The sequence below is a fragment of the Microcoleus sp. Pol14D4 genome (genome assembly GCF_036701245.1).
Taxonomy (GTDB): Bacteria; Cyanobacteriota; Cyanobacteriia; order Cyanobacteriales; family Microcoleaceae; genus Microcoleus.
The window spans coordinates 20,498-63,013 of sequence record NZ_JAUBQM010000033.1; the positions used below are offsets into that span (position 1 = coordinate 20,498).

The window sequence follows — 42,516 nt, forward strand, 5'->3', positions numbered from 1 at the left end:
GTTGTCCTACAGTGCCACCACCGCCTGGTTGTCCTACAGTGCCACCACCGCCTGGTTGTCCTACAGTGCCACCACCGCCTGGTTGTCCTACAGTGCCACCACCGTCGGGTTCTGGTGCTAAATCGTTATCCGCGATCGCCACTGTCACCCCTGGAACCACAATCCCACTATTATACTTAGCATCCGTGCTAGTCACAGTGTGAGTGATATTAGCGCTCTGCGCCCCTTCCACAACCGTATCGTCAACAGCTTTTACCGTAACGGTTTGAGCCTTATCCCAATTGTCTGGCGTGAAAGTCAGAGGCGCGATCGTCTGAATCTGATTACCTGTTGTGAGAGTGAGGGTGACAGGGCCGCTCGGCCGGGATTTCAGCACCGCACTGTAAGTACCATTTGCACCGCCTTCTGTAGCACTTGTTGCCGTGGGAGTAATGGAAATACCAGCGGTATCATCGTCTTTATTGGTAAGGCTAACATCCGCTACATCTCGGTTGCTGTAATTGGCATCTGTGCTAACAGTAGCCCCCGTGACAACTTTGTAGCCCATATCGCCGTCAGCAAGGCTATCGTCAACCCCAGTTACTGTCACCTGTTGCGGTGAACTCCAGTTAGCCGGAGTGAAAGTTATGGTATTAGGAGAAACTTTTCCTTCGGCAACATTATCCGTGTTCAAACCGATAGTAACATTAGCCGTCGGCTGAGTATTCAGAACCACAGTAAAGTTAGCACTGCCGCCAGCTTCACCCGTAGTTAATCCCGCAGTTGGATTCACCGTAACTCCCGGAGTTTCATTGTCACTGTTGGTGACTGTGACATCATCAGGATTGAGGTTATTGAAATTAGGATCGGTGCTCACAGCAACAGCCGTGACAATTTTGTAAGCTTGCTCGCCATCAGCTAGCAAATCGTCAACACCTGTCACCGTTACTTTTTGCGGTTCATTGTAGTTAGCGGAAGTGAAAGTTATGGTATTAGGAGAAACGGTTCCTTCGGCAACATTGTCACTGCTCAAACCGATCGCAACATCAGCAGTTGGTTGAGCATTGAGTTTGACAGTAAAATCTGCCTGACCACCAACTTCACTTGTACTTAATGCTGTTGGGTTAATAGTAAAGCCAGCCGTATCATCATTACTGATAGTTGTGGTAGCAGTAGCAGTGGTAAGTGTCGGTGTAGAATCTAATACCGAGGGATTGGACAGCGTAACCTCAAGGGTTTCATTAGCTTCGATCGCCGCATCGCCTAAAACATCCAGAGTAATTGTTTTCGATGTCTCGCCCGCTGCAAAACTAATCGTACCAGTCGCAGCAGTTGCACCAGATGTGCCGCCGATGTTTTTGTAGTCGCTAACGTTGCTGGCAGAACCGCCGATCGCATAATCTACTGTGCTCGCCAAGTCAGTGCAACCGCTGCGGGTAACAGTAAAAGTGGCAGCAGTTGTACCGGAGTTGCCTTCAGTAACGGTGGCAACACCAGCAGTAATCGCATAGTCGATCGGATTAAGCAGAATTGTCACCTTGCTAGCACCCGATCCGATGCGATCGCCTGGCCCTGAAATCACTCTGTTAAATCCGGCGTAAATCTCGGAATTGACTGGCCCAGTAGCATCAGGTTGACCGTTGAGGGCGTAAAGATATGGCGAATTCAAGCTATTTTTTAGCCCGTTTTTGTTATCCCACGCCAGTTGTTCGTTACTGACTTCTAACTCGACGCGGGAACCGTTGGTCACAAAGTTAGGCACATTTCCTGGGGTAAGTTCTCCGCCAGGGGGTGTATTGTAGTCATTGCCGAAAACGCTCATATTGCCGTTAACAATGTTCATCTCGGCATCGCGGCTTTGAGTGGTTGCATCCCCTCCATAGCCGTCGTTTGACGCTGAGTCGCCGAGATTTACCGTCCATCCTGACGGGGCTTTGTCGTATTCAACGATAAATTTCGCTTTTTTGATCTTGCCGTCAAAATTGATTTTGGCGACGGCTTCTAACCAACTGTCTGCGTTGGAGTCGGTCGGGGTATTTACTAGAGAAATAAACGGGTTTGGCGCACCGGTAATTGTGCCTGTTTTGAGGTCTATTTGGTACGGACTCAGGGTTGATGTACCAACCGGTGGTTTTGGGGGTGGCGGTGGCGCTACATCGTTATCACTAATAGCCACTGTCACCCCTGGAACCACAATCCCGTTATAATTCGTATCAGCGCTACTCACAATGTGAGTAAGATTAGCGCTGTGCGCGCCTTCCACACTCGTATCATTAACCGCTTGCACCGTAACGGTTTGAGCGACATTCCAATTATCCGGAGTGAAAGTCAGAGGCGCGATCGCCTGAATCTGATCGCCTGTTGTGAGAGTGATAGTTACAGGGTCGCTGGGCTGCGATTTCAGCACCACACTGTAGGTACCATTTGTACCGGCTTCTGTAGCAGTTGTTTCCGTAGGAGTAATAGAAACACCAGCCGTATCATCATTACTGATAGTTGTGGTAGCAGTAGCAGTGGTAAGTGTCGGTGTAGAATCTAATACCGAGGGATTGGACAGCGTAACCTCAAGGGTTTCATTAGCTTCGATCGCCGCATCGCCTAAAACATCCAGAGTAATTGTTTTCGATGTCTCGCCCGCTGCAAAACTAATCGTACCAGTCGCAGCAGTTGCACCAGATGTGCCGCCGATGTTTTTGTAGTCGCTAACGTTGCTGGCAGAACCGCCGATCGCATAATCTACTGTGCTCGCCAAGTCAGTGCAACCGCTGCGGGTAACAGTAAAAGTGGCAGCAGTTGTACCGGAGTTGCCTTCAGTAACGGTGGCAACACCAGCAGTAATCGCATAGTCGATCGGATTAAGCAGAATTGTCACCTTGCTAGCACCCGATCCGATGCGATCGCCTGGCCCTGAAATCACTCTGTTAAATCCGGCGTAAATCTCGGAATTGACTGGCCCAGTAGCATCAGGTTGACCGTTGAGGGCGTAAAGATATGGCGAATTCAAGCTATTTTTTAGCCCGTTTTTGTTATCCCACGCCAGTTGTTCGTTACTGACTTCTAACTCGACGCGGGAACCGTTGGTCACAAAGTTAGGCACATTTCCTGGGGTAAGTTCTCCGCCAGGGGGTGTATTGTAGTCATTGCCGAAAACGCTCATATTGCCGTTAACAATGTTCATCTCGGCATCGCGGCTTTGAGTGGTTGCATCCCCTCCATAGCCGTCGTTTGACCCAGAGTCGCCGAGATTTACCGTCCATCCTGACGGGGCTTTGTCGTATTCAACGATAAATTTCGCTTTTTTGATTTTGCCGTCAAAATTGATTTTAGCTACGGCTTCTAACCAACTGTCTGCGTTGGAGTCGGTCGGGGTATTTACTAGAGAAATAAACTGGTTTGGTTTGCCGGTAATTGCGCCTGTTTTGAGGTCTATTTGGTACGGACTCAGGGTTGAAGGTTGATCGTTAGCTGCAATAGTTAATGTTGTTTGTTTTGTTGTACCGGCAACGCCACCGGTGATTGCGCCCAAGTTTAGGATTGCGGTTTCGGCGTTTTCAGGGAGATTGTCAGGCTTGATAGTAACTGCAACATTCTGGGTGAGTGCGGCACCTGTTGCACCTGCGGGGAATGTAATCGAGGTAGGCGAAAAGGCGTAGTCGGAATTTTCGGTGGCTGTGCTGCTGGGGTCGATGACAATTGGCACTGTTACAGCAGCGTCAGGAGTGGCGCTGATAGTAACAGGAATATTGACTACTGTATCCGCAGTTCCTTCAGTGCCACTGTAAGTTGCAGCACCGAAATTTACCGCCGGAGATGTATGCAGCAGAATCGAGGTGTTTTGACCGCCAAAGTTCGCCGTAGCTAAATCGGATAAGCCATCTTTGTTAAAATCGCCTACAACAATACCTTGGGGATTGGTTCCCACAATAAAATTAGTGGCAGTCCCAAAGCTGCCATTGCCACTTCCAAACAAGACGGAGACATCGCCAGATCCATTGTTGGCTGTAGCTAAATCGACTTTTCCATCTGCATTGAAGTCACCACTAGCAATAGCAAGGGGTTGTGTTCCAACGCCAAAGTTGGTAGCTGCACTAAAGCTTCCTGTGCCAGTTCCTAACAGTATTGATACGTTGTTTGAGCCGCCTTCGTTACTCGTTGCTAAGTCAGGATTGTTGTCCCCATTAAAGTCTCCTAAAGCAATGTAATTAGGGCTATTTCCAACAGTAAAGTTAGTGGCGGGGGCGAAAGTACGATCGGCATTCTGCAACACGATGGATACGCTGCTAGAACCAAAGTTCGCTGTCGCAAAGTCAGACTTGCCATCCTTGTTAAAGTCGTTGACAAGCACAAAATAAGGATTTGACCCCACGCTCAAATTAGTAGCTGCGCCAAAAGTACCATTACCATTTCCCGGCAAGATGGAGACGTTGTTAGAGCTTTGATTGGCTGTAGCTAAGTCAGAATTGCCATCCCCGTTGAAGTCTCCCACAGCCACGGTATAAGGACTTGACCCCACCCCAAAGTAGGTGGCAGTACCAAAAGTACCATCGCCATTCCCTAGCAGGAGAGAAACGTTGTTAGTCAAATTATTGGCCGTAACTAAGTCAGAATTGCCGTCTTTGTTAAAGTCGGCTACAGCGACAGACCAGGTATAGAGATCGCTTGGCGGGCTGGTGTTAAGATTAGTGGCAGCGCCAAATTTGCCAGTGCCATCTCCCAGTGCGATCGAGACGTTGCGATTGGGTCCAGTGCTGGCAAAGGCTAGGTCAAGATTGCCGTCTTTGTTAAAGTCCCCAGTCGCAACTTTACGGAGACTGTAGGTTATGGGAAAATTCGTTGCCGGATCAAAAGTAGGCAGAACATACTCGTAACCTGCTAATACTTCGGCTTCAAATACCAGCGGCGTTTCAATTTTCCCGGTTCTCACTTCCAGTTCCCAGTCGCCGCCCTTTGCTACACTTCCCGTGAGGTTTTGGGAAGCCGCAACACTAGCGCCCGTTAACTCGCTCAAGCGTTTGACAAATGCTTTACCTGTCTCGCCTGCTGCTACACAGCACCCGTAGAGGAGGATATTCGGTCGATTTTTGCTCCTTGAGTCGGTTTGTGGCGAAAACCATTGCTGTAGAGAATCCCGATCGCACTCTATATCATCTAAACTCAAGCTACCGTCGCCGAGTTGCAACCTGCCGGGAGCACCGTGAGAAACAATGTGAATGCTGTCAATATTGGTACGAAGAGCTAAAATTTGAGTAATTTGGTCGATCGCATCCCGGTTCCCATCCAAAACGACTACTTCCGTACCCGGTTTTACCCCAGCAATCAGACTTTGATAATTTTCTACTTGAGTGTCGATAAAGGCGATCGACCTTACAGAAACTTGAATATTTAAATTTGGCATACTGCACCTATTAATAGCTAAAAAAACACAATGATTCCCCTGTTTCGCGACTTGCATCCGAAACACTTTCTCAAGGTTGTAGTAACCATAACTGTTTTTTAAGAGAATATCTATAAATTTTTCTTTATAAACACCTTTTAATTTAAAGTTTTGATAAAGATGGGGAATTTTATTAAGTAATATTGCGGACGAGCCAAGGCGAGGTGGATGACATAACACAAAAAGCATTCAATCGCAAGTGTAATGAGACTTAAATATTAAGAGCGGGATTTTTGATACATATGTGCGATGGGATTCCGCCGTTGGTTTCAACCCCTGGCGGATTTTCCGGCAAGGGTGGGGCGGGTTTACGAGATAATTGGTTTTAGGCAATTATTTCTCGTAAAACCCGCCCTACAAGTTATTCGTTAGAATCTTTAAGGGCGATTCCCTACGGGATAGCTTCGCACGCGCGGACTTACTTCAAGCCCCCATCTATCAATGCTAAAATCTCCTCAGCTTGGCCGCACAAAGCAGCGTGACAGCAACCGTTACTCGCCAACAACCCCCCCCACTGACTCACATCTCCCCGGTTATATTGCAAAGTAGAACCGTCAAAACGAGTAAATTGACCGCCCGCTTCAGTCAAAATTAATTCCGGTGCAGCCAAATCCCAATCTTTCGGGGCCGACTTGCCCGAAAGCGCAATATAAACATCAGCCTTTTGTTCGACAATTGTCGCAATTTTACAGCCGATACTACCGACAGCTATTTGATTTTGACAAGGAAGTTTTTGTAACAATTGATTAAAGCGATCGCCCCGGTGACTGCGGCTAGTTACTATAGATAAATCTGCCACTATATTTCGCGCAGAAACCTGCAACTTTACCGCAGAACCGTCCCGATTTTCCATAAAAGCACCCGCATCGCGGATTGCGTAATAAATCTTTTGCTGTTGCGGCCAAGCCACAACTGCCAATACCGGTCTTCCCTCGAACGCTAAAGCAATGTGAACGGCAAATTCCCCTGTCCTGTCAATAAAATCTCGCGTTCCATCCAAAGGATCAATAATCCAAACCCAACTTTGAGGTAAGGGAACTTTACCATAAGTTTCTAAATAAGATTTGTAAGTTTCTTCGCTGAGATAGCCAAATTCTGCATTCCCTAAAGCCGACTGCAATTCGTCGAGAATGTAAGAATTGACAGCGACATCGGCGGCGGTGACGGGACCATCTTTTTTCTCTTGGATGTCGAGGTTAGGAGTGTTGGAATCCTGCCGATAATAGGATTGTAGGATATCTGATGCACTCCAGGCGATCGATCGGGCAATTTCGCTGATTTCTTCGAGAGTTTTCATGAATTTCTTTTTTTTGAACCGCAGATAAACGCCGATTAACGCAGATTTCTCTAGGGGCGGTGCCCCCGTGCCCGCCCCTGGGAACCATACATTAGCAATTACCAATTAATATGAGGATATTTCCATTCATAATAATTGGGAAACACGAAATTAGTAAACGAAACCGAAATACTAACCTCCAAGGATTTTACATGATGCCACCAACCGACAGGAATAAAGATAGCCTCTCCCGGTTCCAAAATCACTTCAATAATTTTCGCATCTCTGTAAAGTGGGTATTTGTCATAATCGGGATTCTCGCCGTCAACCTTGCTGAAAACTCCAACGTGATTGTAAAGCAGAGGTGTTTGTTGTGGAGAAATCAATTTAATTAGTTTGCGACCCGACACTTGAGCTAAAATTAAATTAACTGGGTCATGGTGCAGCGGTGTAATCGTGCCTTTCGGACCGAACCAAAAGAAAACTCTGCCTTTTGTATCCGTGGGATTTAGATATTCTGGGAAAATTTCAATGTCGTCGAATAGGGGTTTAAATTCCTCTCTTTCCAGAGTTTTGTTGTTAGCAACCATGTAGTAGTCGTTGCTAGGTCCGCCCTTGACTACCATCTCTACATATTTGCGGAACAAAACAATTTTCTTGTGATTTTCTATCTTAATTTCGTAATTCGGGTCTGAGTTGCGGTTAGCTTGAATTTGTACCTCTGCATCGCCGTATTTTTGCTGCAAATATTCCGGCGTCCACAACTGCAACGCTTTCCAGTTGTGCATAATATTGGTAATAATTACTGGGGTATTTTTGGCGTAGTAATTTTCGAGAAAATACTCTCTAGAAAGGCTGCTTTTGCGTTCGATTGTGCCAAACTTGGAAGACAATGCAGCTAATTGATTGTTAATCCTGAGATGCGATTCTAATTTCTGCAATAACTGCACGTAATGGCTGCCTGCTTGGAAGTAGGGATGAGATGATATTTCCTTAACTTCTGCGCTGGCTGTTTCCGCATCTATGCCTGTATTTATTAGCGCTTGAATGATTTCGGCGTCGGGTTGATTTAATAATTTGTTGGCCGCCACCCACTGTTTCATATTGTCGGGAACTTCTTGTTTGCTTGGGGTGAGTAGATTGGGCAAGTTTTGTGTCAGCCATTCTAGGTTAACTTGCTGTTGTTCAGTGAGGGTAATCCGCAAAGGGGGAAGGGTGATAGTTAGGGGTTGGGTGTCAGACATGATTCGGGTATGTTGTTTTGGGAGTGTTTTGTGTGACTTTAACTTGTCTTACTAATATAGCAATTTTGTTAACGAACCGCGAAGGCGCTAATGCCGCGAAGGAAGAGAAGAGGTAAGTTCACCAATTTTGTCGAACTTGCTGTCAGGATTTTAACTCAACAAGTGCTGCCAGTTCAATTTTTCTAGCTTTGAGCGGTTTTAACCGGATAGTTTGGTTAATTTTTATTTAAAATTAAGCCTTATTCATCCAAGCACGAGTTCCGAAACTTTTGCAGGAATGGGAAGCTATTTTAGCTGCTGCAGTGAGAGTATCGGTAAAGTTATTTTGCAATATGTAGTGACAGAAAGCCCCGTGAAAGATGTCGCCAGCGCCTAAAGTGTCTGCGGCTTGAAGTTGAGGTACTTCTATACTGCCATAACTGTCATTGCTGAGGTATAAAATTGATTTGTCGCCGCGAGTGATGGCAATATGGGAAATTCCGGCTGCTGAGAGGTAAGCAAAGACTTGTTCGGAATTGTCGCAGTCGGGCGGATGAAAGTTATCGGAACATACCGCCCATTCAACGAAAGGCAATATTTCCTCTAATCCGGGTTTCCAACTGCCACCGTCGAGGACAATGGGAATGTTTTTTGACTTGGCAAGTTGAGCAATTTGTTTGCTGGCTGCGATTTGATGCCCGTCAACCAGTACAATATTAACGGATGTTAAAATATCCTGGTTAATTGTTTGACTGTCAACTTGCGATTTCATAGCATTGATGGAAATTACCGATCGATCGCCCGTTGCTTCAGTTACAATAATCGAGGACACTGGCGGCGAGTGCGATCGCCCGGGCTCCAAATCAATTATCCTGACATTATACTCCGCTAAGTCTGCACGAATTAGTTGGGCGATCGCGTGAGTGCCCAAAACACCAGCCCATACCGCCGCATTCCCCAAATAGCTAAAAGTGACCGCAGCATTGGCCGCGGGCCCGCCCGCAGCAATGGTACAATCAGAAGCAACAACTTTCTGATTTTCACCCGGAGGCTTCTCGGTCAAATAAACTAAATCTAAAGTTGCCAATCCCAAAAATAATCCCGTTTTCATATCGGCGTTAATCCGCGTTCATCTGCGGTTAAAAAATCCCACTCTTAAAATGCAAGCAAATCCCAATACAGGAACACTTTACATCGTAGGAACCCCGATAGGCAACCTCGAAGACATGACATTTCGCGCCATCCGAATTTTACAAACAGTAGACTTCATCGCCGCCGAAGATACCCGCCATACAGGCAAACTTTTGCACCATTTCCAAATCAAAACGCCCCAAATTAGCTATCACGAACACAACCAACACCAACGAGTCCCCGAACTCATCGACAAACTGCTTTTAGGCAAAGATATGGCCCTCGTCACCGATGCCGGAATGCCGGGAATTTCTGACCCCGGTTCCGAGTTGGTCAAAGCTTGCGCCGATGCTAATATTAACATTATTCCGATTCCCGGCCCGACCGCTTGCATTGTTGGTATAACTGCATCAGGATTACCCACACAAAGATTTGTATTTGAAGGTTTCTTACCCGTGAAAGGTCAAGAACGCCAACAGAGTTTAGAAGCTTTGCAAATAGAATCCCGCACTATAATATTATACGAATCTCCGCACCGATTGCGGCAAACTTTACAAGATTTAGCAACTACTTTGGGAAGCGACAGACAGATTGTGCTGGCGAGAGAGTTAACTAAAATGCACGAAGAGTTTTGGCGTGGTAGTATAGAAAGTGCGATCGCACTTTACACCAATCGCGAACCCCAGGGAGAATTTACCCTCGTAATTGCCGGCCTCCAAACAGCAGCCCCAATATTTTCCGAAGACGCCATCAAAGCAGAATTGCAAACATTAATTGCAGAAGGCATAAGTCGTTCCCAAGCCAGCCGCCAACTAGCGCAACAAACATCCCTCCCCCGCCGCCAAATCTACCAACTCGCCCTCACAATTGGCGACAATGAATCACTAGAACAACCCTTAGATGACTTGTGAATATCTCTCTTCTTCTCTGCGCCCTCTGCGCCCTCTGCGGTTAAATAAAAAAAGCTAGATACTCACACTCAGAATTATATGGTACGCGGAAACTACGATCGACAAAAACCATATTTACGCAACCCCCACATCAACAAACCAATCGCCGAAATTTATGCAGACTTAGACGCCTTTAGCTGGGAGATATTTGAAGACCAACCCCACCGCTTCGATACCGTCAGTTTCTACGTCTTGCTTCCCCCGCTGTTTTACGAAGGGCGTTTCATCAAAGGAATTTACTTCAGCGAAGCAGTCGAACTCATCAACAAACTATTTCCTGAACTTTCCTCAGTATTTTTATCCTTCGCCTATTCCCCCGGAATCTCCTACTCCTGGGCCCCCATAGCTGACGCCTACTCCAGTTTATACAAAAACCCGCAGCGGGATAAATGGTTTCGCAAAACTTATCCCGATCGCGCCCACAAACCAATCATACCACTGCAAGACACCGACTTCATCAACGAATACTTAATTTCCCCGCGCAACGTCCCCGCCAAAGACATAGACTTGCTAGCCGTCTCCCGAATTTCCGAAGAAAAAAATTTGCCAATTATAGCCAAAGCCTTAAAAGTTTACCGCCAAAAATATCCGCAAAAACCGATTAAATTAACAGTAGTCACCGGCCACGAATTTGATGCTAGCAACCTGAATACTCTCGACCAGTACGCCTTAGAAGAATGGCAACAAGTCGAGGAAATTTTAACCAATCCCTCCGACTACATTAACTTAGTGCCGAGAGTTGACTACTACAGCGAAATCCCCACATATTATTCGCGAGCCCAAGCATTCGTCCTCGGTTCCCTCCTCGAAGGAAAAAACCGGGGAATTACCGAAGCCATGAGTTGCAACGTACCAGTAATTTGTTTTGAAGAATTCAACCAATACGCCAGAGGCAACTCGCCAGTTTTCCCCGAAGGTGCGGGTCTTTACGCCAAATTTGACCCAGAATCTCTCGCAGATACTATATATACAGTATTGGAAAATCAAACTGAATTCAAGCCGCGATATCAGTATTTAAAGCATTGCGGGCGCAAGAACTTTTTCAATACTTGTATAGACAGTTTTCCTTACTATCAGCACAACATTCCCGACTACAAGCTCGGAGATGCGATTAACAATTTGTGGCTGGATTTAGCAGTTCAACAAAATTATCAAGTTAGTTTGAATAGCTTTTTGTACGGAGGTTCTCCCTTGTCTCACATCCGCGGGACAAATGCGATTCAGCATAATCTCGGTCAGTTAACCAAGTTTCAATGACAGATAATTCGGAATTATTAAACCGCAGAGGCCACAGAGGACACAGAGGAGGAGAAGAGAGAGATGAATAATTCTGATGTCAACGGATTTGAGATTAGTCTTCATAGCGAGGACTTTCGCTAAAAGCCCCGTGGAATTCATTCCCTAGGGACTGGTAGATGGTCGGCTTAAGTTGACAATATCCTCAAAAATCTTACTTGCCAAAACTCTCGCCAACTTCACAGGAACAGCATTGCCGACCATTTTGTATCCATCAGCAATATACTTGTACTTAAAAATAAACTCATCCGGGAAAGTCTGAACTCTCGCGCACTCTCGCACAGAAAGCCGACGGTAAGGCTGAGGCGAATTGGGGTCAAAAATGCGCTTGTCTTTGCCAACCAGAATCATTTTACTAGCTTGAGGATGGAGAGGTGCGTGTCTGCCGCTTGCCTGAATTGTAAACGAAGGTTCTGACCAACTTCTAACTCGATTGCGCGACATATAAAGGCTGGAAAACCCCAAATCCGCACATTCGTGATTTGGGACAGAATCGTGATAATTATCTAATTTACCCTTAACTGACATTGGCGCGATCGCCTGCAAATCAAAAATCGCATCTTTCAGCGTCAAAACCTCGGTTCCAGGTTCGGGAAACTCAAAACCAAAACCCAGAGTTTCCCGATAGCCAACAACAATCACCCTTTGCCTATCTTGCGGAACACCAAAATTTATAGCATTCACCAACTTGTACGAAACCCGATAGCCAATGTCCTCAAACTGCGATAATATATAAGTGAAAGCCTCCTTGTTTCTGGGGGCCAAGATACCGCTAACATTTTCAGCTAAAAAAAACAAAGGCTGCTTGTCCCGCACAATTCTGATATACTCCCAAAAAAGTTGACCCCTACTGTCATCAATTCCCCGTTTAGCGCCGGCCGCACTCCAACTTTGACAAGGAGGCCCGCCAATTATCCCAATACAATTAGGAATTTCATCAGATTTGATTTTTCTGATATCTCTGCGATCTAAAATAGTTTCAGGATGATTGAAATTATACGTATCCCAAATAGACTTATCATATTCATTCGCCCAAACCGGATTAAACCCAGCTAAGCGAAAACCCAAATCCAACCCCCCACAACCCGAAAACAGAGAAATAATATCCAAAGCCACCTTTTTTCACCCGCAATAAATACAATGAATCAATTATAAACCTCTCTTTTCTTAGATATCTATCTCTTTCTTCTCTCACTCTGCGCCCTCTGCGCCCTCTGCGGTTAATAAAAAAATATAATTCACACACAAACAGAATTTATCATCCTCAATGAATGCAGAATCCATCCTCCAATCTTACCAACACTTCGGCGTCCACCTCGGCCTAGAAAGAATCAAACAACTTCTAGAAAAACTAGATAACCCCCACCAAAAAGTACCCATTATCCACATTGCCGGCACCAATGGCAAAGGTTCCGTTTGCGCTTATCTCTCTTCCGTACTAACAGAAGCAGGCTATCGAGTCGGGCGCTACACATCCCCGCACCTAATCGATTGGACAGAAAGAATTTGCATCAACCAAAAACCGATTTCCCCAACAGAATTGCAACAGTGTCTAGAACGAGTTGTCGCCGCCACCGAAAATAACACCGAAACTCCCACTCAATTTGAAATAATCACCGCCGCAGCTTGGCTGTATTTCGCCGAACAAAAAGCAGATATTGCAGTCATAGAAACTGGATTGGGCGGAAGATTAGACGCGACTAACGTTTGCGAAACACCTCTCGCTAGCGTCATTACTTCTATCAGTCTCGACCACTGGCAAATACTCGGTCCCACCGTCGCCGATATTGCTGGGGAAAAAGCGGGAATTCTCAAACCAAAGTGTCCGGCAGTGATCGGAGAATTGCCAGAATCAGCTAGAATAGTAGTAGAAAAACGCATTCAAGAACTAGACTGTCCGGCAACTTGGGTAAAACCAGCAATAGATTTAGGACAAGGGTTCGCAGAATATCAGTTAAATCAAAATGCGGTTAAAATAAAATATCAATTGCCGCTGCTGGGAAAATTTCAACTAATGAATTCAGCAATTGCGATCGCAACTTTGCAAATTCTCCAAAACCAAGGATGGCAAATATCCCCAACCGCCATCGAAAACGGTATCGCCAAAACCCAATGGCCCGGAAGACTCCAGCAGACAACTTGGAAAAACCGCAACATATTAATTGACGGCGCGCACAACCCCGCCGCGGCGATCGCACTGCGCGAATATGTCGATAATATTAACAGTTCCCAACCGATTAACTGGGTAATTGGGATTCTGGCTACCAAAGACTGCGACGATATTTTGAAAGCATTACTCAAAAAGGGCGATCGACTTTACCTAGTACCCGTACCCGATCACAACTCATCATCCCCCGCAGAATTAGCCACCCTAGCTCAAATTATCTGCCCCGAATTAACTCTCTGTCAAGCCTTCTCCGACTTAACAACAGCTTTAGATGCTGCTGTTACAGGCGACAACCTAACAATCCTTTGTGGTTCGCTTTATCTCGTCGGCTATTTTCTGCAACAACAACAATCCCAAGCTTAAACGCATCAGAATTGTGTTTCTTCCTCCGTAAAGATAGGAGGCCACAATTCCGAAACGGGCAATTCCCAACCGGGAAAAAGTTCTGCTACTGTTAAGATATCGCCATTTCCTAAAACAGTCGGTTCGCCTGTAGAGCGATAAATAGTCACTGTTTCTTCATCAGGATCGATCAGAATTCCGACGGTCGCACCCAGTTCTATAAACTTCAAAACCTTAGTTTCTATAAGCTTAATGCGATCGCTCTGAGATTTAATCTCAACCACCAAATCGGGGACAAGTTCTCCAAAATAACGCGGACTTTGGCGCAAGCGGGCGGCCCGCACAAAAGAAACATCCGGCGCTTTGACATTCGTATCCGGCATGATAAAACCGCCTGCGGAATCAAAGACTCTCCCCAAGCGACGGGGATAAACCCAGTTACCCAGCAAGCGAATCAAAATACTGCTGATTTCACTGGATACGATGTCTGATGGCCCCACAATTGAAAGTTTCCCGTCTTCTAGTTCTATTTTGTAATCTAAACCAGCTTCGGAAAAAAGGGTTTGAACTTGGTTTAAATCTTTGAGTGTCATCGCTGGCATAAGAATTTTATCCTATTCCGATCTGAGCTTTGATTTTAACACAAGTCAAATTTCTGAATATTTGAGAAATTCAGGCTATCTTCCTACCAATTATCAATCAAGCTGAATTGAGAAAGGCGATCGCACGGGATAAAGAAACCCAGAAACTGGGATGAGCGATCGTTCTTATCAACAAACATTTACCTCGAAAATAGTCTAGATTGACTTATCCAGAGTTTTCCTCCGACTCCGCGTTGTGAAGAGGCGATAATTTCATCATTCGATAATAAATTAAAAGGTGATATCTGCTTATATACGGCGACACAGATTCCCATTCTTAAATAATACGTCAAGTGACCGAAAAAAGCAAGGGGCGATCTCAAAAAAGATTAATACCTAATGCCCAATCCCCAATGCCAAATTTTTGTTACAATACAAGTGAGTTTAGAAAAATTTAGATGTCGAAGTTTATGAGCAGCCTTATATCGGTGCAAACGCTAATTGAATATATAGAAGCTTTGCCAGCCCAAGAGCAAACTTTACTATTTGACGAGCTTTTCAGGCGAAACATAATCAAGCAGCGTCAGGAAAACATCGATTATTCTACAGTCAAGGTAGCTGGTGACTCGGGGAGGTGGCAAGAAGCACTAGAAAAGTTCCTCCAAGAAAACACCAAGGATAGAGTAAACATGGTCAAATTTCTGGAGGCGGTTCTCAAAGCAGACCAGCTTATCATTGGAGAAAGAGAAAAGCCGCGCCAGGAAAACACCAAGCAGACAGTCAAGACAAAAACACTCTTAACAGGTAACGCTACCTGCGACATTCGCGCAGCCGATCGCACTGACTTTGGGGGCGACCTCGACAGCTCAACTGCTCACATAATCATTAAAAACGAATCAGACAAAACATTCAGTGCAGCGTTGCTGGGATGGCCCGAATGTAAAGCTTTTGGCGAGACGCGATCGCAAGCACTGCAAAACCTTCACGATTTAGTAAATGCCCAGCTAGCCGAAGCTGAAATCGTCTCTGTCAAACTCACTTCTAGTCGATCGAACAATCCTTGGGTGAGGTTAGCTGGTAAGTATGAAAACGATCCCCAATACGATGAGGTATTGGCACACATAGAAGAATATCGCCGCGAACTCGATGCAGAAACCGAAGCTTATTATAGTCAAATTGACGCTGCGGTTGAGACCAAATGAGCCGATACATACTTGATACGGATTGTTTCTCCCTTTGGCAAAAAAATCATCCAATGATGGTGCAGCAGGTCAAGGTTAACGCAGAAAATTTTGCTGTAACTATCGTAACAGTAGAGGAAGTAATTCGCGGCAGGTTCAATGTTATCAGACAGGCTTCTGAACCTTCGCAAGCGGACAAATTAGTATTGGCTTACACCAACTTATGGGATACATTAGATGATTTCAAAACTCTCAAAATTCTGAAATTTGACCAGAATGCTTTCACTATTTACACTGGGTTCCGCAGTCAAAAAATACGCATCGGCACGCAAGATTTGCGGATTGCTGCTATTGTACTTGCTAATAATGCTATCCTCGTTACGCGCAACTACCGAGATTTTTCGCAAGTGCCTGGTTTAGTGCAGAAAGACTGGACAATTCTACCTTAAAAGCAAGGGGCGAGATCAAAAAAAATCCCGCCCCAGCTTCAATTAAAAACTACCTTTGATCCCAAGCCTTAGCCGCATCAGCCACAGCCTGTTCTACCGATTTCTCATCCAACATTGCCGCCTGCAAATTGTCATAAATCGCCTTTTGCAACTTTTTAACATCCTTGAGAGGCGGAATCAATAGCTCGGCGGAAGTCAACCCAGAAGCACTAACAACCCGAGCTCGATCGGCAGCAGCAGCATCAGCAGGAACGCTCTTAAAATAATCGTCCTTTAAAGCCTCAACCGTAGAAGGCAAAACATTAGCAGCCTTAGCAAAAGCCAACTGATTTTGAGAATTAGTCACGTACAAAGCAAACTTGACAGCATCATCAGGGCGCTTGCTGTCGCGGGGTACAACCAAATTCATCACCGCCACAGTCTTCTTCCCTGTTTCCCCCGTAATTTGAGGGGCAGCAGCCGAAACAGCACCAATACTCGGAGCATTCTCAGAAATCGCCTTCAAAAACTGAGGCCCAGAAGCCAACAAAGAAGTTTCTCCAGCTTGATAAAGCTCGATCGCCCTGCGATGTCCCTGCACCAAAACATCCTGCGGTAAAAGTCCGTTTTTGTACAAATCTACCCAATACTGAAAAACAGCTTTGCCCTTATCAGAATTAAAAGCCGCCTTGCCTTTAGCGTCAATCAAAGGCACACCCATCTGCACGAAAGATTGCAAAACCTCGGCCGAATCTTCCGGCACAAAAGTCACAAAAAAAGCAAACTTACCAGTCTTTTCCTTCACCTGCTTCGCCACCTGTGCCAACTCGGCATAGGTAGCGGGAGGCTTAGCAATTCCCGCCTTCTTCAACAACTCCGTATTGTAAATTGTCACCCCAGTCGTGAGATACCAAGGAATGCCAAAACTCTTGCCGTCGAGTACGCCAGCTTTCCAGATATTTGGCAGATAGGTCGATCGAACTTGCTGCGGAATCCGAGAATCCAAATCCAGCCAAGCATTGCGTCCCGCCAAAAGCGAAGCAAAATCGGGATTTAGGTTCACCACATCCGGCGCTGTTTTCGCCGAAACAGCCCCCAAAATCTTGCTTTCCATCGCCGACCAAGGAACGTCCACCCAACGCACCTTCACCCCCGGATTTTCCGCTTCAAAACCGGCAATCGTCTTGTTGAAATACTCAGTAAACTGAGGTTGAAGCTGCATAGTCCAGAACTCGATTTCCTGCGTATTATTTGCCTGGGAATTAACAGCCGGCTTGCTGCAACTCACCACCGCAGCCAGCAGCAGCCCCACCAGCCCAAAAACAGCAAACAGTTGCCAAGATTTACGTTTCATAGAATAAAATTTGAGAGTTATGGGAACCGTTAGAGAAAAAAGCGATCGCCCGAATCAAGCGCGATCGAGTCAGTAACAGAGTTTTGTACCTGGGCCCAGGAGCGAGATAATCTGTTTTTGTGCAGAATCAGCAGGTTTTCGGCCGATCGAGCTGGAATTTATTGACATTCGCAGCAGAATAGCTATTGTCAAGTAAATTGGATAGCATAAAATCGGAACTAGCGATCGCGCAACACAGACGGAGCTGCGTAGCTACGGCGGGATACCGAGATTACAGCACTCTTTCGGCAGTTGGAAACCAACCCTCCAACACCGGACTCGCTGAATCAGGCTGGCCAACAACAAAAGAAAAAAATAGCAATTACCGGCGACCCAATCACATGGTTAACTTTTTCAAAGGTCTACTTTCCCAACGCCAGCCAGGAATCGGGATCGAAATAGCCCCAGACCGCATCAACATCATTCAGCTCGAAAAGAAAGCTCAGGCATTAAAATTAGGCATCCTAGCCTCAATAGAAGTTCCAGAAGACATAGTACAAGAAGGACAAATAGTCGATCCGCCGGGAATGGCAGAACTAATACGTACCGTCCTCGCCGACAACAAAATCAAAGCCAAGCGAGTAGCCACAGCCATTCCCGGCCGCGAAGCCGTCATCCGCCTCATCCCAGTTCCTGCAGAGCTCAACGAAGAAGAACTGCGGGATTACATGAACGCAGAAGCAGGACTTTACTTGCCGTTTCCCAGAGAAGACGCGGACGTAGACTATCAAAAAATAGGCCTTTTTGTAGATGACGATGGAGTAGAAAAAGTGCAAGTCGTGTTAGTAGCAACCCGCAGAGAAGTTACCGACACATACATCGAAACCTTCAAAGAAGCCGGACTGATTATAGACGTACTAGAAGTAACCAGTTTTGCTCTAATCCGCACCCTCAAAGAACAACTGCAACAATTTTCCTCCCAAGAAGCAGCAGTTCTCACCGCCATAGAATTTGACAGTACCGAGTTAGCTATAGTAGTGGACGGTATACCTCAGTTCAACCGTACCATCCCGATCGGCACCTACCAAATCCAGACCGCCCTCAACCAAGCCATGAACCTGCCGCCAACCAGAGACACCAGCGAACTGCAAGGCATGACCCTACCCGTCACAGATACAATGGGCGCATCGGGAGACGCCAATCCGGGAACAAATGCGATGATAAAAGTATTGGGAGAACTAGCAGACGAACTGCGCCGCTCAGTAGACTTTTACCTCAACCAGAGCGAAGAACTCGAAGTAGCGCAACTGCTGCTAGCAGGCCCTGGAGCTGCGATCGGCAAACTAGACGAATTTTTTATGCAAAGATTAAGCTTGCCCGCATCTCAAGTCGATCCCATCGAAACCCTAGGACTCGAAATCAGCCAAGAAATTACCCCTGAACAGCGAGCAGGTTTAGGAGTCGCGCTAGGTTTAGGACTAAGGGAGGTTATGTGACCTAACAGTTTTAGATGAGAGAAAAACCCATTTGAGAATTTTAGGTAAAAATCCCTGCCAAAAGAAGAAGGCAGAAAGCAGAAGGTAGAATATTGGAGGTAGAAGGTAGAAGGTAAAAGGTAGAATATATCTGAGCTAGAAACAGCCCCTTCCTTCAGTAGAAGGCAGAAAGTTGTTTCTTTCTTCCCTAAATAAATCCTTCACTTGTACCAGCAATCTTGGGTTCTGTCTAAAATCTCAAATTTCTAATTTAAATCTATAGCAACAGCCAAGACTGTTAGGACATTCTTAATTGCTGAAACATCAGCGGTAGATAACTTTTTCCTTCTACCTTCTACCTTCTACATTGTGCCTTATACCTTCTACCTTGTGCCTTCTCCCTTCTTCCTTCTGCTATAAAATCGAGTGAAGCCATGTACAGCCTAGATATTAATTTTCTCAACGACCGTCCGGACTACAAACCAGTTGCAACCAAAAGCCCAGCTAAAAAAAGTTCCGGTGGAGCCAAAGACCAACTGCCCATATATGGGGCGGTGCTGTTTGCCTTCGGGGTCAACGCCGCCGTCCTGGGCGCCTGGTGGTGGGCGACTAACGAAAATAACAAGTTGGCCCAACAACAAGCAACCATCGACCAAGAACTGGTAACGTTAAACACTCAAGCCAGCACCATCAAAGCCATCAACGCCGAAACCGACCAAGTTACCGCCGAATACAAAGCATTAGCCGGAGTATTCGACCAAATTAAACCTTGGTCAGCGATGCTGCAAGACCTCAGCGCCCGTACTCCGGCGGGAGTGCAAATTGGCAAAATCGAGCAAATCGACCCCAGTCCCTCCCCCGTTGCAGCAGCACCCCCACCCCCTGCAGCCACCCCCGCAGCCAGCCCGTCCCCAGGAGCGAGTCCGTCTCCAGCCAGCCCTACCCCGGCTGCCGCTCCCCCTCCCGTCGTCCCGCAGCAGGCATCAAAAGTACAAATTTCAGGGATAGCCAGTACCTTTGCTCAAGTTAACGACTTTATGCTGCTAGTCCAGCGCTCTCCTTTCTTCCTTAACACCGATACCAAACTGATAGCGGCCACCTTAAAAAACAACCCCGTACAATTACAAGTACGCAACCAAAACGCAGCACCACCAGAACTTCCCAAACTGCGACCAGTAGTGGAATATAAAATTGAAACGACGCTCAGCCCGACCGGAGCCTCCGAGTTGCTCCCCGAGCTCCGCAGCAAGCAAGCAGACGGGCTAGCAATACGGATAGAAACACTTCAAGAAAAAGGAGTGCTAGAACCACAAAAACCAGAGGTGAAAAAACAATGACAGCAAATCAGTTTATTCCCAGCGGCGCACAAGCAGAAGAGACAGGGGCTCAGGAAATATTCGGCATTAAGCTGACACCCCAAGTCCAAGCAATCGGCATCGCGGTTCTCGGCCTCCTACTCGCTGGCGGCCTCGGCTACCAGTTCGTACTTCCGGAATTCCAAAAAAGCGGCGAATTCCAGCAAAAACTTAGCGAAAGCAAGCAAACGCAACTGCAATTGAAAACTCAAATTCAAAAAAAGGCAGAAGCAGAAGCCAAGCAAGAAGAAGCAAAACAGCGTCGGGCAAACGTGACGGCAATGTTTGCCAGCGACGCCAGCGCCAACACGCTTTTGCTTGACATGACGCAACTGGTTAATAGAATCAATGCAGGCGTGCAAGGAGATGACCTCAAGGCTAAAATTACCAAGTTTGAGCCGGATATGCCCCCAGCGGCAGCAACCGCCGCGCCGGGAGCTCCAGACCCTGATATTCTCGCCGATACCTCCTTCGGGCCGTCCCTGGCTGGCAAGCTCAGACGCAAAAAATTCAAGGTAGAGTTTGAAGGCACTTTCGCTCAAACCCGCAATTTTATGCGTAACTTGGAGTTGATGCAGTCGCTGTTGGTAGTTAGGAATTTGAAATCTGAATTGCTAGCATCAAATCAGCCCATTGAAGTTGACTTTTTGAAAGGAAAAATAGTCCCTGTGGAGCAGCCGCCAACTAAAATTAAAACTGCTTTTGACTTGCACGCACTGCTGCCGTTAAAGCAAGAAGAAAAAGCGCCAACTCCGGCTCCAAGTCCTGCTGCTAAGTAGCTGTAGTTTGGCGGATATTAGTTAGCTATTGTTACCAAATGGCTATTTCACAAGAAGGCAGAAGGCAGAAGGTTGAAATTGGATGATTGAAGGTAGAAGTCAAAAAATATGAATGCCATTAAATAGTTCTTTTTATATGGCAATCAACAATTTGCTCTAAAACCTAATTTCTTCTAATACCAGTTTCAAAAAGTAATGGAACTGTATAGCAATTTTTGCAGGAGTCGTATTTTTTTTACCCCACCCCAACCCTCCCCTTACAAAGGGGAGGGAGTAAGAAATACACAAATGATGCGAGGATTGCTGTAGGATAGCTTCTAACCCCTATGTCATCTGTTATTCCCAATCGAAAATCTAAAATCGAAAAGGGCATAACTTCTTCGTTTAAAAAGGCTCGAAGCGAGAATATTTTAGTGAGTTTAGCAGCTAGCGACAAAAGACTGCGAACAAAAAATAACAAAGTGTAGTGGAGGAGAGAACGTGAAACAGCATCTACGGTTAAGTGGAGGACTCTTATGCAGCGTTGCAGGAGTTGCGATCGCCCAAGCCCCCGTCTGGGCAGCGCCCACTCAAGTCACAGGAGTGCAAGTAAGTCAAGGCAATAATGGCGTAAATATTGTGCTGGCGACAGAAAAGGGCGATCGCCCGCAAGTTTTCGCCATCAATAACGGCAATACTTACCAAGCCACAATTGTTAACACCCAGCTTCGTTTGCCACAAGGCAACAGCTTCCGTCAAGATAACCCCGCTCCAGGGATTTCTTCCGTAGAAATCAGCCAGGTAGAGGCTAACAGCATCCGCGTTGTGGTGGCGGGTACCAACGGAGTTCCCAACGGACAAATTGTGCCGGGACAAGGCCAAAGCATCGTTCTCAGCGTTGCCGGAGAGGGCGGTACAGCACAGTCTGCCCAAACTGTACCCCCGCCGCCTCCAGGTCTGCCGCTGAGCCAAACAGCTCCCCCGCCGGCTCCCCAAGTCCGCACGTCGCAAAACCCAGGCGTGCTGCTGCCAAATCCCGAAGTTACTGTTACCAGAAACGATCGCCCGCCCCTCCCCAGCGAAATTCAGTCCCAGACAAATCAGGCTGCGCCTTTCCAGCCACGGGCAGTTGCGCCGCCCTTGGGAGATATCGCGGTGTCTAACATCGCCCCCGGCGCGGGAAATATTGAACTGAGTTCGGGAGAACGCATCCCCCGCTTGGTGCTGCGGGATGCCCCAGTCCGGGACGTTTTGGCTCTGCTGGCCCGCGCTGCTGGATTGAACATTGCTTTTACAGGTGGCGGTGCCCCTACTCAACCGGGCCAGCCCGCAGTGCCTGGTCAGCCGGGAGCCTCCGGCTCAGATGAAGGGCCGAAGATTTCTTTGGACATCGAAAACGAGTCGGTGCAAGATGTCTTTAATTACGTGCTGCGGCTCAGCGGGCTGCAAGCTAACCGTCAGGGGCGGACGATTTTTGTAGGGACTAGCTTGCCGATCGACTCGCGCAATATTATCATTCGGACTCTGCGGCTCAATCAAGTCAGATCTACGGATGCAGCTAACTTTTTGAGCGCTCAAGGTGCGGAAACTCAACTGCCGATTACTCGGGTGACGATTCAAAGCGTGGGCCAGGGAAATGCGGCGCGGGATGTGGAAATTAGGGAACCCGACATTAAGGCGATCGGCGCTAGGGAAGGCACCGGGCCGCTCTTACTGAGGGGACTGTCGGTGCTGGCGGATTCTCGGCTTAATTCCATCACTTTAGTGGGAGACCCGCGCAAAGTTGACATGGCTGTGGCTTTCTTGACACAGCTAGATTTGCGTCGCCGTCAAGTCGCTGTCAACGTCAAGGTGATCGATATCAACTTGTTGGGAAACAACACCACCAACAGCAGTTTCTCTTTCGGGATTAATAACAATTTTTTCGTCAATGACAATGGGGCTGCAAGTCTCAATTTTGGTGGTATCAATCCGCCCACTGGCCAGGATGTAAGTAGTGGCATAGCTAATCGGCCGATTATTGAGAACCGAGACATTCCCACACAATTCAGGGATACTCCTTTCTACGATGCCAACGGTCGGCGTACCGTGCCGTTTACAGGTCAAGGTCTCGAAGGCCCCGCCAAAGGTGTGTTCCTCCAGCCGACAGCCCCAGTGACTAATGACCCCACGCGACTTGGAATTACGGATTACGAACCAGGCTCGACGACTGGCTCAGGAAGTGCAACTTTCGGCCTGTTCCCGCTGTTCCAATATCCCAGGAGGTTCCTGTCGGCGTTGCAGGCAACTATTCAGAGCCAGAATGCCAAAATCCTGACAGATCCGACTTTGGTGGTTCAAGAAGGAGAAACGGCAAATGTGAATATTACTGATGAGGTGATCAGTAACATCACGTCCGACACCCAGACTACCGGAAATACAAGTACCACAACGGTGACGGCCGTCAAAGACAGGGCTGGTTTGCAGTTGGGGGTAGCAATTGACCGGATTGACGACAACGGCTTTGTTTCTCTGCGGGTGAACCCGATTATCAGGACACCGGGCACCCCCCAAAACCTAAGCACGGGCCCGAACACCAATACTATCAGGCTGCTGGGCGAGCGCTCCTTGCAATCAGGCTTAATTCGCCTGCGGGACGGTCAGACTTTGATTGTTTCGGGGATTATCCGCGACGAAGAACGGATTACAGCGAACAAGATTCCGATTTTGGGAGATTTGCCGATTATCGGTTCGCTGTTCAGGAGCACAAATAAGGCTAACCAGCGAGCGGAGTTGATTGTATTGCTGACACCGCAGATTTTGGATGATAGCGATCGATCGAACTTTGGCTACCAAAACAACATCAGTCCCGACGCCCGCCAACTGTTGCAGCGCAGCCAGCCCGTCCAGCCGAGACAGTAGGAACGAAGGAAAAATGCCTTGCTGTCAACTTTCCACCCTCTTTCCCCTGAACTCGACAGTCCGACAGGGGTTTCAACCCCTGCTTCAAAGCTAAAGTCCTCTTGCATAGGACTAAAGAACTCATTAGTCCTATGCAAGAGGAGTATAAATCAATACTCCGGACAGTTTTTGAGACAGAGGCTGAAACCCTCATTCTACCGTTAGCATTAGATCTCGCTGAGAAGGCTGAAACCCTCATTCTACCGTTAGTGCTTGAAAACTGTCCGGACTATTGATAAATCACTCTTTCAGTCGTCTAAAGACGACTTCTGCTATGAGACAGGGACTTCAGCCCCTGGCGGGTTTAGAGAGAATGAAACAGCCCTGCCCCGCTGGCGAAAGAAAGAGGGGAAAGAAAGAAGAAAGAAGGAAAAAACTTTTCCTTTAGCCCTTGACAAATTACATTTTATTCCTTCTATTTCTTATTTCTTTAGGCTTTCAAATCCACCGAGGCGACAAATCTTCTCTCCAAGGTGGTATTTTTTTACCTAAATTTTGGGATTAATTAAAAAAAATTAGCAAGTTCCATATAAATTAAAGGTTCCACCGATCCATAACGGTCGGCAAGACTTTAGAATAATGCAGTGAAAATTAGATGCTGTGGGGTTTTCAGCACTTAGAAACAAAAATTCCTTTTCTGACCAATTACCCTAGGGTAATTAGTATTCAGCAGGAGTTGTGATTCGAGGAAGCGGACGGGAGCAATAGGGAACCACCCAAACCTCCCAATCCACACCTCAATCCAGTTGATCGCTCACGGCTAATAGTTGAACTAACTCTGTTTAACGTAATTTTGCAAATCCAGAAGGAGTTCGCAATGAACAAAGGTGAATTGGTTGATGCAGTCGCGGAAAAGGCTAGCGTGACGAAAAAACAGGCAGATGCTGTTTTGAGTGCCGCCCTTGAAGCAATCATGGAAGCTGTCTCCGATGGCGACAAGGTGACGCTGGTCGGTTTTGGCTCGTTTGAGTCGCGGGAACGCAAGGCCCGCGAGGGTCGCAATCCCAAAACTGGCGACAAGATGGAAATCCCGGCAACCAGAGTTCCTGCATTTTCCGCAGGGAAGTTGTTTAAGGACAGAGTTGCACCCCCGAAAAACGCGGAATAGCTGGCGAACTGAGTCTTGATTAGACCTGTACACGGTGGGAATTTAGCTTGGGCAGCCGCACTGGCAGGCTGCCCTGCCTCTGCTATTCTGGATTTTTCTGCCAGTATCAGTCCTTTGGGCCCTCCTGAGTCGGCCCTGGATGCGATTCAATCACACTTGAGCAGTCTTACGGCTTACCCAGACCCGGATTATGGAGAGCTCAGGACTGCTTTGGGTGAGGCTTTGAATGTTGACCCGGATTGGATTTTGCCGGGGAATGGTTCGGCGGAATTATTGACTTGGGCGGCTTGGGATTTGTCGAAGCTTCCGGCGACTTATTTGGTGACTCCGGCTTTTGGCGATTACTGGCGGGCTCTTTCGGCTTTCGGGGCGAAGGTGCTCAAATGTCCTTTGGATCTCCAATTGTTGGATGCGGAGCCTGTTCGCCGCTTAGTAACGGATGATTTGTCGGTTTCTAACCGTTCCCTTGTCTCCCCTTCTTTCCGTCTCCCGGTTCCTCTTGCTCTCGATGCCGAGAGAGGTTTGCTTCTGAACAACCCGCACAATCCTACGGGTTTACTGTTTGGGAGAGAGGCGATTTTGCCTTATGTGAAGCAGTTAGGTATGGTGGTGGTGGATGAGGCCTTTATGGACTTTCTACCGCCTTCTGAGCAGGAAACTTTGATAGATGCTGTTGAGGAGTTTCCGAATTTGGTGATTTTACGATCGCTCACTAAATTCTATTCTCTGCCGGGACTGCGCTTGGGCTGTGCGATCGCCCATCCCGATATTCTGCGCCGCTGGCAGCAGCAGCGCGATCCTTGGCCTGTGAATGCTTTGGCTGCTGCTGCTGCTGCTGCTGTGGTTCGAGATGCTGCTTTTGAGCGGCAAACCTGGGATTGGCTTCCTGTTGCTCGCTTTGAGCTATTTGAGGGTTTGGCTAATTTACCGGGTTTGCAACCTTTTCCAGGCGCGGCTAATTTCTTGTTGGTTGAGTCGTCTATGTCGGTTTCTTCTATTCAAAAAAGTCTGTTGGAACGACACCGGATTTTGATTCGGGATTGTTTGAGTTTTCCTGAGTTGGGCGATCGTTTTTTTCGGGTGGCTGTGCGCTCAAGGGCGGACAATCTGCGGTTGATTGCTGGACTTAAAGAAGTCAGTAGTCAGTAGTCAGTAGTCAGTTGTCCGTTGATAAACCGATTTTATTGGTCGTTCGAGCGCACCTACCCAAGAAACCCGGTTTCTCTGAGAAATCTTGGGTTTTACAGCGAAGTATCTAGGCAGAAACCGGGTTTCTGACCCCGCGCGCCGATCGCCCTAAACTACTAACTAATGACTACTGACTAATGACTAATGACTAATGACTACTGACAATCAAGCATCCAGGATACAAGCTCCCGGATTCATCCGTCCCGAAATAAAAAACCTGTATCAGATGAAACTTGCCGAAGATATTTATCCGTGGTCAATGCTTCAATTCTAAAATCTAAAATCTAAAATCTAAAATCTAAAATCGATTGACTTCTTTATTTATGCTTGACTATGATTTAGTGATTATTGGTGGAACTCCGGCCGGACGTTATGCTGCTTTGACTGCAACTAATTTCCCGGCTCGCGTTGCTTTGGTGGAACCGCTAAGTAATTCCCAAGATTTGCCGACTGGGGGGAAAGAGTCGATCGACCTTGGTTTGAGATACAGCCAAACTTTGAGGGAGGCTGCTCGTTTTGCTCAGCAGATCGGCCGCCAGCAGTTGGGGGTTCGCTGGGAAGTCGCTAATTCCTCTATGCCGATCAAATTAGGGTTTGACGGGGTTCTCAAGTGGGCCGAGGGTGTTGTTTCTAATTTGTCAGAAATTGATGATCTCGGCGTTTTGGCTGCTCGCGGTGTCGATGTTATTTTTGGCAGCGGCGAGTTTGTGGCGAAACCGGATTTGGCTTTCGTTGTCGGCGGGCGAAAATTGCGATCGCTTTGTTATTTGCTAGCTTGTCCAACTCTGCCGGCGATTCCCAATATAGAAGGACTTTCGTCTGCTGGCTTTTTTACTTCGGAAACTGTCGGGAAATTAGCAAAACTTCCACAGTTGCCTAAAAGTTTGGCTGTAATCGGCGCAGATCCCAGCGGTGTCGAAGTGGCTCAAACTTTTGCTCGATTAGGGGTTACTGTTACGCTTGTGGTGAAGGGTTCGCACATTTTGACGAAAGAAGACCGAGAGGCTGCTGGCTTGGTTCAAGCTGCAATGGAAGCTGAGGGAGTGCGAATTCTGACTGCTACTGAGGTGACTCAAGCGAGGGTGATTGATGGTAAAAAGTGGATTCAAGCTGGGCCAAGGGCGATCGAAGCTGAGGAGATTTTTCTCGCCGCCGGTAGAGGGCACAATTTTTCGTCATTAAATCTCGAAGCGGCTAAGGTTAAATTCAGCGATCGGGGGGTGATTTTAAATGAAAAGCTGCAAACAACTAATCGCCGCATTTACGCGATCGGCGATCTTGCTGGGGGTTATCCGTTCCCTCACATCGCTAATTGCGAAGCTGCGGTTGCTGTGAAAAATGCTTTGTTTTTGCCGATGTTTCAAATAGATTATCGCGGGATTCCTTGGGCGATTTTTTCTGACCCGCAATTGGCGAGGGTTGGCTTGACTGAAGCGCAAGCAAGGCGCCGTTTTGGAGACGATCTAATTGTTTGTCGGGAATATTTCAAGAATGTTGAAAGAGCTCAAATGTCCGGGGATACAACTGGTTTTTGTAAGATTGTCGGGCGTCGCAACGGGGAGATTTTGGGAGCGAGTATTGTGGGGCCGCAAGCTGCTGAGTTGATTCACGCGATCGCTTTGGCTGTGCGTCACGGGATGAAGGTTGAGGCGATCGCCGAACTTCCTTATATTTGGTCGAGTTTTTCGGCAATTAACGGTCAAACTGCTGCTGTTTGGGAGTCGCAGCGCTTGGGCAGCAATACTTTTATGCAGAATTTGTGCGAGAATTTGTTTCACTGGCGCAGGTATTGGAAGTGAAACAATCAAAGGGGTAATTGGTAATTCGTAATTGTAAGTATCTGAGTGGCAAAATATAATTGACTTGGGCTAGTTCCATAGTCTACTTATCAACTTTGGCATTTAATGCCTGATTCACTTATTAGAGTGGGGCAGCTTGTTCTGGCCTCTCGACCAATAATTCTGCTGGCGATCCCATGAATCCCCATTTGTCCCAAATCTGACACACAAACTCAATTTTCTCTGCTTCCAACTTTAAATTCCGCTCCGCCCGCATTGTATTAATGACATTAAATTATCACCTAAACTATACATTAACACTTAATAGGCGATCGCATACAAGCATCGGTGTCAAAAATACTTTTAAGTACCTGAGTAGCCTCTTAAATTTTTCTTCTATCAACTGCTGTCCTTCACTCAGCCTTATCCTCCTTCATTTTCTACTTAGTCTTAACTCAAGTATAAACACCTCTTATATAAACAATTCAAGTATTGTTTTAAACTTGTGCTTTCATAAGTTGAACCACAAAGTATATTAAGAAAAATGTAATACAATGAATAGCACAGCAGATAGAGCGACAATAGTAGATATCAAGTCTCAGAAACTTCAGGCTTTATAGAAGTAGTAGGAATACGTAGGTATGACTAGCATCACAAATCTTTTTCTAGGATATCACATAAACGAGCAAATATACGCAGGTAATCGAACTCTAGTTTATCGTGGCATTCGATCGGAAAATGGGCAGCCAGTCGCGATCAAACTGCTGCGAAATGACTTTCCCCGCTTCAACGAACTGGTTCATTTCCGCAACCAGTACATCATTGCTAAAAACTTAGAGATCCCTGGCAGTGTTAAGGCATACAGCCTGGAGACTTACCATAACCACTATGCTCTGGTGATGGAAGACTTTGGCGGAATTTCCTTAAGTAACTACCTTGCTAGTCTCGCATCCGATAGCAACGAACCTCTAGAAGGCTTGCCCGTTAACGAGTTTCTTCCCATTGCCATTCAAATTGCCAACGCCCTTGACGGACTTTATCGCCACCACGTCATCCATAAAGACCTCAAGCCCGCCAACATTCTGATTAACCCCACCAGCAAAGAAGTGAAGCTGATTGACTTCAGCATCGCTTCCCTGCTGCCTCGCGAAACCCAAGAAATTCAAAATCCTAACGTCCTCGAAGGCACTTTACCCTACATATCTCCAGAACAAACTGGCCGGATGAACAGGGGTATTGACTACCGCACAGATTTCTACTCTTTAGGAGTAACATTCTACGAATTACTAACAGGAAAGTTACCATTTCAAACAGACGATCCAATGGATTTGGTACACTGCCACCTCGCCAAACAACCTATCCCAGCCTCAACGATCAACCAGAGTGTTCCATTGGTGCTGTCTGAGATTGTCAGCAAACTGATGGCGAAGAATGCTGAAGCTCGGTATCAAAGCGCGATCGGACTCAAGTTTGATTTGGAAACTTGTTTGTCCCAGTGGCAAGAGACAGGGGCGCTGACTAACTTTAAAATAGGGGAGCGAGATGTGTGCGATCGCTTCTCTATCCCCGAAAAATTATACGGTAGAGAAAGGGAAGTATTCTCCCTGCTAGCGGCCTTTGAGCGCGTCAGTGGGGGAAGTACCGAAATGATGCTGGTTGCCGGTTTCTCCGGCATTGGCAAAACCGCTGTTGTCAACGAAGTTCACAAACCAATTGTGAGACAGCGAGGCTACTTTATTAAAGGCAAATTTGACCAATTTCAACGCACCCTTCCCTTTTCAGCATTTGTCCAAGCTTTTCGCGATTTAATGGGACAATTGCTGTCAGAAACAGATACTAAAATTGAAGAATGGAAGGTGAAGATTTTGGCAGCTTTGGGCGATAGCGCTGGGGCGATCGTTGAAGTCATTCCCGAACTCGAACGTATTATCGGATCGCAACCGCCAGCCCCAGAGCTTTCTGGCAGTGCCGGTCAAAATCGCTTCAATTTGTTATTGGAAAAGTTTATTCAATTATTCACAACAAAAGAACATCCTTTAGTGATTTTCTTGGATGATTTGCAATGGGCAGACTCAGCATCGTTAAAATTAATTCAACTGCTGATGAGTGCTACCGATAACTGCTATCTCTTATTAATGGGAGCTTATCGAGATAACGAAGTGTTTCCAGCACATCCCTTGATGCTGACCTTAGCAGATATTCAAAAAACTGAAGCAAAGGTGAATGCGATTACCTTAGCTCCGCTCAATCGAGCGGACGTAAATAGTTTAGTAGCCGATACTCTAGCTTGTTCTACAGCGTTGGCTCTGCCTTTGACAGAACTCGTTTATCAGAAAACCCAAGGCAATCCATTTTTCAGCACACAATTTCTCAAATCTTTGCATGAAGATGGGCTAATTAAATTTAATTTTGAAGAGCGGTATTGGCAGTGCGATATTGCCCGAGTGCGAACCTTGGCACTAACAGATGATGTAGTAGAATTTATGGCACTTCAGTTGCGAAAGTTGCCAACCCAGACACAGGAAATTTTAAAGTTAGCTGCTTGTATTGGCAATCAGTTCGATTTAGGGACTTTAGCAATTGTTGATGAAAATTCGCCCCTAGAAACCGCAACAGCTTTATGGAAGGCACTAGAAGACGGGCTAATTTTACCCATTACCGAAGTTTATAAGTTTTATCAAGTAGAGGGGAATAGCGCATCGGTAATCGGTAATGGGAAGGAATCTGACCAATTATCATTTACCCACGACCAATTACCCAAATATAAGTTTTTACACGATCGCGTCCAACAAGCAGCCTATTCTCTCATTCCTGAAGACCAAAAGCGCTCTACTCACTTAAAAATAGGTCAACTGCTGTTAAAGAATACGCCAGAAGCCGATCGAGAAGAAAGAATTTTTGATATTGTCAATCACTTAAATGTGGGATTTGAGCTAATTACCCCGGAGGAAGAACGGGAGAAATTAGCACGATTGAATCTAGTTGCTGGAAAGAAAGCCAAAGCGGCTACTGCCTATCGTGCTGCGGTTGATTATTTCAAGATTGGCAGGGAATTACTGACAGCAAATAGTTGGCATAATCAGTATGAAGTAACATTAGCGCTGCATACCGAAGCAGCAGAAACGGCCTATCTAAGCGGTGACTTTGAGCGGATGGAAGAATTGGCATCAGTTGTGGAAAGCTGCGCCAAAATGCTACTGGACAAAGTGAAGGTATATGAAGTACAGATGCAAGCTTACATGGCGCAAAATAAGTTACAGGAAGCGCTGAATACGGGACTACAAGTTTTAAAACAGTTGGGGGTAGAGTTTCCCTTCGAGCCAAATCCGTCTGATATTGGGCAGGCATTAGGGGAAACCGCCTCAATTTTGAGCGGAACGCGGATTGAGGACTTAATTGAGCTGCCTCAAATGAGCGATCTTTATCAACTAGCAGCTATGAGACTTTTATCAAGTATCTTTGCTCCTGCATACATTGCTGCTCCTGCACTGTTGCCTTTGACTGTGTGCAAACAAGTACAATTATCCGTCCAATATGGGAATGCTTCTGTTTCTCCCTTTGCTTACGCCAATTATGGTTTTCTTCTTTGTGGAGTTGTGGAAGATATTGATTCAGGTTATCAGTTCGGTCAATTGGCTTTAAGTCTAGTGTCAAAGTTAAATTCTCAAGAAATCAAAACAAAGACAGCCTTCATAGTAAATTTATTTATCCGACATTGCAAAGAGCATCTCAGGGAAACCTTAGAGCCTTTGGTGTCAGCTTACTCTAGCGGAATGGAGGCAGGAGATTTAGAATATGCCGGCTATAATTTATTACAGTCTTCCTGTTCAGCTTACTATAGTGGCAAAGAACTGAATCTCCTTGAAATAGAGATAGCAAGAAACAGAGATGCTATTCATAAAATCAAGCAAGAAACAGCGCTTAATTATATAGAAATTTATTGGCAGGCTATCTTGAATTTGCTGGGAAAAAGTGATAATTCCTGCCTTCTAAAGGGTGAAGCCTGTGACGAGCAGATGAAGCTGCCATTTTACCAGCAAGCGAACGATAAAGTAGGAGTTGCATACATATATTTAAACAAACTTTTACTTTGTTATTTGTTTGAAAAATACTCAGAAGCGATTGATAATATCGCTATAGCAGAGAACTATTTAAATGCAGTAATAGGAATGCCCGTTGTTCCTGTTTTCCATTTCTACGATTCTTTGGTGCGGTTGGCGGTGTATTCTGACACTCCACAGTCTGAACAACATGAACTTCTTGACCGAGTACAAGCTAATCAAGAAAAAATGCAGAAATGGGCGCATCATGCCCCCATGAATCATCTGCATAAATTCTATCTAGTAGAGGCAGAACGGCATCGGGTTTTAGACGAAAAAATAGAAGCGATCGAGATGTACGACAAGGCGATCGCCCTCGCCAAAGAGAACAAATACATCAACGAGGAAGCTCTAGCTCACGAACTCGCTGCTAAATTCTATTTAGAATGGGGTAAAGAAAAACTGGCAAAACCCTATTTAATTGATGCTTACTATGCTTACGCTCGTTGGGGAGCAAAAGCAAAGATTGACCATCTAGAACAGCGCTATCCTCAATTGCTTGCTGTGATCCTGCAACAGGAGCGAACTAGCCAGAATCCGAGCGAAACAATTCACACATCCACCCATAGTGAATTATCCGTATCTAACACGAATAGAACAATTATCGGTAGCACCAGCAGTTGGGGCTTAGTAGATTTGCCGACAGTTATCAAAGCTTCTCAAGCTCTATCTAGCGAAATTAAACTCGATCAATTGCTCACTACCCTCATGCAAGTTGTGGTGAAGAATGCCGGAGCACAAAGCGGAGCATTAATTTTGAATGAAGAGGGAAACTGGAGGCTCAACGTCCACTGTACAAACCGTCAAGACTGCGTTCTGCAATCAATTCCGGTTGAGGAGAGCGAAGTAATTCCTCTGAGCCTGCTCAACTACGTCAAACGTACAAAAGAAACCCTGATTTTTGATGATGCTAGCAATCAACCAAGATTTGCATCTGACCCCTACATAATCCAACACCAACCTCAGAGCCTGCTTTGCACTCCAATCAGCGAGCGAGGGAAAATGATGGGGATTTTGTATTTGGAAAATAATTTAGCAACAGGGGTATTCACGGGCGATCGCGTCGCCATCCTAAACATCCTTTGCTCCCAAGCTGCAATTTCCTTACAGAACGCCCGACTGTATCAACAATCTCAGGAATATGCCCAAAAACTAGAGCAGTCTATTGAGGATCTCAAACAGATGCAACTGCAATTGGTGCAAGGTGAGAAAATGTCTGCTCTCGGCAATTTAGTCGCAGGGGTAGCCCACGAAATTAACAATCCCGTAGGCTTTATCGCCGGCAACTTGCAACCCGCTCAAGAATACGTCGGGGATTTATTCAATTTGATCGATCTCTATCAAGAAAAATTTCCCAATCCGGGAGGGGAAATTGAAACAGAAATTGAGGATATGGACTTGGAGTATTTGCGAGAAGATTTGCCCAAGTTAATTGGCTCAATGAAGGATGGAGTCGATCGCATCCGCAATATCAGTACGAGTTTGAGAACCTTTTCCAGGGCAGACAGCGATCGACCAGTTTCTTTCAATATTCACGACGGACTCGAAAGCACTCTCCTGATTCTCAAGCATCGTTTAAAAGCGAGCGAGTTTCGCCCTGCCATTGAAGTTGTGAAAGAGTATGGTGATTTGCCGCTCGTGAAATGCTTTCCCGGCCAGTTGAACCAGGTATTTATGAACGTACTGGCCAATGCCATTGACGCTCTGGAGGAGTCAAATAAGGGACGCATTTTTCAGGAAATTAAAGCCCTCCCCAATCAAATCACGGTTCAAACTGCTCTGAGCGAAGACAACAATCAGGTTTTAATTCGCATTAAGGATAATGGAGTGGGGATGTCGAATGAAGTCAAGGAAAACATCTTTAACCACTTATTCACAACCAAGTCTGTGGGTCAAGGAACCGGATTAGGATTGTCTATAGCCCACCACATTGTTGTGGAAAAACATGGAGGTAAATTAGTTGTGAATTCCTCATTGGGGCAGGGTTCGGAGTTTGTGATTTCTATTCCAGTATGAGCAGTTCGTGCTAGGCTTTTACCGCATAGAGTACCGCCCCCCCAACTCGGAACCTCCTTATTACAAGAAAGAGGACACGGGGAACGGGAAACAGGCTCTCTTGCTCTCAGGCTAGGAACTAGCGACTACAAACTAGGGAAATAAAAACTCTAGGCTCATTACCCCATACTCCGTCCGCACCTTATTAGTTAGTGATGGAGGCAGCGGTTTACAACCGACTGCTTTACAAAAAAACTCTTCTCTGTTTTTGTTCTCGGTTCCGAGTTAAGAATTCCCTTGAGATTCTACGCATCTACCTTACCGAAACAAAAACGGCTATCATGCTACTGAGATTGTGGAGTTTAATTTCATAGCTGAAAACTCTATTTGAATTAACTCATTTTTGATTGAACGATCGCTAACATCATAATGTGCGCAGCGCGGGCCCTACGTTGAAGTTTGGATTAAATAGGCAGCGCGCACCCTACATTAATAAGGTGCGCGCTTGCCACTTGAGGCTTAGATGTACGGAGAGGGTGGGATTTGAACCCACGTTAGAGTTACCCCTAAAGTAGATTTCGAGTCTACCGCATTCAACCGCTCTGCCACCTCTCCAATAGATTTGAGATGTGAGCTAAAAGTATTTTACCGCACAGTGCGCCACATTGTAAATCTTTATAAAAAAGAAGTTTGATTTTCTTCAGATTCCAGAGTGGTCTTAAATCCCCCTGCGGGAGTCCACTGGAGGGCTCCGTCGCGCCCTGTCCAGAATATCTGAGTTTTGCTTTGGCGCAGTTGGGCTGCGGTTTCTGGGTCGATTTCGTCAGCAGATGCGATCGCCACTTGCGGCCCAACTGCGCCCAATAACTCAGCCGTCAGTGCTTTTCCTGACCACCACAGCACTTGAGCCGGCTTCAAGGTTCCCGTTGCTGCCAATTTTTTTTGCGCTTCCGGTGTCATTTCACCGACGAGCAACCAAGTTCGATTTCTCACCAAGAATTCTACCACTGGAATCTCCGCATTCACCAACTGCAACCGCGTCGAACCCATATCAACTGTACTGCTAGTTTCTAAAGGAATATAAACGCCTTGGCGTGATTGCACAGCCGTCATAAATTCCTGATTGCTGCCACGGTGAATTTGTTTCGGATCGTTATTATCATAAAATGTTTTAAGTGGCAAGCGTTCTAGTAATTTTCCCCAACCACCGCTCAAACCTAAATGACCGTGAGTGGCGATCGCAAAATTAACTGAATTAACTCCTTGCTGCTGCAAAAAAGGCAACACTGTAAACCTTACGGTATTTTCATCACCGCTATTAATTAGCGCCACTTTTCCCCTATCTTGAATTACTAAAACAGGTTCGCCAGATGTCGCCAGCAAAGTAACTTGAAATAAAGATGCTTGAACGTGCCAAGCTGGCAAAACTATGATACTTATTCCCGCCACCAGCGCTAGCGGTAAAATCCAAGCAGATGAAAAACTCGGCAGCGCAATAACTCTGCTTTTCCCCTTCTTCCCTTTCCCTTTTTCCTGGTTTTTCCCTCTGACTGCTTCCGGCTTCCGTCTTTTTTCTTCCTTCCTCCTTCTATCCGTTACAGAATCCGTTGCCGAACTTCCCCCGATCCAAACCCAGCAAATTAAACTGTAAAGCGCTATTAGCTGAAACACGGATACTTGACCGACAGCTACAGAATTACCCGGTAATTGCGAGAAATATTGGGCGATCGCAATTAACCCCTTTGCCGGATAATCGAGCAGTTGCGCTAAAACACTGCCAGCGGGCGGAAAAATCAATCCAGCTAAAGCGCTAACCATCCCCCCAATACTCAAAATCCACAGCAAAGGAGCCGCAATAATATTAACTAAAATGCTGTAAGGTGATACCACACTAAAAACATAAAGTAACAGCGGTAGCACCCAAACTGAAGCGGCGACCGGAACCACAACAATCGAAGCGATCGCGGGAGGCATCCAGTCCAACTTAGCCATCAGCGGGGGCGTTGTCACGATTAACCCCAAAGTCGCCAAAAAACTCAGTTGAAAACCTAAATCCCAAATCCACAAAGGGTTAACCAGCAGTAAAATGGTAGCAGCGATTAACAGCAATCCCAGCGGCTTAACTTGGCGGCTCAGCACCAAAGCAAATAATGTTCCAAATCCCATCAAAGCAGCGCGACATACTGAAGCTTCAAAGCCAGTTAATGCCACTAGCAAAAATAAAGCACCGACGCCAAAACTAAATTGTAATTGTTTGGAAAAACGCCTGGTCAAACCCAGAACTAAAGCCAAAACCATTGAAACTTGAGTGCCAGAAGCTGCGATCGCGTGGGCTAATCCAGCCTGCACAAAATAGTCGCGGATATTGTAAGGTAAATCTACTGCTTGTTTGCCGAGGGCGATCGCACTGATTAAAGGCCCTTCGGGAACATTTAACTGCGATAGTTGCGATCGCACGATCCGCTGCCGCATCGCTTGAATTTTCGATGGCTGCATCCCGCTTGGCTCCAAGAAAGCAGCCGTTTGGCTGTTAACTCGATTTACATCCGCGATCGCATTTTCTCTCCTCCAGTCAATTTGACGGCCTTTGAGCCCTACAAAAGCTCCTTCTCTGGCTAAATATGCTTGAAAATCAAAAGCCCCTGGATTCGACGGCGGCTGCGGTTTGTACAAGGAACCCACAACTGCGATCGTATTGTCGGCGTACAAACCCGTTGCTTGCAGGAGGGGCACTGTAACGTAGAGTTTGCCGGATACTGGGCGGTTTACGACTGATCCTCCCTCGCCGCCGTTGATTTCGCTAACTAAATCTGTTTCTAGCCAAAATTGCGATCGACCCGATCGAGTCAATCGAGGCGTACTGACAACTCTACCGCGAACTGTCACCGCCACTTCTTGAGTGTTTCCGCCAGCCGGAATCAGTTTGCTGATGTCATCTATTGCCGGTTGGGGCGATCGAACTGCAAAATAAATGCTAGCTAGAAATGCCACCAAACCCGCTACTGCCCACACCCATTTCGCTCTCGGCAGCATCTCCAACAAACTCAACTCTTCCCTCGCATCTAAGGGTGCTTCAAGAGCATTTTCTTTTTGTCGGCTGCGTCTTTTCTTAGTAACTTTGACGGAATTTTTAGTAAAATTTCGCAACAATTTTGGCAGGGCTATCGCCACGGCTATTCCCAAAGCAAGTATCCCGTATCTACCCCAAGGAACCGCTGTAGAAATCAACCCCAAAATGTAGGCAAGACAGAAAATGACACCCGTTGCTTGATTCATTAATTAGTAATTCAGAGGGGGAATATTTCAGGGAAACCGATGCAAGAATTAGGCACTCCTTACCCAAGAAACCGGGTTTTTCAAGCGGAGTAAAAAGCTAAACGCCGTGTATTTAGATCGAAAACCCAGTTTCTCGCTGCCCCTGCGTAAGTTATGGGAAAATTTCTTTCCTTACATTCTTTCCCTTCCCCTTCCCCTTCCTCTTCCTCTTCTAAATAGACAGCCCCAATTTTAAACCGAAAGCCGCGTGCAGCACCATAAGTGCAAGGGCCGTCGTGCCTAAATAAGCGTGAACTGCCCGCAGTGCCAGCTTATTGCCCCCAAAACCCGTTAGCGAAATCAAGCTGCCAACAGCCAGCAAAACCAGCACTGCCGAACCCGTCCAAAAATGCGGGCTTTCCATGACTGGCTGGTGCTGCATCACCAGCGACAGCAAGCCGCCTGTATAGCCCAAAGCTAGAAACAGAAACATCCACGGTGCAAGCTTGCGGTGATCAGAGCGACTTTTGAGTGCGACATCTTTATCGGCGGCCAAACGTCCCTGCCATCCCGTATACCCGACAAAACTGCCCATCGCCACCACCACTATCCCCATCATTACAGGGTGTCCCCAATGGGTAATTGGTTCGGGAATTCCCAGACTGCGAAATTGACTGGCGATGGGTTCTAGTAGTTCGCTGAGATTTATCATTTGCTTGAGATTCCTAACTTCGCGATCGCTAATTTTGATTTAACCAACAACTTACGCTAAATAGCAATATATCGATCGCGATTTTCAATCACTGTTTCCACCCATAAGTCCGTATAAAATAAAAGAGCCGGACACAGGAGAAGTGTATTCCCTCGCCTCAGCAGGGGAGCGGTCATTTCAGGTAATTTGATCTGAGCAGTATCCAGTTTTTTGTGTCCACACCCGTAAGAGGAGGCTATTGCAGACGGCGCTATGATTAAGCCTTACCGATTTTTGCAGCTAATTGCTCAACTGCTCGCCTACGCTTACTCAGCACTGATTGTCAGCTATCTGATTCTGAGACTGATCTTTTGGGACAGGCTGTGGCCGATTGCCTTGATGGGGGATTTTGTTCCTTGGATTTTCTTGCCAATCTTCCTGCTGCCAATTCTAGGGTTTTTTATCATAAAGAAACGCTGGTTCGCGATTCTTTCCTCTGTGGCTGGCATCTACTTGCTGGGTTGGCTACACGTCACCTACTTTTCTCCCCAGCCGACGAACATCACTGACTCCCAGCCAACCCTCAAGATTTTTTCTCTCAACCTCGGCTGGCATCACAAATCCCCACAAGCTTTGGTCAACCTAATTGAGAAAGAAAAACCAGACATCATTTGTCTGCAAGAAATTAAGGAGGATTACGCCAAAGAAGTATTCTCTAAGTTGGCCGCATTATACCCGCACCACCTGGGGCGCGGATACCATGTGATTCTCAGCAGATATCCCATTCGCTCTTTCCAAAAGTTAAAGCTAGCCGGTGGGAACGAACCACAGGAACGAGCTATTATCGCAATGAACCAGCAAGATGTAGTTCTTTATAACATTTCAACCACCCCACCGTGGTTTCGCCAGCATAAAATTTTGCCTTTCCTCAAAATCCCAGTTTACGAGTACGGCGACCGACCGGCACAAATTCAAGATTTAGTGCGCCGACTCCAGAAAGAAACGCTGCCGACTATTGCTGGCGGGGACTTTAATCTGACTGACCAGTCTCAAGACTACTATTATTTGAAAGCGGTTATGCAAGATGCTTTCCGAACAGCAGGAGTGGGTTTTGGCTTTACTTTTCCTCACGGGTGGGATCTGAATTTACTGGTTAAACAGTTAAACTGGAAATTAACTTTTCCCCTGGTGAGGCTTGACTATGTTTGGTATTCTCAGCACTGGGGGGCGAAATCAGCCAAGGTTTTACCGCCAATTGGTTCCGAGCATCTGCCCATGTGGGCAGAACTGCGGATGCGACCGAAATTGGGACGAGTCTAGGGGGTACACAACTCTTTTGTGGGGCGACTACAAGGGCATTGGTGTCAATTTAAGCTCCGGGCGAAGATCGTGATACTGTTGGCGAATCCGTGAAGGGTGACTCCTCACATTTGCTCCCATCACACCCCTCTTAGATCGTGTTCGGATAATTGCCCGCAATTAATTTTTCTATCCTTCTTCCTCTTTCTTCTTCCTTTTTGGGGTACTTGGCGTACTTGGCGTTTTGGCGGTTCATTATTAAACCCCCAAAGAAACAAAATATTGATGCGCCAACAGTCTCATGGAATTCGAGACTATACAAACAGGGAATTTTAGACAAATGAAGATGTTTTCAACAAAGCACAGACTAATTGCTCGAATTAAGCCTTACCGACTTTGCAGTTGACTTCTGAATCGCCCGTATGCCATAGCCCTCGGTCTGCGCTTCACCCAATCTTCACAACCTCATCCTCACTGTGGATGTTAAATTCTACCTCCCTGCTTAAAGTTAATTTCAATTCCTTGACTTTTGAATGCCAAAGTGAGAAATTAACATCGCAGCCGACGAGCAGTCGCACTTCTAAATTTTGCTAATGGCTCTCAAGGGAGAATCAACTGCTGAAAAAAACTAGAGGTTCCAAGTTTGACACTTTTTGCATAAAGTATGCCGTCTGCCCGATGAGAGTTTGATCGACTGAGCGTCTCAAGGCACCCTGAGAGCACCCTTGTCTGTTGAGCAGCCATCGCTGTGCAACACCTAAACCCTATCAACGAACTCGCTGGGGATTCGGTTGTAGCAGACAAGCACCGACTTTCTTGCGTCGCCTTCCTCGGAACCGTGCAATCGCTAAACTCGCTGCGCCGTCGCTAAAGTAGCTTCCGAAGGTTGGATTTGATACTTTACGAGATTTGCCAGTTCTTGTAACTGATTAATCGCTTCTGCACCTTCTAGTTTCATGAGTTCGCGGTCGTCCCGCATCTCAGTCCAAGTGATACCGTAATCTGACACTAAGAATCGAATCAGATGGTTGTCCGTCAAACTGACCATAAATGAGGCACTGTTCATCTGACCCCCGCAAGTGTAGCAGGATGCCAGATAACCCCGATGCTCTAGCACGATCGCTAAAGCTTGGAGGTTCATTACCAAATCTTGAACGAATTTACGGTGTTGTTCTGCAAGTCTCAGAAACACAGTTCTCCTCCTATCACCACACCGTGTATTTTACATCCCATTTAATAATTTCTTAATAAGTGGGTATTTAGGTGCTGGTTCAGTATACGTTTAGTATGCTCAAAAAAAATCGGATTAGCGACCTCTTCAGCCTACCTATACTAGATTAACCGAGTTGTGGTCGAAACTAAGTATCAGCAGCGACATTCAGCCAAAACAGGCTCTGGCAGGGGACTCCATCTGGAAAATTTGCCTGCTGTCAGAGCTGATTGGGCCGTCGGAGAGCCAAAGATACAAATAACTAATGATAGTAATCAAATTAGTTAAGTATAAAAATTCAATCGCCCTGGGGATACTCGTCCCAAAGCGTCGTCGTCTGCCGCAAGCTCCGAAAATCCCCATTCCCCAAAATCAAGTGATCGAGCAGCGGAATCGACAAGAACTGCGCTCCCGCCAGCAACTGTCGCGTCAAAGCAATATCCTCCGGGCTTGGCTCCACAATCCCGGAGGGGTGATTGTGCGAGATAATCGCCCGCGTCGCCCCTTGGCGGATCACCTCCCGAAATATATCCCGTGGGTGAGCCAAAGTTTCCGTGGCTGTGCCGATCGTAATTACCTGAGTTCCCAGCAGCCGATTTTTCACATCCAGCAGCACCACAGCAAAGCGTTCCTGAGACTGCCACATCAAATCCTGACTCAGGGCATCCGCCGCCGCTTGCGGAGAGTCAACCACAGCCATTTCCGGCGGCCGCGACTGAAATACCCGCTTCCCCAACTCCACTGCAGCCAAAATCGAAGTCGCCTTAGCAGGGCCAATCCCGTGAATCTGCGTCAACTCCTGAACGCTAATAGTGCGTAGCACAGCCACAGGATCGCGGGAATGCAAACTCAACTGATTTAAAATATACTGTCCGAGCCCGACGGCGGAAAGTTTGCCGGGTCCCTGACCAGTACCCAGGAGAATTGCAATCAATTCTGCAGTCGCCAAACTTTTCGGGCCACCCGCCATCAACCGTTCCCGTGGCCGTTCACTCGTTGGCAAATCGACAATTCTCAAGCTGTAAGTCATAGCTGCACCCGCACCGCAAGCTCAACAATTAGATGATTTTAGCCGATCGATTTGCGTTCTTCAATTCGTACAATCACCCAAAAAAGCCTTCATCATTAACCGAGGCTGTTGGCAGATTAAATCTAACGCAGTGTTTCGCAAGCGATCGAGTCTCGATCTCGATCGAGCTTAAACGGATCGCCCGGATATGCCTCTAAAACTCGCGGGGCTTCGGCTTGAGTCGCAAAGTCAGAACAGTTGCAATCCGAGTTAACGCAACTCGGAAAATCGGCATTTTTAACCTTTGGTTTAGAAGACTCATAAATAACTTTCTTGGTATCTTCCTTTGGCTGCTGTGTATCAAGAGCAATCTCTGCGGTTCGCTCAACAGATTTGGCTGAAGATGGCAATTTGCGATCGGGCCCTGGTTTGGCAAGTGCAGGTACCTTCGCAGAAATTGCAGGTTTCGGTGTTTGTGCCGGCGTTTTGACAGTCTCCGACTTGCGTGTCTGCACTGCCAAAAGCAGTGACGGCTTAGCGGTTTGAGATGATACTAGCGGAGCGCTTGGGGCCGGAAGTGCCACCGAAACTCCCTGAGACTGAGGGGGTGCAGTGACGCCAACAAGTACAAACGAAGCTGCCATCAACCCGCCGTACATCGCGATCGATCGCTTGCGGGTTGGTGCGCCAACCCATTTCGGATTAACAATACCCAGAAAGAAAGCAGGGATCGACAATAAAAAGCTTAAGACGAAAAAATTAAACATAGCGATTTTTAGCAGTAAAAAAGAGAAGTCATCCAGGACGCCGAAACCGGGTTTCTTTTACCAAAATCCGAGGTGAAGCAAGAAGGATATCTGTTTAAACAACCTGAGTTCTTTAATCCCTGTGCGTCAGTCCTGAGAAGTTAACTTGCTTATTTATCTGCCGGCTAACTCACAAATCCCTATGATTTACGGTAATTGCTCAACTAGGGGAAAAAAGGGAGCCATGAAGAGAGAGGGCTTTTTGAATAGCTTGATAAGCAGTTAAGC

General features: G+C 46.6%; 27 protein-coding genes and 1 tRNA gene. 15 read left to right on the forward strand and 13 right to left on the reverse strand.

Translation table 11 applies throughout. The features are described 5' to 3' along the window. The 4 genes from QUA33_RS13980 to QUA33_RS13995 all read right to left on the reverse strand — a co-directional run. The coding region (locus QUA33_RS13980) for a DUF4347 domain-containing protein (protein ID WP_333149093.1) at positions 1 to 5,374 on the reverse strand (5,374 nt) is incomplete at its 3' end. Positions 5,375 to 5,831: 457 nt separating this feature from the next. Continuing rightward, positions 5,832 to 6,710: an inositol monophosphatase family protein gene (locus tag QUA33_RS13985; protein WP_333149094.1), complete on the reverse strand. Its 879-nt coding sequence runs from the start codon at positions 6,708 to 6,710 to the stop codon at positions 5,832 to 5,834. Positions 6,711 to 6,808: 98 nt separating this feature from the next. Beyond that, positions 6,809 to 7,933, reverse strand: a complete 1,125-nt coding sequence (locus QUA33_RS13990; protein ID WP_333149095.1) for a cupin-like domain-containing protein — start codon at positions 7,931 to 7,933, stop codon at positions 6,809 to 6,811. 232 nt (positions 7,934 to 8,165) lie between these two features. Further along, positions 8,166 to 9,023, reverse strand: coding sequence for a PfkB family carbohydrate kinase (locus QUA33_RS13995; RefSeq protein WP_333149096.1), 858 nt, complete (start codon positions 9,021 to 9,023; stop codon positions 8,166 to 8,168). A gap of 49 nt (positions 9,024 to 9,072) precedes the next feature. On the opposite strand from QUA33_RS13995, the gene rsmI reads away from it, so the two are divergent. Both rsmI and QUA33_RS14005 read left to right on the forward strand, forming a co-directional pair. After that, complete coding sequence (gene rsmI / locus QUA33_RS14000) at positions 9,073 to 9,954, forward strand: 16S rRNA (cytidine(1402)-2'-O)-methyltransferase (protein WP_333149097.1); 882 nt, start codon at positions 9,073 to 9,075, stop codon at positions 9,952 to 9,954. 78 nt (positions 9,955 to 10,032) lie between these two features. Next, on the forward strand, positions 10,033 to 11,250 hold the full coding sequence (locus QUA33_RS14005) for a glycosyltransferase (RefSeq protein WP_333149098.1): 1,218 nt from the start codon (positions 10,033 to 10,035) through the stop codon (positions 11,248 to 11,250). Between the two features lie 144 nt (positions 11,251 to 11,394). Here QUA33_RS14005 and QUA33_RS14010 read toward each other — a convergent pair whose 3' ends face one another. Further along, positions 11,395 to 12,405 (reverse strand): DNA cytosine methyltransferase, encoded by a 1,011-nt coding sequence (locus tag QUA33_RS14010; protein WP_333149099.1) that lies wholly within the window; start codon positions 12,403 to 12,405, stop codon positions 11,395 to 11,397. Positions 12,406 to 12,556: 151 nt separating this feature from the next. On the opposite strand from QUA33_RS14010, the gene QUA33_RS14015 reads away from it, so the two are divergent. Next, the gene (locus QUA33_RS14015; RefSeq protein WP_333149100.1) at positions 12,557 to 13,819 is read left to right on the forward strand and encodes a folylpolyglutamate synthase/dihydrofolate synthase family protein; all 1,263 of its coding nucleotides are present in this window, start codon (positions 12,557 to 12,559) and stop codon (positions 13,817 to 13,819) included. A gap of 5 nt (positions 13,820 to 13,824) precedes the next feature. Here the strand turns inward: QUA33_RS14015 and QUA33_RS14020 are convergent, their stop codons facing one another. After that, positions 13,825 to 14,400 (reverse strand): Uma2 family endonuclease, encoded by a 576-nt coding sequence (locus tag QUA33_RS14020; protein ID WP_333149101.1) that lies wholly within the window; start codon positions 14,398 to 14,400, stop codon positions 13,825 to 13,827. Between the two features lie 449 nt (positions 14,401 to 14,849). Between QUA33_RS14020 and QUA33_RS14025 the strand changes: the two genes are divergently transcribed. After that, positions 14,850 to 15,581, forward strand: a complete 732-nt coding sequence (locus tag QUA33_RS14025; protein ID WP_333149102.1) for a hypothetical protein — start codon at positions 14,850 to 14,852, stop codon at positions 15,579 to 15,581. After that, complete coding sequence (locus QUA33_RS14030; protein WP_333149103.1) at positions 15,578 to 16,009, forward strand: type II toxin-antitoxin system VapC family toxin; 432 nt, start codon at positions 15,578 to 15,580, stop codon at positions 16,007 to 16,009. Before QUA33_RS14025 ends, QUA33_RS14030 begins: the two co-directional genes overlap by 4 nt. Before the next feature lie 49 nt (positions 16,010 to 16,058). On the opposite strand, the gene QUA33_RS14035 is transcribed toward QUA33_RS14030, so the two are convergent. After that, on the reverse strand, positions 16,059 to 17,342 hold the full coding sequence (locus tag QUA33_RS14035; protein WP_333149104.1) for a sugar ABC transporter substrate-binding protein: 1,284 nt from the start codon (positions 17,340 to 17,342) through the stop codon (positions 16,059 to 16,061). A 380-nt stretch (positions 17,343 to 17,722) separates the two neighbouring features. Here QUA33_RS14035 and pilM point away from each other — a divergent pair, with 380 nt between their 5' ends. The 9 genes from pilM to QUA33_RS14080 all read left to right on the forward strand — a co-directional run bounded on the left by pilM (position 17,723) and on the right by QUA33_RS14080 (position 34,039). Further along, a complete protein-coding gene (pilM, locus tag QUA33_RS14040; protein ID WP_333067299.1) occupies positions 17,723 to 18,817 on the forward strand; it encodes a type IV pilus assembly protein PilM in 1,095 nt (364 codons plus the stop codon). Between the two features lie 413 nt (positions 18,818 to 19,230). Continuing rightward, the gene (locus QUA33_RS14045) at positions 19,231 to 20,133 is read left to right on the forward strand and encodes a PilN domain-containing protein (protein ID WP_333149105.1); all 903 of its coding nucleotides are present in this window, start codon (positions 19,231 to 19,233) and stop codon (positions 20,131 to 20,133) included. Further along, positions 20,130 to 20,930 (forward strand): pilus assembly protein PilO, encoded by an 801-nt coding sequence (locus QUA33_RS14050; protein ID WP_333097749.1) that lies wholly within the window; start codon positions 20,130 to 20,132, stop codon positions 20,928 to 20,930. The genes QUA33_RS14045 and QUA33_RS14050 overlap by 4 nt, the downstream gene beginning before the upstream one ends. A gap of 480 nt (positions 20,931 to 21,410) precedes the next feature. Further along, positions 21,411 to 23,810, forward strand: a complete 2,400-nt coding sequence (locus QUA33_RS14055) for an AMIN domain-containing protein (RefSeq protein WP_333149107.1) — start codon at positions 21,411 to 21,413, stop codon at positions 23,808 to 23,810. Between the two features lie 838 nt (positions 23,811 to 24,648). Next, positions 24,649 to 24,957, forward strand: coding sequence for an HU family DNA-binding protein (locus QUA33_RS14060; protein ID WP_278187376.1), 309 nt, complete (start codon positions 24,649 to 24,651; stop codon positions 24,955 to 24,957). Between the two features lie 15 nt (positions 24,958 to 24,972). Continuing rightward, positions 24,973 to 26,106: a threonine-phosphate decarboxylase CobD gene (gene cobD / locus QUA33_RS14065; RefSeq protein WP_333149108.1), complete on the forward strand. Its 1,134-nt coding sequence runs from the start codon at positions 24,973 to 24,975 to the stop codon at positions 26,104 to 26,106. Between the two features lie 190 nt (positions 26,107 to 26,296). Next, the gene (locus QUA33_RS14070) at positions 26,297 to 26,419 is read left to right on the forward strand and encodes a hypothetical protein (RefSeq protein ID WP_333149109.1); all 123 of its coding nucleotides are present in this window, start codon (positions 26,297 to 26,299) and stop codon (positions 26,417 to 26,419) included. A 49-nt stretch (positions 26,420 to 26,468) separates the two neighbouring features. Further along, positions 26,469 to 27,944 (forward strand): NAD(P)/FAD-dependent oxidoreductase, encoded by a 1,476-nt coding sequence (locus QUA33_RS14075; protein ID WP_333149110.1) that lies wholly within the window; start codon positions 26,469 to 26,471, stop codon positions 27,942 to 27,944. A gap of 620 nt (positions 27,945 to 28,564) precedes the next feature. Continuing rightward, complete coding sequence (locus QUA33_RS14080) at positions 28,565 to 34,039, forward strand: AAA family ATPase (RefSeq protein WP_333149111.1); 5,475 nt, start codon at positions 28,565 to 28,567, stop codon at positions 34,037 to 34,039. 507 nt (positions 34,040 to 34,546) lie between these two features. On the opposite strand, the gene QUA33_RS14085 is transcribed toward QUA33_RS14080, so the two are convergent. From QUA33_RS14085 to QUA33_RS14095, 3 genes are all read right to left on the reverse strand, one after another. After that, positions 34,547 to 34,633: transfer RNA gene (locus QUA33_RS14085), tRNA-Ser, on the reverse strand. 60 nt (positions 34,634 to 34,693) lie between these two features. Continuing rightward, positions 34,694 to 37,294 (reverse strand): ComEC/Rec2 family competence protein, encoded by a 2,601-nt coding sequence (locus QUA33_RS14090; RefSeq protein WP_333149112.1) that lies wholly within the window; start codon positions 37,292 to 37,294, stop codon positions 34,694 to 34,696. Positions 37,295 to 37,505: 211 nt separating this feature from the next. Beyond that, the gene (locus QUA33_RS14095; RefSeq protein ID WP_333041247.1) at positions 37,506 to 37,985 is read right to left on the reverse strand and encodes a DUF4079 domain-containing protein; all 480 of its coding nucleotides are present in this window, start codon (positions 37,983 to 37,985) and stop codon (positions 37,506 to 37,508) included. A 252-nt stretch (positions 37,986 to 38,237) separates the two neighbouring features. On the opposite strand from QUA33_RS14095, the gene QUA33_RS14100 reads away from it, so the two are divergent. Next, positions 38,238 to 39,284, forward strand: a complete 1,047-nt coding sequence (locus QUA33_RS14100) for an endonuclease/exonuclease/phosphatase family protein (RefSeq protein WP_333149113.1) — start codon at positions 38,238 to 38,240, stop codon at positions 39,282 to 39,284. Between the two features lie 826 nt (positions 39,285 to 40,110). Here QUA33_RS14100 and QUA33_RS14105 read toward each other — a convergent pair. From QUA33_RS14105 to QUA33_RS14115, 3 genes are all read right to left on the reverse strand, one after another. Then, positions 40,111 to 40,455 carry a DUF1815 family protein gene (locus tag QUA33_RS14105; protein ID WP_333067312.1) on the reverse strand — a complete coding sequence of 115 codons (345 nt, stop codon included), beginning with the start codon at positions 40,453 to 40,455 and terminating at the stop codon, positions 40,111 to 40,113. A 316-nt stretch (positions 40,456 to 40,771) separates the two neighbouring features. Next, positions 40,772 to 41,503, reverse strand: a complete 732-nt coding sequence (gene radC, locus QUA33_RS14110; protein WP_333044167.1) for a RadC family protein — start codon at positions 41,501 to 41,503, stop codon at positions 40,772 to 40,774. Between the two features lie 122 nt (positions 41,504 to 41,625). Then, positions 41,626 to 42,249 (reverse strand): excalibur calcium-binding domain-containing protein, encoded by a 624-nt coding sequence (locus QUA33_RS14115; RefSeq protein ID WP_333149114.1) that lies wholly within the window; start codon positions 42,247 to 42,249, stop codon positions 41,626 to 41,628. Positions 42,250 to 42,516 lie beyond the last annotated feature (267 nt).

Coding starts and splice junctions, on each gene's coding strand:
- QUA33_RS13985 (WP_333149094.1), bottom strand. CDS start 6,710: ATGAAAACTCTCGAAGAAATCAGCGAAATTGCCCGATCGATCGCCTGG.
- QUA33_RS13990 (WP_333149095.1), bottom strand. CDS start 7,933: ATGTCTGACACCCAACCCCTAACTATCACCCTTCCCCCTTTGCGGATT.
- QUA33_RS13995 (WP_333149096.1), bottom strand. CDS start 9,023: ATGAAAACGGGATTATTTTTGGGATTGGCAACTTTAGATTTAGTTTAT.
- rsmI (WP_333149097.1), top strand. CDS start 9,073: ATGCAAGCAAATCCCAATACAGGAACACTTTACATCGTAGGAACCCCG.
- QUA33_RS14005 (WP_333149098.1), top strand. CDS start 10,033: ATGGTACGCGGAAACTACGATCGACAAAAACCATATTTACGCAACCCC.
- QUA33_RS14015 (WP_333149100.1), top strand. CDS start 12,557: ATGAATGCAGAATCCATCCTCCAATCTTACCAACACTTCGGCGTCCAC.
- QUA33_RS14020 (WP_333149101.1), bottom strand. CDS start 14,400: ATGCCAGCGATGACACTCAAAGATTTAAACCAAGTTCAAACCCTTTTT.
- QUA33_RS14025 (WP_333149102.1), top strand. CDS start 14,850: ATGAGCAGCCTTATATCGGTGCAAACGCTAATTGAATATATAGAAGCT.
- QUA33_RS14030 (WP_333149103.1), top strand. CDS start 15,578: ATGAGCCGATACATACTTGATACGGATTGTTTCTCCCTTTGGCAAAAA.
- QUA33_RS14035 (WP_333149104.1), bottom strand. CDS start 17,342: ATGAAACGTAAATCTTGGCAACTGTTTGCTGTTTTTGGGCTGGTGGGG.
- pilM (WP_333067299.1), top strand. CDS start 17,723: ATGGTTAACTTTTTCAAAGGTCTACTTTCCCAACGCCAGCCAGGAATC.
- QUA33_RS14045 (WP_333149105.1), top strand. CDS start 19,231: ATGTACAGCCTAGATATTAATTTTCTCAACGACCGTCCGGACTACAAA.
- QUA33_RS14050 (WP_333097749.1), top strand. CDS start 20,130: ATGACAGCAAATCAGTTTATTCCCAGCGGCGCACAAGCAGAAGAGACA.
- QUA33_RS14070 (WP_333149109.1), top strand. CDS start 26,297: ATGACTACTGACAATCAAGCATCCAGGATACAAGCTCCCGGATTCATC.
- QUA33_RS14075 (WP_333149110.1), top strand. CDS start 26,469: ATGCTTGACTATGATTTAGTGATTATTGGTGGAACTCCGGCCGGACGT.
- QUA33_RS14080 (WP_333149111.1), top strand. CDS start 28,565: ATGACTAGCATCACAAATCTTTTTCTAGGATATCACATAAACGAGCAA.
- QUA33_RS14090 (WP_333149112.1), bottom strand. CDS start 37,294: ATGAATCAAGCAACGGGTGTCATTTTCTGTCTTGCCTACATTTTGGGG.
- QUA33_RS14095 (WP_333041247.1), bottom strand. CDS start 37,985: ATGATAAATCTCAGCGAACTACTAGAACCCATCGCCAGTCAATTTCGC.
- QUA33_RS14100 (WP_333149113.1), top strand. CDS start 38,238: ATGATTAAGCCTTACCGATTTTTGCAGCTAATTGCTCAACTGCTCGCC.
- radC (WP_333044167.1), bottom strand. CDS start 41,503: ATGACTTACAGCTTGAGAATTGTCGATTTGCCAACGAGTGAACGGCCA.
- QUA33_RS14115 (WP_333149114.1), bottom strand. CDS start 42,249: ATGTTTAATTTTTTCGTCTTAAGCTTTTTATTGTCGATCCCTGCTTTC.